54 protein-coding genes (2 of these 54 only partly in view) are annotated in these 57,671 nt (G+C 43.1%); 2 read left to right on the forward strand and 52 right to left on the reverse strand.

All coding sequences use genetic code 11. The annotated features are described in order from the left end of the window. The 3 genes from HLI_RS01220 to miaA form a co-directional block, all read right to left on the reverse strand. Nucleotides 1-646, reverse strand: the 5' portion of a protein-coding gene (locus HLI_RS01220) for an AAA family ATPase (RefSeq protein WP_241655915.1). 296 nt of this gene lie to the left of the window's left edge; 646 of the gene's 942 nt are visible here — the first part of the coding sequence; the start codon lies at nt 644-646; its stop codon lies off the left edge, out of view. 134 nt (nt 647-780) lie between these two features. Beyond that, nucleotides 781-1,005 carry an RNA chaperone Hfq gene (hfq, locus tag HLI_RS01225; RefSeq protein WP_128522681.1) on the reverse strand — a complete coding sequence of 75 codons (225 nt, stop codon included), beginning with the start codon at nt 1,003-1,005 and terminating at the stop codon, nt 781-783. Nucleotides 1,006-1,050: 45 nt separating this feature from the next. Beyond that, nucleotides 1,051-1,980 (reverse strand): tRNA (adenosine(37)-N6)-dimethylallyltransferase MiaA, encoded by a 930-nt coding sequence (gene miaA, locus HLI_RS01230; protein ID WP_128522682.1) that lies wholly within the window; start codon nt 1,978-1,980, stop codon nt 1,051-1,053. 190 nt (nt 1,981-2,170) lie between these two features. On the opposite strand from miaA, the gene HLI_RS01235 reads away from it, so the two are divergent. Both HLI_RS01235 and HLI_RS21355 read left to right on the forward strand, forming a co-directional pair. Then, on the forward strand, nt 2,171-2,530 hold the full coding sequence (locus tag HLI_RS01235; protein WP_128522683.1) for a helix-turn-helix domain-containing protein: 360 nt from the start codon (nt 2,171-2,173) through the stop codon (nt 2,528-2,530). A 289-nt stretch (nt 2,531-2,819) separates the two neighbouring features. Continuing rightward, nucleotides 2,820-2,960 (forward strand): hypothetical protein, encoded by a 141-nt coding sequence (locus tag HLI_RS21355; RefSeq protein ID WP_164908439.1) that lies wholly within the window; start codon nt 2,820-2,822, stop codon nt 2,958-2,960. 33 nt (nt 2,961-2,993) lie between these two features. Here HLI_RS21355 and mutL read toward each other — a convergent pair whose 3' ends face one another. The 49 genes from mutL to HLI_RS01470 all read right to left on the reverse strand — a co-directional run. Next, nucleotides 2,994-4,850 (reverse strand): DNA mismatch repair endonuclease MutL, encoded by a 1,857-nt coding sequence (gene mutL, locus HLI_RS01240; RefSeq protein ID WP_128522684.1) that lies wholly within the window; start codon nt 4,848-4,850, stop codon nt 2,994-2,996. Nucleotides 4,851-4,863: 13 nt separating this feature from the next. Then, the gene (mutS, locus tag HLI_RS01245; protein ID WP_128522685.1) at nt 4,864-7,443 is read right to left on the reverse strand and encodes a DNA mismatch repair protein MutS; all 2,580 of its coding nucleotides are present in this window, start codon (nt 7,441-7,443) and stop codon (nt 4,864-4,866) included. A gap of 317 nt (nt 7,444-7,760) precedes the next feature. Beyond that, entirely contained in the window at nt 7,761-8,333 is a 573-nt protein-coding gene (locus HLI_RS01250) for an outer spore coat protein CotE (RefSeq protein WP_128522686.1), read from the reverse strand. 170 nt (nt 8,334-8,503) lie between these two features. Then, nucleotides 8,504-8,929 (reverse strand): YlbF/YmcA family competence regulator, encoded by a 426-nt coding sequence (locus HLI_RS01255; RefSeq protein WP_128522687.1) that lies wholly within the window; start codon nt 8,927-8,929, stop codon nt 8,504-8,506. Beyond that, nucleotides 8,930-10,501 (reverse strand): tRNA (N6-isopentenyl adenosine(37)-C2)-methylthiotransferase MiaB, encoded by a 1,572-nt coding sequence (gene miaB, locus HLI_RS01260; protein WP_128522688.1) that lies wholly within the window; start codon nt 10,499-10,501, stop codon nt 8,930-8,932. A gap of 294 nt (nt 10,502-10,795) precedes the next feature. Continuing rightward, nucleotides 10,796-11,971 (reverse strand): glycine C-acetyltransferase, encoded by a 1,176-nt coding sequence (locus HLI_RS01265; RefSeq protein ID WP_128522689.1) that lies wholly within the window; start codon nt 11,969-11,971, stop codon nt 10,796-10,798. A 19-nt stretch (nt 11,972-11,990) separates the two neighbouring features. Next, nucleotides 11,991-13,031, reverse strand: a complete 1,041-nt coding sequence (gene tdh, locus HLI_RS01270; protein ID WP_206659632.1) for an L-threonine 3-dehydrogenase — start codon at nt 13,029-13,031, stop codon at nt 11,991-11,993. Nucleotides 13,032-13,501: 470 nt separating this feature from the next. Next, nucleotides 13,502-13,762 (reverse strand): stage V sporulation protein S, encoded by a 261-nt coding sequence (locus HLI_RS01275; RefSeq protein WP_128522690.1) that lies wholly within the window; start codon nt 13,760-13,762, stop codon nt 13,502-13,504. A 108-nt stretch (nt 13,763-13,870) separates the two neighbouring features. Further along, nucleotides 13,871-14,668 (reverse strand): TIGR00282 family metallophosphoesterase, encoded by a 798-nt coding sequence (locus HLI_RS01280; RefSeq protein WP_128522691.1) that lies wholly within the window; start codon nt 14,666-14,668, stop codon nt 13,871-13,873. Between the two features lie 94 nt (nt 14,669-14,762). Then, nucleotides 14,763-16,325, reverse strand: coding sequence for a ribonuclease Y (rny, locus tag HLI_RS01285; protein ID WP_128522692.1), 1,563 nt, complete (start codon nt 16,323-16,325; stop codon nt 14,763-14,765). Nucleotides 16,326-16,649: 324 nt separating this feature from the next. Beyond that, nucleotides 16,650-17,693: a recombinase RecA gene (gene recA / locus HLI_RS01290; RefSeq protein ID WP_128522693.1), complete on the reverse strand. Its 1,044-nt coding sequence runs from the start codon at nt 17,691-17,693 to the stop codon at nt 16,650-16,652. Nucleotides 17,694-17,853: 160 nt separating this feature from the next. Next, complete coding sequence (locus HLI_RS01295; RefSeq protein ID WP_128522694.1) at nt 17,854-19,098, reverse strand: competence/damage-inducible protein A; 1,245 nt, start codon at nt 19,096-19,098, stop codon at nt 17,854-17,856. Next, the gene (pgsA, locus tag HLI_RS01300) at nt 19,095-19,673 is read right to left on the reverse strand and encodes a CDP-diacylglycerol--glycerol-3-phosphate 3-phosphatidyltransferase (RefSeq protein WP_128522695.1); all 579 of its coding nucleotides are present in this window, start codon (nt 19,671-19,673) and stop codon (nt 19,095-19,097) included. Before pgsA ends, HLI_RS01295 begins: the two co-directional genes overlap by 4 nt. A gap of 102 nt (nt 19,674-19,775) precedes the next feature. Then, nucleotides 19,776-20,711, reverse strand: coding sequence for a helix-turn-helix domain-containing protein (locus HLI_RS01305; protein WP_164908440.1), 936 nt, complete (start codon nt 20,709-20,711; stop codon nt 19,776-19,778). Nucleotides 20,712-20,730: 19 nt separating this feature from the next. Beyond that, on the reverse strand, nt 20,731-21,522 hold the full coding sequence (locus HLI_RS01310) for a DUF3388 domain-containing protein (RefSeq protein WP_128522697.1): 792 nt from the start codon (nt 21,520-21,522) through the stop codon (nt 20,731-20,733). A gap of 202 nt (nt 21,523-21,724) precedes the next feature. After that, the gene (locus HLI_RS01315; RefSeq protein ID WP_128522698.1) at nt 21,725-21,985 is read right to left on the reverse strand and encodes a DUF3243 domain-containing protein; all 261 of its coding nucleotides are present in this window, start codon (nt 21,983-21,985) and stop codon (nt 21,725-21,727) included. Between the two features lie 68 nt (nt 21,986-22,053). Continuing rightward, complete coding sequence (gene ymfI, locus HLI_RS01320) at nt 22,054-22,761, reverse strand: elongation factor P 5-aminopentanone reductase (RefSeq protein ID WP_347232271.1); 708 nt, start codon at nt 22,759-22,761, stop codon at nt 22,054-22,056. A 4-nt stretch (nt 22,762-22,765) separates the two neighbouring features. Further along, nucleotides 22,766-24,058 (reverse strand): EF-P 5-aminopentanol modification-associated protein YfmH, encoded by a 1,293-nt coding sequence (gene yfmH / locus HLI_RS01325; protein WP_128522700.1) that lies wholly within the window; start codon nt 24,056-24,058, stop codon nt 22,766-22,768. 1 nt (nt 24,059) lies between these two features. Beyond that, complete coding sequence (gene yfmF / locus HLI_RS01330; protein ID WP_128522701.1) at nt 24,060-25,343, reverse strand: EF-P 5-aminopentanol modification-associated protein YfmF; 1,284 nt, start codon at nt 25,341-25,343, stop codon at nt 24,060-24,062. Nucleotides 25,344-25,485: 142 nt separating this feature from the next. Then, a complete protein-coding gene (locus HLI_RS01335) occupies nt 25,486-26,445 on the reverse strand; it encodes an ABC transporter permease (RefSeq protein WP_128522702.1) in 960 nt (319 codons plus the stop codon). Continuing rightward, nucleotides 26,446-27,492: an ABC transporter permease gene (locus HLI_RS01340; RefSeq protein ID WP_128522703.1), complete on the reverse strand. Its 1,047-nt coding sequence runs from the start codon at nt 27,490-27,492 to the stop codon at nt 26,446-26,448. Continuing rightward, nucleotides 27,492-29,018, reverse strand: coding sequence for an ABC transporter ATP-binding protein (locus tag HLI_RS01345; protein ID WP_128522704.1), 1,527 nt, complete (start codon nt 29,016-29,018; stop codon nt 27,492-27,494). Before HLI_RS01345 ends, HLI_RS01340 begins: the two co-directional genes overlap by 1 nt. A gap of 133 nt (nt 29,019-29,151) precedes the next feature. Then, on the reverse strand, nt 29,152-30,267 hold the full coding sequence (locus HLI_RS01350; protein WP_128522705.1) for a BMP family lipoprotein: 1,116 nt from the start codon (nt 30,265-30,267) through the stop codon (nt 29,152-29,154). A gap of 115 nt (nt 30,268-30,382) precedes the next feature. Next, complete coding sequence (locus HLI_RS01355; protein ID WP_128522706.1) at nt 30,383-31,108, reverse strand: GntR family transcriptional regulator; 726 nt, start codon at nt 31,106-31,108, stop codon at nt 30,383-30,385. A 497-nt stretch (nt 31,109-31,605) separates the two neighbouring features. Beyond that, nucleotides 31,606-33,903, reverse strand: coding sequence for a DNA translocase FtsK (locus HLI_RS01360; RefSeq protein WP_128522707.1), 2,298 nt, complete (start codon nt 33,901-33,903; stop codon nt 31,606-31,608). Nucleotides 33,904-34,032: 129 nt separating this feature from the next. Then, on the reverse strand, nt 34,033-34,239 hold the full coding sequence (locus tag HLI_RS01365; RefSeq protein ID WP_128522708.1) for a YlzJ-like family protein: 207 nt from the start codon (nt 34,237-34,239) through the stop codon (nt 34,033-34,035). After that, on the reverse strand, nt 34,236-34,958 hold the full coding sequence (locus HLI_RS01370; RefSeq protein WP_128522709.1) for a ClpP family protease: 723 nt from the start codon (nt 34,956-34,958) through the stop codon (nt 34,236-34,238). Before HLI_RS01370 ends, HLI_RS01365 begins: the two co-directional genes overlap by 4 nt. Nucleotides 34,959-35,367: 409 nt before the next feature. Then, nucleotides 35,368-36,243: a 4-hydroxy-tetrahydrodipicolinate synthase gene (gene dapA / locus HLI_RS01375; RefSeq protein WP_128522710.1), complete on the reverse strand. Its 876-nt coding sequence runs from the start codon at nt 36,241-36,243 to the stop codon at nt 35,368-35,370. After that, nucleotides 36,240-37,481: an aspartate kinase gene (gene dapG / locus HLI_RS01380; protein ID WP_128522711.1), complete on the reverse strand. Its 1,242-nt coding sequence runs from the start codon at nt 37,479-37,481 to the stop codon at nt 36,240-36,242. The genes dapA and dapG overlap by 4 nt, the downstream gene beginning before the upstream one ends. 24 nt (nt 37,482-37,505) lie before the next feature. Beyond that, nucleotides 37,506-38,552, reverse strand: coding sequence for an aspartate-semialdehyde dehydrogenase (asd, locus tag HLI_RS01385; RefSeq protein WP_128522712.1), 1,047 nt, complete (start codon nt 38,550-38,552; stop codon nt 37,506-37,508). Between the two features lie 104 nt (nt 38,553-38,656). Further along, nucleotides 38,657-39,253 (reverse strand): dipicolinate synthase subunit B, encoded by a 597-nt coding sequence (locus tag HLI_RS01390; RefSeq protein WP_128522713.1) that lies wholly within the window; start codon nt 39,251-39,253, stop codon nt 38,657-38,659. After that, on the reverse strand, nt 39,253-40,146 hold the full coding sequence (dpaA, locus tag HLI_RS01395; RefSeq protein WP_128522714.1) for a dipicolinic acid synthetase subunit A: 894 nt from the start codon (nt 40,144-40,146) through the stop codon (nt 39,253-39,255). Before dpaA ends, HLI_RS01390 begins: the two co-directional genes overlap by 1 nt. A gap of 107 nt (nt 40,147-40,253) precedes the next feature. After that, nucleotides 40,254-40,391 (reverse strand): hypothetical protein, encoded by a 138-nt coding sequence (locus HLI_RS21360; RefSeq protein ID WP_164908441.1) that lies wholly within the window; start codon nt 40,389-40,391, stop codon nt 40,254-40,256. A gap of 271 nt (nt 40,392-40,662) precedes the next feature. Then, nucleotides 40,663-40,896 (reverse strand): YlmC/YmxH family sporulation protein, encoded by a 234-nt coding sequence (locus HLI_RS01400; protein WP_128522715.1) that lies wholly within the window; start codon nt 40,894-40,896, stop codon nt 40,663-40,665. A gap of 16 nt (nt 40,897-40,912) precedes the next feature. Further along, on the reverse strand, nt 40,913-41,833 hold the full coding sequence (locus HLI_RS01405) for a polysaccharide deacetylase family protein (RefSeq protein ID WP_128522716.1): 921 nt from the start codon (nt 41,831-41,833) through the stop codon (nt 40,913-40,915). A 102-nt stretch (nt 41,834-41,935) separates the two neighbouring features. Then, nucleotides 41,936-44,056: a polyribonucleotide nucleotidyltransferase gene (gene pnp, locus HLI_RS01410; RefSeq protein ID WP_128522717.1), complete on the reverse strand. Its 2,121-nt coding sequence runs from the start codon at nt 44,054-44,056 to the stop codon at nt 41,936-41,938. A 120-nt stretch (nt 44,057-44,176) separates the two neighbouring features. After that, nucleotides 44,177-44,446: a 30S ribosomal protein S15 gene (rpsO, locus tag HLI_RS01415; RefSeq protein ID WP_128522718.1), complete on the reverse strand. Its 270-nt coding sequence runs from the start codon at nt 44,444-44,446 to the stop codon at nt 44,177-44,179. Nucleotides 44,447-44,573: 127 nt separating this feature from the next. Beyond that, the gene (locus tag HLI_RS01420; RefSeq protein WP_128522719.1) at nt 44,574-45,494 is read right to left on the reverse strand and encodes an adenylyltransferase/cytidyltransferase family protein; all 921 of its coding nucleotides are present in this window, start codon (nt 45,492-45,494) and stop codon (nt 44,574-44,576) included. 24 nt (nt 45,495-45,518) lie between these two features. Continuing rightward, nucleotides 45,519-46,415, reverse strand: coding sequence for a tRNA pseudouridine(55) synthase TruB (gene truB / locus HLI_RS01425; RefSeq protein ID WP_128522720.1), 897 nt, complete (start codon nt 46,413-46,415; stop codon nt 45,519-45,521). A gap of 64 nt (nt 46,416-46,479) precedes the next feature. Then, nucleotides 46,480-46,830 (reverse strand): 30S ribosome-binding factor RbfA, encoded by a 351-nt coding sequence (gene rbfA, locus HLI_RS01430; protein ID WP_128522721.1) that lies wholly within the window; start codon nt 46,828-46,830, stop codon nt 46,480-46,482. Between the two features lie 28 nt (nt 46,831-46,858). Beyond that, nucleotides 46,859-47,137: a DUF503 domain-containing protein gene (locus HLI_RS01435; protein WP_128522722.1), complete on the reverse strand. Its 279-nt coding sequence runs from the start codon at nt 47,135-47,137 to the stop codon at nt 46,859-46,861. Beyond that, nucleotides 47,134-49,197 carry a translation initiation factor IF-2 gene (infB, locus tag HLI_RS01440; protein ID WP_128522723.1) on the reverse strand — a complete coding sequence of 688 codons (2,064 nt, stop codon included), beginning with the start codon at nt 49,195-49,197 and terminating at the stop codon, nt 47,134-47,136. The genes HLI_RS01435 and infB overlap by 4 nt, the downstream gene beginning before the upstream one ends. A 7-nt stretch (nt 49,198-49,204) precedes the next feature. Then, nucleotides 49,205-49,519, reverse strand: coding sequence for a YlxQ family RNA-binding protein (locus tag HLI_RS01445; protein WP_128522724.1), 315 nt, complete (start codon nt 49,517-49,519; stop codon nt 49,205-49,207). Continuing rightward, nucleotides 49,516-49,788: an RNase P modulator RnpM gene (gene rnpM, locus HLI_RS01450; RefSeq protein WP_128522725.1), complete on the reverse strand. Its 273-nt coding sequence runs from the start codon at nt 49,786-49,788 to the stop codon at nt 49,516-49,518. Before rnpM ends, HLI_RS01445 begins: the two co-directional genes overlap by 4 nt. 14 nt (nt 49,789-49,802) lie before the next feature. Next, nucleotides 49,803-50,912: a transcription termination factor NusA gene (gene nusA, locus HLI_RS01455; RefSeq protein WP_128522726.1), complete on the reverse strand. Its 1,110-nt coding sequence runs from the start codon at nt 50,910-50,912 to the stop codon at nt 49,803-49,805. Nucleotides 50,913-50,926: 14 nt separating this feature from the next. After that, the gene (gene rimP, locus HLI_RS01460; RefSeq protein ID WP_128522727.1) at nt 50,927-51,400 is read right to left on the reverse strand and encodes a ribosome maturation factor RimP; all 474 of its coding nucleotides are present in this window, start codon (nt 51,398-51,400) and stop codon (nt 50,927-50,929) included. A gap of 136 nt (nt 51,401-51,536) precedes the next feature. Beyond that, nucleotides 51,537-51,710, reverse strand: a complete 174-nt coding sequence (locus tag HLI_RS21365) for a hypothetical protein (RefSeq protein WP_164908442.1) — start codon at nt 51,708-51,710, stop codon at nt 51,537-51,539. A 20-nt stretch (nt 51,711-51,730) separates the two neighbouring features. After that, the gene (locus HLI_RS01465; protein WP_128522728.1) at nt 51,731-56,023 is read right to left on the reverse strand and encodes a PolC-type DNA polymerase III; all 4,293 of its coding nucleotides are present in this window, start codon (nt 56,021-56,023) and stop codon (nt 51,731-51,733) included. A gap of 89 nt (nt 56,024-56,112) precedes the next feature. Then, nucleotides 56,113-57,671 carry the 3' portion of a proline--tRNA ligase gene (locus HLI_RS01470; RefSeq protein ID WP_128522729.1) on the reverse strand. 148 nt of this gene lie beyond the right edge of the window, so the window shows 1,559 of its 1,707 coding nt (coding positions 149-1,707); its start codon lies beyond the right edge, outside the window; it ends in the stop codon at nt 56,113-56,115.

Consider the following 57,671-nt stretch of genomic DNA (forward strand, 5'->3'; position numbering starts at 1 on the left):
AAAGCTGAATCGGGAACCTTGAAGCTAAGCCGGGATTGATCGTCAAAAAATCATCCATTTCATCAGGGTATCCTGCCAGGATGATGATCAATTCATCATGGTGGTCTTCCATACATTTCACCAGCGTATCAATAGCTTCTTTACCGAAGTCCTTCTCTCCGCCGCGGGCAAGCGAGTAAGCTTCATCTATGAAAAGTACCCCACCGAGAGCTTTACGAATCAATTCTTTCGTTTTTTGAGCGGTGTGACCGATATACTCACCGACTAAATCACTCCGGTCAGCTTCAATAAAATGCCCCTTTTCCAGAACATCGATTTCTTGAAACAATGCAGCTACCATCCGGGCTACTGTCGTTTTTCCTGTGCCCGGGTTCCCTTTGAAAACCATGTGTAACACCTGGGGGTTGGCTTTCAGACCGGCATCTTTCCTTTTTTGAGTAATTAAAACCTGCGCATAGATTTCTTTCATGCGCTTTTTTAAATCCTGCATACCTATAATAGTAGAAAAAAATTCATCAATTCTACGAAAAGGGGTTGCCGGCTGTTCCCGCACGTCCTTCCTCGGATCAGGGACAGCTCTATCTTTTGTATCATTCAAGACGATATTGATCGCGCCAGGCTTCGCTGCTTTTGCTTGCGGATGCACATCGATCCCTCCTCATTCTCCTTCATCATACGTTGAAGGAAGAGATACTGTGACAAATGCCCACCTTTAAAACACATCAAAATGGGAGCCCCGGAAAGGACTCCCACATTGTTCTCGTTTGCAGCGATTAACCGCTATTCTTTATCCAACGACACATTCTTCATTGGTGCGAATGTCGAAATGGCGTGTTTAAATATCAACTGTTGCTTACCATCAGTTTCAAGGAGCACAGTGAAGTTGTCAAATGCTTTGATGACGCCTCTCAATTGGAAACCATTAAGCAGAAAGACAGTCACCTGCATACGTTCTTTTCTTAATTGATTCAAATAATTGTCTTGGATATTAACCGATTGGGCCATGGATCTTCCTCCTCTTTTCTATCTGTAATAATACGTTTCTACGTTTTAGCCTATCTTTCCTGCTAAATCGTCTAAAATAGTTTCAAATTTATCATTGTAATTGTTCTCATCGATTTCATACCATTGAATCTCCATTTTATTTTTAAAGTACGTGTATTGACGCTTTGCGTACCGTCTTGAATTTCGTTTCAACAGCTCAATGGAACGAGCAAGGCTATACTCTCCTCGAAAATAAGGGATCAATTCTTTGTAACCGATCGCTTTCATGGATTGCGCTTCAGTCAAACCTTGCTTGTAGAGTCGTTGAACCTCTTCCACTAATCCTTCTTCGACCATTTGATCGACTCTCCGGTTGATACGACGATATAACAGTTCTCTATCCATCTCCAAACCGATCATAACCGGTCGGAAAGGGGATTCTCCAGCTTGTTCTTCGTGAAACTCACTCATAACCCTGCCTGTAGTTTCATAAAGTTCCAGGGCACGTATCAAACGCCGCTCATTGTTAGGGTGAATTCGAACTGCCTGTTGTGGATCGACTGCATGAAGACGTTCGAACATATACTCTTTGCCCTTTTCTTCGAGTTCCTTTTCCAGGCGCTTGATAACCTCTGTATCTTTTTTCTCGTCTGAAAAATTGAAGTCTTCCAAAGTTGCCTGTATGTATAAACCTGTCCCCCCGACGAGAACGGGAACCTTCCCACGTTCATAGACGTCGTTAATCAATTCCTGGACATCCGCCTGAAATTCAGCCACAGAAAAACTTTCATCTGGATCTTTGATATCGATCATATGGTGCGGTATACCACACATCTCTTCTTCAGTGATTTTAGCCGTCCCGATATCCATCGTCCTGTAAATCTGCATGGAATCACCGCTGATCACCTCACCATCAAAGCGCTCAGCGATTTTGACCCCTAATTTCGATTTACCGACAGCTGTCGGTCCAACCACCGAAATGACTAAAGGTTTCATATTTCCACCTCCTACTCTTTTGCTGATACCTATTATACATGAATGGCTCTACAAGCATACCTCAAGACGTAAACTAACGGAAATCGTTACCTTTACTAACGATTTCCGTTAGTAAAAATCAAAATATTCGTTAGTCATGGTATCGCATTTCGTTAGTCTGTGTTATAGTATAGAAAAGGAGGCGTCTTAAGTGGTTCATGAAAGAATTCGTTCGCTTAGAAAAGAGAGACGTTTTACACAATCGATGTTAGCTGAAAAAGTCGGTGTCTCGGCACAAGTCGTATCGAACTGGGAGCGTAATTATACATCTCCAGATCTGGAGGATTTGACAAAAATCGCCCACTCTCTTCATACCACTGCAGATTATCTTCTCGGTTTAAGTGATGAATTTGAAGATGAAATGCGCGAAATCAAGCAGCTCCTGGAAACAAAGGGTTACAACAAACCAGTCTTTTTCGATAAAAAAGCATGGTTCGGCATTCAACCTGATGAAATTAAGCAGATTGATAATTATTTCCGTTTCTTACTCCAACAAAAAGATATTTCCTGACTCCCCTACTCTAATAAGTGGATAAAATAAAAGGTAATCATAAAAATATTATGTAAACATAAAAACAAAAAGAGGCTCCGCTGAGGGAGCCTACTGAAGAACTGCAACTTTCTAAGTTATGCATCGAAATAAAGAAGCCGCGTTGGATGATTTTATCATCCAACGCGGCTTCTTTATTTCGGAGTCAATCGTACTCTTACTTCTCCATGAGCTTTAGCGTTCGCTTTGACATTGACGGTGAATATCGCCACCATCCCTTTTACACTTAGAGGGCCACATTGATTCCACGATGCTTGTTCGGTGGTTGCGCCAGCGGGAACAGCGCGAGCCGGAAGACCCACTTGGTCAAGAAATCTTCTTGACCAGGTTAACTGAGGCTGTGCCCGCGACAAGCCTCCACCGCCAAGCGATTCGTGTGAAGCAACAATAAAATTTGACAGGTCCTCTAGAGATGAAAAGGGTTTCACATTACTCGCTTGAACATTTTTTCCATTTCATACTCGGAAAAGAAAACGATGATCGGGCGGCCATGCGGGCAGGTGAAAGGATCCGTCGATTTTCTTAAATCCTCCAACAACTGAAACATATCTGATTGATTAAGATAATGGTTCGCTTTTATGGAGCGTTTGCATGACATGAGTATCGCCGCTTCTTCTCTCAGCTTGAGAATATCGATGCGATCCTCATTCATCAATTGCTGGATCATCTCATCGATCACTTCCTGCTCAAAACCTTTCGGAAACCATTGCGGATGGCTCCTGATGATGTAACTGGTTTCACCGAAAGTTTCAAAAAAGAGCCCCGCTTTTTCTAAATCTTCTCTGAATTCTTCAATCCGTAAACTTTCTTGTTTAGAGAAATCAAACGTCATAGGTACAAGAAGCTCTTGTACTTCATGATCGACTTCTGTCAATTTATCACGGAAGAACTCATATTTGATCCTCTCTTGCGCAGCATGCTGATCAACGATATACAATCCATCTTCGTTTTGAGCCATGATATAAGTACCGTGAAGCTGTCCGATAGGATACATGGCCGGGACCCGGTATTCTCCTTTTTCAGGAGCACTCACTTTTTCATGGGACCCGGAATCCTCTTCCGGCTGATCGATTCCAGTTTCATAGGCAGCCATTTCTTTTACAAGTTCATCTTGTTCTTCATTAAAAGAATTACGCTGAGGTGGTTCTTCCTGATGGCTTTCGAACAGATGATCAGTTGCTGCCTCCCTCTGCCGGTGAGCCTCTTCTTTACGAGTTTCGTATAAATCAAAAGAACCCTGGTGAGATTTTTCTTTTTTCGGTTTGGCTTTTGTCTCCTGGACATCCGGGATGAGTGTTTGTTTACGAAAAGCCTGTCTGATCGTATCTTCGATCAACTCGAACAATTCCTTTTCCTTACTGAACCTTACTTCTAACTTAGATGGATGAACGTTCACATCAACAAGAATGGGGTCCATATCGATATTCAAAACGACAACCGGACTTTTCCCAATAGGCAAGAGGGTATGATACCCACCGAGGATTGCTTTATTTAATGGGATACTGCGGATAAAACGTCCGTTTATGACTGTAGACATGTATTGACGGGAGGCTCTGTAGACTTCTGGTTTAGCAATATAACCCTTCACTTTGAAATCTGCCGTTTCCGCTTCCACGGGAACCATTTTTTTTGCGACATTCATGCCATATATATTCGCAACGACTTGAAGAAGCTCCCCGCGTCCATTTGTTTTGAATATTTGTTTTTCGTTATGAGTGCAGGTGAACTGGATTTCCGGATTAGCCAGCGCCATCCGGTTAAGAACATCAGTAATGTGGCCCAGTTCTGTATGGATGGTTTTCATATACTTCAATCGAGCCGGAGTATTGAAGAAAAGTTCTTCTACGGTAATATCCGTCCCTTGTCGCGCATCACTTTTTCCTTGCTGAAGGAGTGTCCCTCCTTCAAATTCCAGCTTTGTTCCTGCCTGGTCGCCGGTCGATGTTTGGACGCTCAGCCGGCTGACTGCTGCGATACTGGCAAGAGCTTCTCCCCGAAAACCTAGTGTACGCACATGGAACAGATCATTCTCATCCATGATCTTACTTGTGGCGTGTCGATGAAATGCACGTTCTACATCTTCTTTTTCCATCCCTGCACCATTGTCTATAATCCGGATACGCTGTAAACCAGCTTCCATCAAATCGACTTTCACCCATGTCGCCCCTGCATCAACACTGTTTTCTACCAGCTCTTTCACGACAGAGGCAGGGCGTTCGACGACTTCTCCAGCAGCTATTTTATTGGCTAAATGGTCAGGCATCAGTCGGATACGCGCCATCTCTGTTCCCCCTTTAAGACTTGATACGTTTTTGCAAACGGTATAACTCGTTCATTGCATCCATCGGAGTCATTTCCATTAGATCCAATGATTTCAATTGCTTTTCAATGGATGATGGATTCGCTTTTTTCTCAGCAGGCTTCTCTTTTTGCTCTTCTATGAAAAGACTCAGCTGTTCATCTGTTTCACTTGTTGCTGCTGCTTCATCTCCAGCAGAGGTGTTTTCCAACTGATGCAGCAGCTGGGAGGCACGATCAATCAACACTTCTGGCAGCTCGGCAAGCTTAGCCACGTGAATACCATAACTTTCATCAGCGGGACCTTCTGTGATTTGGTGAAGGAATACGACATTCCCTTCATATTCTTCTGCACGGACATGGACATTCTTCAATCGCTCTAACTGTTCATCAAGCGTTGTAAGCTCATGATAGTGGGTGGAAAATAATGTTTTAGCTTTGATTTTCCCATGTATATATTCAACGATCGCTTGAGCCAAAGCCATACCATCGTATGTGCTTGTGCCCCGACCGATTTCATCGAGTAGTATCATACTATTTTCTGTCGCATTACTTAGCGCGTGATTGGCTTCAAGCATTTCCACCATAAACGTACTATGTCCTGAAACAAGATCATCTGCCGCTCCGATCCTGGTGAAAATCTGATCGAAAATCGGCAGGGAAGCTGATTCACATGGAACGAAACATCCCATCTGCCCTAAAATCGCCGTCAAAGCCAGTTGCCGCATATAAGTACTTTTCCCAGACATATTAGGGCCAGTAATAAGCAGAACATCCGTTTCCTCATCCATATAAATATCGTTAGGGACAAAAGTTCCGTCCTGCATAACTTTTTCTACTACTGGGTGGCGGCCTTGTTTGATATCAACAATCCGTTCTTCTCCATATGAAGGGCGGACATATTGATTGGCCTCTGCTACTTGAGCGAAACTTTGCAGGACGTCTACGCGACTGATTTGATCAGCAAGATTTTGAAGTTCCTGGACAAATGCCTTCACCTTTTCTCTAATTTCCAGGAAAAGTTCATATTCCAATTCTACACTTTTATCTTGAGCTTCTAAGATCATCGTTTCTTTTTCTTTCAGCTCAGGAGTAATAAAGCGCTCCGCATTTGTCAACGTCTGCTTGCGTTCATACATTCCTTCGGGCAAATGACGCAAGTTCGCTTTCGTCACTTCAATATAATAACCGAACACCCGATTGTAGCCGATTTTCAATGATTTGATACCTGTCGCTTCTCTCTCATTTTGTTCTAACTGAGCGATCCATTGCTTTCCATTTTTCGATGCATCCCGATACTCATCTAATTGTGTATGATATCCATCACGGATTAAATCCCCTTCTTTGATCGTAATCGGAGGATCTTCGCTGATGCTTTCTTCCAACAAGTCTTTCAAATCTTCAAGCGGGTTGACAGTTTCATAAAGTTCACGAATCGAAGGGTGGTCAAATTGAGATAGAGTATTCAGTATCCCGGGAATTCTGTTAAGGGAGTTCCGTAACTGAACAAGATCTCTTGCATTGACATTGCCATATGCAACACGCCCGGCCAACCGTTCTAAATCATAGACAGAAGTCAATTCTTCCCGAAGCGTTTCCCTTTCGAAAAATTGTGCAAGGAAACCTTCCACCTGATCATGCCGCTCTGAAATTGCATCCTGTGATAACAAGGGGCGCTCCATCCATTTTTTCAACATTCTGGCACCCATCGACGTAATGGTCTTGTCTACTACAGAAAGCAGACTCCCCGCTTTGCCTTGTTTCCTTAAAGTTTCCAGCAACTCCAGGTTTCGCTTAGAGTACATATCCAATGTCATATATTCCTTCAGTTCGATGACGCTGACAGGTTGCAGGTGACCCAAGGTTCTTTTCTGGGTATGCTGGATATAGTTGAGCAGCCTTCCGAAGCCTACAAGGAGCTTATCCTGATGAAGCTCTTTGACAAGTGAGTGAAATTCGGTTTGAATTTCAGTTTCGTCTTGATAGGAGACGGTATAGCCTAAACGGTCTGCCAGCATTTCCTTTTGGCTGTCTTGAAAATCTGAAGCTACGACGACTTCCTTTACGGGACGGCTGTACAATTCACTCAATGCTGCGTCAAAACCGCCAGGAATGAGTGCAACACTATTTTCTCCTGTTGTCAGGTCATTGTAGCTTACCGTATATGAACCATCAGGAAAAGCACTTAAAGAGGCTAAGTAATTGTTCTCTTTTTCGTTCAGCATACTTCCTTCCATCACTGTACCAGGCGTAATCAACTGGACCACTTCACGCCTGACCACTCCTTTAGCAGTCTTAGGATCCTCGACTTGCTCACAAATGGCTACTTTGAAACCTTTTTCAATCAACTGTCTTATGTAATTTTCGGCTGAATGGTAGGGTACACCACACATAGGGATTCGATCATTCGACCCTCCATCACGACTTGTCAATGTAATTTCCAACTCTTGGGAAGCTTTTAACGCATCATCAAAAAACAATTCATAAAAATCACCTAAACGAAAGAAAAGGAACGCATCCTTTTGTTCTGCTTTGATCTTTAAGTATTGCTGCATCATTGGTGTATATTGTGCCATAAGGTCAGTCCTCCAAAACGTACGTATTGATTCTGTCCTTATTATAGCACACACCGCAAGCCGGCTTGAAACGCAAAAGTTTACCAGATCATATCATCGACACTGTTCCGAAATCATTGGATAAGGTCCCTCCACATACTAAAAACTGAGTACTATTGCATTAAAATCGATACCGCATCCTCCGCTATAGTTGAAGTTGGATTTACTTTACATACGGATGCTTTAAAACCTGCTTTTGAACCATTGAAAAATCAAAATGAATTAAAAGACAGCAAAAAAAAAAGAAATCCTCGCTGGGACAGCAAGGAATCAACAGGTCAATCTTTTTTATCATGACTATTTGAAGATGATGGAAGGAAGTCCGTTTCAATTGCAGAAAAATCATCGGAAGACAAGTCGTACTCATAATCACCTTTGTTGTCGCAACCATGTGGATCGACTTTTACGCACAATTTCGTTTCACCAATGACATCGACGATAAACTCTCTCTCTACTTCTACAACGATTTTCTGACCATTTCCAGTGATGTTTGCTTCCAGACAGTTCGGTTGTTGGACGACCTTGGCAATCACCTCAAATTCATCATGTACGCAATTATCATCTTTGACAGCCAATTTGACGTGATCGCAATAGCTGACACGCTCTGTGACTACCTCTGTTTTCGTATTGTCATTATACGAATACCAGACGTTGATGTCATAACTGCCTGAAACCTCGACGTGATCCCCTTTCTTCTTCGCATTGTAAATGTGGTTGATGACCCAACAACCTAGAATGCTTGTCGGCCGATGCGAAGGACTGATTGTGTGTGTTGATTCTGTAAACTTTTTACCTTTTCCGATTACAGCCTTGGTAATGATTTCTCTGTAATCCCGCTCAAAAAAAGACATAGGGTTTCATTCCTCCTTATTCTACCACCCATCCTATGCAAGGGTTGGGCGAATGGTGACTAACAGGAACATGACTTAAGGACGTGTTTAATTCATTCTATGCACGAGCCCATAAAATTGTACGAAAAAAATCCGCCAGAGAGAAAAACCCTCTGACGGATGTATATGCATCAACGGCTACAGCCATTACTTTGTTTGTGAGAACCTGTTTCCCCCTGCAGAACATCTCCCCCAGTCGAGCGAATTACTTCATTCGTAACTTCACGGGAAATGGTGTTTGAAATCATTTGGAGAATATCATTGATAACAGTTTGCGATTCTTTGAATTCCGCAACAACCGGACTCCCGTCCAGTTCATCTTGCAGACGATCGATCTCTTTTTCAATTTTTTGCAAGGCTTCAGTCTTACCATACGCTTGAAAATTGACGGCTTGTTTTTGCAAAGCTTTGATTTTCTTTATATGGGATTGAACTTTTTGATTGTCGTTCAGTTTTGCTTCGAGTTGTTTAAAGCGATCGATTTCTTCAATTTCCGCCATCATTTTCGCTAATTTATGTGCTTCATCTACGACTTCTTTTCTTGTATATTGTGCCATTTATTTCACCTCTGCGTTTAATTCAACCATTTCTCCATCAAGAGACCAGGTTTTAGCTTTTATTATTTTTACAGGGAGGATCTGTCCAATCGCAGCCCGGGGAGCTCTGAAGTTCACTAATTTATTTCGTTTGGTATAACCGGCTAATACATCAGGGTTGGTTTTACTTTCCCCTTCCACGAGTACATGAACGATTTCCCCTTCATATTCCTTCATGGCATCAGCGGATTGTTGATTGACAATTTTGTTGAGTCTTTGAAGACGGTCTTTTTTCTCTTCCATCGAAACATTATCTTTCATTTTTGCTGCCGGCGTGTTTTCACGCGGCGAATAAATGAAGGTGTAAGCAGCTTCGAAGCCGACTTCTTCCACTAGAGATAATGTATCCTGGAATTGCTCTTCTGTTTCATTCGGAAACCCTACGATGATATCTGTTGTCAGTGTAGCTTCAGGCATCGCTGTCCGAATTCTTTCTACAAGCTCGAGATATTCTTCCCTGGAGTATTTTCGACCCATGATTTTCAGGACCTCTGAGTTACCTGACTGTACAGGGAGATGTATATGATCTAACATATTGCCACCCTTAGCCAGCACTTCAATCAGCCGGTCATCAAAATCCCGCGGATGGGAGGTCGTAAACCGGACACGAGGGATATCGATGTCGCGAAGTTCATCCATCAAGTCTCCTAAACCATATTCAATGTCGAGATCTTTGCCATATGCATTGACATTCTGGCCCAGTAAAGTGATTTCTTTATATCCTTGAGCAGCTAGATGACGAACTTCTTGAATGATATCTTTCGGCAGACGACTTCGTTCTTTCCCACGAGTATACGGAACAATACAGTACGTACAGAACTTGTCACAACCGTACATGATGTTCACCCATGCTTTAATATTCCCTTTACGGGAACGCGGAAGGTTCTCAATAATGTCCCCTTCTTTTGACCACACATCAATAACCATTTCTTTTCCGAACATCGCTTCTTTGACAAGCTGTGGAAGTCTGTGGATATTGTGTGTGCCGAAAATCAGATCAATGAATGGGTGTTTTTTCAGAATACGATTGACCACGGATTCTTCTTGTGACATGCAGCCACAAATACCGATGATCAAATTAGGATTCTCCATTTTCAAAGGCTTCAAGTGTCCGATTTCCCCAAACACTTTATTCTCCGCATTCTCCCTGATCGCACATGTATTCAGTAATATGATATCTGCTTCTTTTGTATCTTTCGTAGCTTCGTAACCCATTTCTTCGAAAATTCCAGCCATGACTTCAGTATCGTGCTCATTCATTTGGCACCCGTATGTACGGATCATATACTTTTTACCTTTACCGGAGTGATCCATATCTTCAGGGATTTCGAAGTCATAATGCACGTCGGTCTCTTTCCGTTTACGACGCTGGGCATCTCTCATATTAGGTGGTTGATAAGTTGTTTCGAAATATTTCACAAAATCTTCACTCGTCTTTTCTTTCAGACGATTCAGATTGTCTTGGTCAGACGTTTGTTCTTCTTGATTTACCTGACGAATTTGCGACGTTTCTTTACGCTGTTGTTCGTTCATTGTGATCTCCTTTCAAACCGGTCCTTCTAACTGTACCATTATATCAATTTTTACACTAAAAATTAAGCATAAACAATAATTCACTTATTTTTCACAGAATCATCGACGCTCTCATGAAATTTTTCTCTGCTCATCTTTATAAAGGCAACTTAAAACGCATTTTTTCTTGAAGCATCGATAGAGTGAATACATCCGTACAGGGAATCGATTCTGCTTCACGGAAAAGGGGAATTTTTCAAACTTTTCCTGAACACGAAAAAAGCCGCTGTGAGTTAGTCACAGCGGCTTTTCGGCTTATATGATCCCTAATTTCTTTCCAACTTTTTCAAAAGCATCAAGAGCTTCTTGCAACTCTTCTTTAGAGTGTTCAGCCGTTACAATCGTCCGAATTCTCCCTTTGCCTCTTTGAACAGTCGGGAAAACAATACCTTGAGCGAAGACGCCTTCTTCGAATAATTCATCAGAGAATTTATGGGTTAGGGCATCATCCCCAATCATTACTGGCGTAACAGGTGTTTCACTGATCCCCGTGTCGAACCCTAGAGTATTCAATCCATCTTTGAAAAATTTCGTATTATCCCACAGCTTATCGATCAGCTCCGGCTCTTCAAGCAGAACATCTACAGCCGCATCGTTAGCCGCTGTGACTGCTGGCGGGTGAGAAGTACTGAATAGGAAAGGACGTCCTTTGTGAATCAAGTATTCTCTTAGTGTTTGCGTACTAGCTACATATCCGCCAAGCACCCCGATCGCCTTACTCAAAGTACCGACTTGGATATGCACCCGGCCATCCAGGTTAAAGTGGTTGACGGTACCACGGCCATTATCACCGAGGACACCGCTTGCGTGGGCATCATCAACCATTATCAATGCATCATATTTTTCTGCCAATTCCACGATTTCAGGAAGAGGTGCGATGTTTCCGTCCATTGAGAAAACACCATCTGTGACAACAAGGCGTGTGCGGTAATCAGCACTCTGCTGTAATGCTTCTTCAAGAGACTCCATATCCACGTGCTTGTAAATTTTACGATCTGCTTTTGTCAACCGGATCCCATCAATGATAGATGCATGGTTAAGCTCATCAGAAATGACCACATCTTCTTTTCCTAGTATGGAAGAGAGAACCCCCTGGTTTGTAGTAAAACCGGATTGGAACACAAGGGCGGCTTCCGTATGTTTGAACTTCGCCAGCTTCTCTTCAAAGTCTTCATGCATCTTCAGTGTCCCAGCGATCGTACGAACAGAGCCTGTTCCAACACCATATTGTTCATTAGCACGATCTGCTGCCTCTTTCATTCTTGGATGGGAAGTCAATCCTAAGTAGTTGTTCGAGGAAAGTTGGATCACTTCTTTGCCTTTGATTTTCACTTTAGAGCCTTGAGCAGACTCCAGTGGGATCAACTTACGAAATGTCCCTTCCTCCTGCATCTCATCCAATTCTTTTTGTAAGTATTCAAAACCTTTCATAAAACATCCTCCTTTACAATTAAGGGTGTAAGACCACTTTTCCACATTGCCCCTGGTTCATCAAGTCAAAACCTTTTTCAAATTCGTCTAAACTCAAGTGATGTGTAATCATCGGTGTAACATCTACTTGACCTGATTGAAGAAGTCTCGATACTTGCTGCCAAGTTTCATACATTTTGCGTCCTGTAATCCCCTGGACTTCAACACCTTTGAATACGATATCATTGGTGACATCCAAACTAACTCGCTTGGTCGGTAAGCTTAATATCGATACACGCCCGCCATTTGTGATCATTTTGAATCCTTGATCCATCGCCACGGGATGACCGCTCATCTCACAAACAACATCGACACCATGACCATCTGTTAAGTTACGTGCTGTTTCAACAGGATCGATCTCTCCGGAATGAACGGTGGTTGTCGCACCCATTTTCTTTGCCAGATCAAGCCTATAGTCATTCAAGTCAAAAGCGAGCACTTGAGAAGCACCTGCTGCTTTCGCTACACCGACGGCCATCAGACCAATCGGACCGCAACCGATAACAGCTACTGATTTCCCGGCGACATCTCCGTTCAGAACAGTATGTACCGCATTTCCCATCGGCTCTTGTATGGAGGCGATGTCAGTTGGCAGATCTTCAGGGTTCTTCCACAAATTATCCGCTGGAAGTGCAACATATTCCGCAAAACAGCCTTGAGTGTCGACACCAATGATTTTAGTATTTTCACATATATGGAATTTACCCGTCAGGCATTGCGGGCAATGACCGCAAACAAGGTGAGTCTCTGCACTCACATAATCACCTTTGGTAAAGTTAGTTACTTTTGCTCCAACTTTTACAATTTCACCAGAAAATTCATGTCCGAATACATAAGGCGGCTGGACCCTACTTTCTGACCATTCGTCCCAATTATAAATATGGACATCCGTGCCACAAATTGAAGTGGCTTTAACCCGGATCAATACTTCGTCTTCGCGGATTTGAGGAATCGCTACTTCTTGAAGCTCTGCTCCTACACCGCGGTGATGTTTAACGATCGCTTTCATCGTTCCATTCACAGTGAACACTCCTAACCTACATAAAATCTATGTAATCCTTTTATATAGATTATATTAACATGAATAGAGAATAACGCAAATGTAAATGTCCACTGGAAAAACACATATGGCTATATCTATTACGATTAGGAAACTATCGGACTTATTCCCCCCCAAAACTCGAAAGCTTTGAACATTTTGACAAGCTTAAACAAAATCTTTGAAGTATACTTTTTGCCTCCCAAAGGAATATATTAGATCCTGCCAGGTATTTGACACCCTATTGCAAAGATAGTCACCCAACATCTTCTGTCCCGAAACTTACAGCGATTTTCTCAGAAACGTGAAAAATCCGCACTCTGGATAGAGTGCGGATTTCCTGATTAAAACCATATCCCTACGATTATAAAATAGCGACAATTTTAGTAGATTTTACGTATAGACTCCAAGATGTCTTTATATTTTGCCTGGAAGGAAGGTGAATTGAAATGCTAACGAGGTTCGACAATCAACTTGATCGCCGTTCGTTCCTCCTCATTAATCATAATATCTGTAAAGGCCGGGATACATATCAAATCCATCCCGCTTGGCGCAACAAACCCCCGAGCGATAGCAACGGCTTTCACCGCTTGATTCAATGCACCGGCTCCAATAGCCTGAACTTCTGCAGTGCCGCGTTCTCGTACAACATTCGCCAAGGCCCCTGCTACTGAATTAGGTACGGATTTAGCTGATACTTTTAAGACTTCCATTACTAGCTCCTCCTTCAATCACTATAGTTGTTCCATAACTACTATATTCTTGGAGATGTAGAATATTACCTTTTCATTATGAATGAATTTGTCGCAAAATTCAAATAATCAGTTGAAGAATGGATGGTCTTCATTAATCAAAATACGCTTGACTTTCGTAGACTTTCCTGTTTTTTCGTCTACATCAACCAAGAAAGCGCTTAATTGTGCTCTTCCCTCTTTTGGAACTTCGAAACGTACAGGCAGGTTTGTTAAAAACCGTTTCAAAACGGCCTCTCTACCCATACCTAAAATACCGTCGTAGGGACCGGTCATTCCTACATCCGAAATATAAGCCGTGCCTTGTGGTAATATGCGTTCATCTGCAGTTTGGATATGAGTATGTGTACCTACATTCACACTTACTCTTCCATCCACATACCAACCCATCGCCTGCTTTTCACTTGTTGCTTCAGCATGAAAATCCAAAAATATGATAGAAGTTCTTTTTTTCGCAACTTCTATCAATTCATCCACTTTTCTGAAAGGATCATCATTAGGTGACAAAAATGTACGTCCTTGCAGATTGATGACAGCCACTTCTGCTTTCGGTGTTTTCACGAAGGTTAATCCTTTGCCTGGTGTCCCTTCAGGGAAATTCGCTGGACGAACCATATATTCTGCATCATCGATAAATTCAAATATTTCTTTCTTATCCCAAGCATGGTTTCCAAGGGTCACTGCCTGAGCACCTTTCTCTAAAAAACGACGATAGATTTTTTCTGTAATCCCTTTTCCTGATGCCGCATTTTCGCCATTGACGATCGATACAGCAGGTTGGTACTTCTGTTTTAGTTTAGGTAGATATTCATCCACCATATCCCGCCCAGGAGAGCCGACAACATCACCAATAAATAATATACGCATAAACATTTCCTTTCCTATAAACATCATCATATTTTGGATCCTAATATTCCCTTGAAAACAGAAATGAAGCGACCAAAAAGGCCGCTTCATTGTTTTATTTCGCATACTCCACAGAACGTGTTTCGCGAATGACGGTAACTTTAATATGACCTGGATAATCGAGTTCTCCCTCGATTCTGTTTCGAATATCACGTGCTAATCTTGTAGCTTCAAGATCATCAATTTCATCAGGACGAACCATAATTCGAACTTCACGGCCGGCTTGAATAGCGAAGGACTTCTCTACTCCTTCATAAGACTCTGATATTTCTTCAAGTTTCTCTAAACGCTTGATATAATTTTCCAGAGTTTCACTTCTCGCACCCGGACGAGCAGCAGATAGAGCATCTGCGGCAGCGACCAAGACAGAAATGATTGATGTAGGCTCTTCATCACCATGGTGAGAAGCAACAGCGTTGATAACTGTTTCATTTTCTTTGTACTTCATAGCCAACTCTTTACCTATTTCTACGTGGCTGCCTTCCACTTCATGGTCGATCGCTTTACCGATGTCATGAAGCAAACCTGCGCGTCGGGCAAGTGTTTCGTCTTCGCCAAGCTCAGCAGCCAGCAACCCGGCTAGATAAGCAACTTCGGTCGAGTGTTTTAAGACGTTCTGTCCATAACTTGTACGATACTTCAGGCGACCAAGAATCTTGATGAGGTCCGGGTGTAACCCGTGAACTCCCACTTCAAATGTCGTTTGTTCCCCTACTTCACGTATATAGTCATCGACTTCACGCCTGGACTTGTCCACCATCTCTTCAATTCGAGCTGGGTGAATACGTCCATCCTGAACGAGTTTTTCAAGGGCCATTCGCGCAGTTTCACGGCGAATTGGATCGAAGCCTGAAAGAATGACAGCTTCCGGGGTATCGTCAATAATTAAATCAATCCCAGTCAACGTTTCTAATGTACGGATATTACGACCTTCACGGCCGATGATTCGGCCTTTCATCTCATCGTTCGGCAGGTTGACTACAGAAACCGTCGTTTCAGCAACGTGGTCTGCAGCACAACGCTGCAAGGCTAGTGAAAGAATGCTTTTCGCTTTCTTGTCCGCCTCTTCTTTAGCCCGATTTTCCGCTTCTTTGACCATAAGGGCTGACTCATGAGACACCTCTTGTTCAACTCGTTCTAAAATCATTTGTTTCGCCTGGTCTGATGTTAAGCCTGATACGCGTTCAAGCTCTGTTTGTTGTTCTTGAAGCATAGCTTTCACTTTGCTTTCCATTTCTTCAATTTGTTGTTGTCTCTCGGCAAGAGTACCTTCTTTCTTTTCGAGTGAAAGATCACGCTGGTCAAGCGTACCACTCTTACGATCGAGATTCTCTTCTTTCTGAGTCAAACGATTTTCAGTTTTCTGCAGTTCCATGCGGCGGTCACGAATCTCGTTCTCCGCTTCTTGACGAAATTTCTGATTCTCTTCCTTCGCTTCAAGAAGAGCCTCTTTCTTTGCTGATTCTGCATTGCGATGACCTTCATCAACAATCTGTTTCGCAAGTTCTTCAGCACTTGAAATTTTCGCCTCCGCAATCGATTTCCGAATAAGATAACCAACAACAGAACCGATGATAAGGGCAAGCAAAATGAAGATGAGCGAGGATATCATATCCATAATTTCACCTCCTCTTGCTATGAACTTGGTCCGTTTGTCGGTAATTACAAACGTTTCATTTTCAGTTTCATTTAGTTAAAATAAAGGGTATAAAGATGAAAATGATACACATTCATTTTATGCTTGCACATGCGGAATGTCAAGGAAACGCCCTATGTATCTACTAACATATTCAAATATTTAAAAATATCTGTCTATTGGTGGACGTTACGGATGCTTATGCTTCGTAAGTTATCCACAGGCGTTACCTTAAAGATTCCTACCCGATAGCAAAAAGCAGCACCATTCTTACCGGCGCTGCTCTTAGAATATTTTCAGAAAACGTTATACATCTAAAGTTTCTTGGCTGTCCTTACTTTTCTCTTCGGCTTCACCGTCGGCTGCTTCCATTCCATAATGGTCACGAACCAAACGTTTAACTTCTTCATAAATTTCTACATTTTCTTTAAGGAACTGCTTAGCATTCTCACGGCCTTGACCTAATCGTTCATTGTTATAGGAGTACCAGGAACCGCTCTTTTGAATAAGGTCTAGATCTGAACCGATATCCAGGAGCTCACCTTCTCTTGAAATACCTTCCCCGTACATAATGTCCACTTCCGCTTGTTTGAATGGAGGGGCAACTTTGTTTTTGACTACTTTCAAACGGGTTTTATTCCCTACCATTTCATTCCCTTGCTTCAATGTTTCAGCACGGCGAACTTCCAGACGCACAGAAGAATAGAACTTAAGCGCACGTCCACCAGGTGTGGTTTCAGGGTTTCCGAACATGACCCCTACCTTTTCACGAATTTGGTTGATGAAAATTGCAGTCGTCTTCGACTTGTTGATTGCACCAGATAGTTTACGGAGTGCCTGGGACATTAAACGAGCTTGAAGACCTACGTGGGCGTCTCCCATTTCGCCTTCGATTTCTGCCTTCGGTACAAGTGCAGCAACGGAGTCGACGACAACCATATCCACTGCTCCACTACGAACTAGCGCTTCAGCAATCTCCAGTGCCTGCTCTCCTGTATCGGGCTGGGAAAGGAGAAGCTCTTCGATATCTACTCCAAGCGCTCTTGCGTAGACAGGGTCCAAGGCATGCTCAGCATCGATGAAAGCCGCTGTGCCGCCATTACGTTGTGCTTCAGCAATAGCGTGGAGAGCAACCGTCGTCTTACCGGAAGATTCCGGCCCATATATTTCTACAACCCTTCCGCGGGGATATCCGCCAACACCAAGTGCAACATCCAGCCCCAAAGAGCCACTCGAAACCGTATGCACCTTCTGTTCTGATCCATCACCCATTTTCATAATAGAACCCTTGCCGAATTGTTTCTCTATTTGGCGTAAAGCCATATCTAACGCTTGCTTACGATCACTCATATAAATCATACCGCCTTTCAAAATTTCTAACCCTATCATAACTTGTTTTTGATCGTTTGCCAACTAAAAAGCGAATAAATGTTCCCTTTTTTTATTAGAAAAAGATCTGATTCCGGTTTTTCCTCTAAAGGAAACTCCGAAATTCAGATCCAAAATTTCATCAAAAATCATTTTTCAAACGATGGAAAAGAAGTTCATAGCCCTTCTTCACCGCCCGATTTCTCACTTGATCACGACCGCCGTTGAAATTGAACAGATGGACTTCAGGGTCTTGTTCACCGATTTGTATTCCGATGAATACAGTCCCCGGATGCCTCCCCTCACTCGGCTCAGGTCCAGCGACGCCTGTAAAACTTATACTTACATCAACATCAAGCAAACTTTGAGTATTCAATGCCATGATTTCTGCACATTCGTGGCTGATGGTACCGTATTGCTTGATGAGGAACTTCGGTACTTGGATGACCTTTTCCTTAGTCTCAGCTGTATAAGCGACCAGTCCGCCCTGGCACACAGCTGAAGCCCCTGGTAAAGCCACTAACCGTTCTATAAAGCTTCCTCCAGTAAAACTTTCTGCTGAACCAATCGTGTACTTATGTTCTTTTAAAAGGTCCCGGACGCGCTCTTCAATCGTTACCGTATCACTACCATAATAATAAGACCCAACTTCCTGTAATATCTTTTCTTTGAGAAGAGCGATCTTATGGTAGGCATCCTCAGTCGTCTCGCCGGTAGCCGTCAACCTCAAACCGACTTCTCCTTCACTTGCCAAAGGAGCAATAGTAGGGTTCGTCTGGTTCGTGATGATGTCTTGCAATTCCGTTTCGAGTGTAGACTCCCCGATCCCGATGAATCGCATCATCTCAGATACGATCTGTGATTTCAAATTATAGATTTTGTGCAGACGAGGGATGACTTCGTCTTGCATCAATGTTTTCATTTCGGAGGGCACCCCAGGTAAAAATATCCAGAGGCAGCCATCTTTCTCGATCAATTGCCCCGGAGCCATTCCTTCCCTGTTGGTTAATACATCAGCTTTTGAAAAGACGAGTGACTGCTTTCGATTGTTCGGGGTCATTTTTCTATGATTACGGTCGTAGTAGGATTGAATTTTCGCCAGTGTTTCCTCATGGTTAACCAATTCCTGCTGCATCACCTTCTGCGCAGCCTCCCGTGTCAGATCATCTTCTGTAGGGCCTAATCCTCCCGTCACGATGATCACCTCTGAGCGGGACTGGGCATGCTCGAATGTCGTCTGTAAACGATTGAAATTGTCACCTACAACTGTATGACGCAAGACGGGTAGCCCGATGCCTGCCATTTCTTTAGAAATCCATTGGGCATTCGTATTGGAAATCTGCCCCAAAAGCAACTCTGTACCGACTGCAATAATTTCCGTCTTCATTTTGAATCTCTCATCACGTGCCAATTTTTCTTAAAGTAATCGTAACCTGAATATACAGTTATGATGAGTGCTAAATACAGGGCGATCGTTCCTAATGGAAAGCCGATAAAAGCAAGTGGCCAATTGTGCAGCAAGAGAAGTGAAATCGCTACAATCTGAATCCAAGTCTTCAGTTTCCCCATTTGACTTGCAGCAAGTACACTTCCTTCTCCAGCAGCAACTAACCTTAACCCAGTAACAGCAAACTCCCGACTGATAATCAGGATGACAATCCAAGCCGGAGCAAGGCCGATTTCAACGAGCAAAATCAAGGCCGCACTCACTAACAATTTATCAGCAAGCGGGTCTAAAAACTTCCCTAAATTCGTCACAAGGTTGTATTTCCTGGCAATGTACCCATCAATCCAATCCGTTGTAGAAGCAATGATAAAAAGGAGTGCCCCAGCTAAGTGAGCGACAGGCAGGTCCCTGTCCCCCATTTCCAATGCACCCCAGTTAAAAGGGGCGCTCATAAGTATGATAAAGACAGGGATTAGAAATATGCGTGATAAAGTTATTTTATTTGGTAAATTCATATGGTCACTCTCCTATTACTGAATACATGAAAGGCTGCCCGGCTACAAAGAGTTCATAAATCACTCCTATAGCTCAATTTATAGGGCAGCCTGACCACGATTTCATTTCTGGAATTGAAGCAATAATTTCTGGGTCGATAATTCCGGGTTTGGAAATGGCACTTCCTGATCATTGATCTTAACTACTGTACCCGGCGCGTTTCCGGTTTTGATATAAAGCTCGTCGTCACCTTCAAAATCCAAGGTTAGTGGTGAATCACTTGGACCGTACTCACCAGCTGTAATCAATCCCTCACCACCCTTAGGAGATTGAACATCCATATATGCGGCGCCTGTCCATTCAATAGTCACTGTAGGCTTTTCCACCCCTGTGACTTCATAGATGTGCTCAGGAAAGCCACCCGTGCCTTCTTGGCTAAGTTCAACATTCATTTCTTGTTCGGATTGTTTTTCTTTCTCTTCTTCTGTTTTTTCTGGGTTTTCTTCATCATATGAAGATCCACTTCCGTCTTCATCATTATTCCCTTCAGACTCCGTATTCTCTTGTGTTTCTTCCTCTGAATCTCCCTGATCAGAAGAGTCTGCAGGTACGTTGATTTCATCATTGGAATCATTTTGAGGTGAAGATCCTTCATTCTCTGCATCGCCACCGTTTTGTAAGAACACCCATGCTACAAGCAGGATACCTATAACCAGCGCGACTGTTAAAATAGTCGGAAAGATCTTGGAGCTCCCTGAACTTTTTTGGGAGGCTTCTTTCTTCGATTTCTGCACACGACTGTATTGCACTGCACTCTCATCTTCAAAGGTGGGCAGTTCACTTTTATGCTCTTCCATTACGATTTCAGGGTCCAATCCTACAGCAGAAGCATACTCACGAATAAATGCCCGAGTGTAGAACTTCCCAGGCAGCACTTGGAACTCATTCGTTTCTATAGCTTTTAAATAACGCTTTTGAATTTTAGTTGTTTCTTGTAATGACTCTAAAGAAATGCCCTTCGTTTCCCTGGCTTCCTTCAGTCTTTCTCCAATCTCCATGTGTAACACCATCCAATTTCTAAAAATCAAACATGGAAAAACCATCGTTCATCGGCATGCTCGGTTTCTCCACTGTTTCATAAGTAATTTCTTCATCATCATTGTTACGAAGCTCTATGATGTAATCGAAGTCATCCATCTTGTATTCGGTTTCCTGAACAAATATATCCGGATGTTCAATGACTTTGGTCGCTGGCAGCCTCATAATTTCCCGAACCAGCTGCCAATGCTGTTCGTTTGCTCTTTTTGCAGAAACGATTCCATCTATAATATAGAGGTTATCTTCACTATATTCTTCATCAATCAGCTGATTACGAACCGTTTGTTTAAGCAGCGTACTAGAAACGAATAACCAGCGCTTATTAGCACAGACACTTGCGGCAACCACAGATTCTGTCTTTCCTACTCGCGGCATCCCGCGTATCCCGATTAATTTGTGGCCATCTTTCATAAAAAGTTCTGCCATGAAATCAACTAGCAGCCCAAGGTCTTCACGATTGAATCGAAAGGTTTTCCGGTCATCGATGTCACTATGTATATACCTTCCATGCCTGACAGCCAGCCGGTCTCTCAACTTCGGCCTGCGCAGCTTTGTGACTTTGATCGTGTCCATCGTATCTAAAATCGACTGGAGTCGAGTTATTTGCTCTTCGTCTTTACATAATAAGAGCATACCCCTGTGTGAATTTTCTACACCATTGATTGTAACAATATTGATAGACATCATACCCAGCAATGAGGAGATATCCCCAAGAAGTCCAGGGCGGTTGTATTGTATTTCATATTCTAAGTACCATTCTTTTTTCTCCATAACACAACTCCTCTGGAAAAAATGTCGTTTTTTGTCAAAGTCGAGTGATATATGGAATTTTCCACTCTTCATCTATCATAAAGGATTTTCATTAAATAGGAAAGGTGAGAACTGCATAAACATCCAAAAAGTTATAAAGATTAAATCGTAAAATACTTATGAAAAAATCCGCACAATGGTTTTGTGCGGATTTTGTCGAGGTTTAAGATTGTGTTCCTTCGTTTTGAACCATTTTCACCATTATGTTAGCCATGGCATGTTGTTCTTTCTCATCAGCTACATTCCAAAGATCACGCAAAACAGCTTCCTGCTCGTTCTTAGCATCAACAGTATTAGCTAAATAACCACCGATTTCATAAGCAAGTTCTGATACGGCATGTTGTTCCATTCCTTGACCTTTCGCTTGATGTAAGCGATCGCCCAAAAAGTCTTTCCAAGAATCAAAATTATCGAGAACAGACATCAATGTAACCTCCTCTGAATTTTTTCATGCTTAGTATTAGGAGGAGTGAATGAAATTATTCACGATAATCAAGCCCAGCCACCATTGATTTGAATAATTTGTCCTGTAATATAGCTGGAACGTCCGTTTATTAAAAAATCAATAGCATCAGATACCTCTTCAGCCTTCCCGGCACGACCCATCGGGATCTCCTCAGCTAGGGCTGTCAATTCATCCTTTGTTAAGTGCGCATTCATTTTCGTGTCAATCAAACCGGGCGCGACAGCATTCACCCGGATTCCACTAGGGGCGACCTCTTTGGCCAGGCCTTTCACGAAACTGTTTTGTGCCCCTTTAACAGAACTGTATGCTACTTCAAGGCTTGCCCCTTCGATTCCGAAAATAGACGAAACCAAGATGATGCTTCCTGCTTTTTGGTGAATCATGTAGGGAAGGACATGTTTGGTGGTCATCCATACAGCTTTTACATGGACGTTATATAATGCATCCATATCTTCTGGATGCATATCTTGGAAAATACCAGTCCACATTTGCCCTCCAGCGAAAATGACCGCATCCCATTCCATCTCCAGAGTATCCAAAAATGTAACAATGCCTTCATTCGTTGAAAGATCTGCTTGAAAATCACCTGAATATTGATGGCTGGGAATTTCTTTTCTCAGAGAAGAAACTGCTGATTCATTGGCATTATATTGCAAACCGACTTCATAACCTTTTGCAACTAATTTAAGGGCTGTCGCTCTACCAATTTCACCGCTCGCCCCCAAAATCAGCACCCTTTTATTCATTTGTCTGTGGTTTTACCTGGAAAACGGAAATCGCTTCTTCTTTTATCCAATGTTGCAAGTATTCATCTGCATCATCTGCGGTTAGAGATTCGATGACTGGTAAAACTTCGAATAAATCGACGCCTAACGTATGGTAATGTGTGAATTGATTTGCGATGAATTCCAGTGAATTCAAAGCTCGCATGAATTGGCCGATTTTCTTCCGTTTCATTCGCGTGAAATCTTTTTCGGAGATGCGCTGTTCTTTTAATTCATGCAACATTTCTTTTACTCGTTTAGTCATTTGATCAGGCTTTCTTGAATCTCCACCGAGAATAGTGAAGCCGAATTGGCGATCAAGCTCAGTTTCAAACTGGAAGCTATCGTCAATCAAGTCCTCTTTGTAAAGCTCTTCATAGAAAACTCCACTCTTAGAGAAGTAATAGTCAAGGATCATTCCTGAAAGCAATTCGCCTCTCAGAATTTCTTCCCCTGTCAGTCCCTGGACGTTTTCTTTCACACCAACCATGGCTTTTGCTGTTGTCACAGGCATGGTTATGGAGTGATCCTTTTTGGCTACCGTTTTAGGCTCTTCCGGGTAGGATCGATTAATCTCAGGGGCTTCAGGAAACTCTTTATTCTCCTGATTTTCACGAATAAGATCCATCATTGCTTCAGGTTCAATGTTTCCAGCAACGAACAACACCATGTTGGATGGGTGATAAAACGTTTCATAGCACGTATAAAGGTCATCTTTTGTAATATCCTGAATGCTGTCCACTGTTCCTGCAATATCCACCTTCACAGGGTGATTGTGGTAGAGACTCTGAATGGTTCCGAAAAATGAACGCCAGTCAGGCTGATCATCGTACATACGAATTTCTTGTGCGATGATCCCTTTTTCCTTTTCTACCGATTCTTCTGAGAAGTACGGGTCCTGAACGAAGTCCAGTAATGTCTTCACATTTTTATCGATTTGACTCGTCGCTGAAAATAAGTAAGCCGTCTTGGTGAAAGAAGTAAACGCATTTGCCGAAGCCCCGAGTCTAGTGAAGTCTTGGAACACATCCCGGTCTTCTTTTTCAAAAAGCTTATGTTCAAGAAAGTGTGCGATGCCTTCCGGGACTGTGACACTCTCATCCTGACCAATCGGGGTGAACGTTTGATCGATCGATCCATAATTGGTAGTGAAAATACCGAACGTTTTCGCCATCTCAGGTTTCGATAATAGGAAAACCTTCAAACCATTATCCATTGTTTCTTGATAAACGGATTCATTCAGTTGTTTATATACTAGTTCCTCCATATTATTCCCCTCCTTCATTGCTCGTTAAGAAGTAAATCGTATCCAGTTCGATTTTGTTAGCCATAGCAACCACATCTCGTTTTGTAACTTTACGAATATTATCAATCAACTCATTCGCAGGCATTTCTGCACCAGAAAGCATTTGATGGTAGAGAACCTCAATCAGCCCGTTGGCATTATCCATCGTTTCTTGAAGTTGGTTGACAACCTGTTCAGTGGTCTCTTGTACTTGTTCTTCTGTGAAATCGCCTTTTTTCATGGCTTCCATCTGTTCTAATATAATGGTTTTCGCCTGCCCGTAATCTTTTGGATCCACCCCACTGAAGACAAGCAGTAAACCTTTGTGGCTTTCAAATCTGGAAGCAGCATAATAAGCGAGGCTGTGCTTCTCCCTTACGTTCATGAATAACTTTGAACTTGGGAACCCACCGAAAAGGCCATTGAAAATTTGTAAAGCATAGTAATCATCATCACCGAACTTAGTGTTCGTGCGGTAGCCGAGGTGCAGTTTACCCTGGTTCACTTCTTCTCTTTCTATGATTTCGGCAGGTTCTTCCACCTGTTTAGATACAGATACTTGATCATTGTCATCATTATTGCTTCCACTTCTGGAAAAATACTGATCGGTCATTTTCTCGACTGCTGCCTGATCCATATCGCCGATCACATAGACATCCAGCATGTCATTTTTGATCATCTGACGGTAGTAACCATAGAGTTTATCAGGTGTAATATCAGCCATATCCTCCTGGTAACCATGGACGTGCAGGGCATAAGGTTCGTCTTTACACATGTGGTCCATGAGACGCAAATTCGCATAACTCATTTTGTCATCTTTTATTGAGGTGATTTTTTGTTCCAGCGTCTGTTTTTCACGGGACACAATGGCTTCATCGAATCCATCGCCCTCCACTTTCGGATCGAAGAGCACTTCGTGAAAAAGCTTGAATGCTTCTTCCAGAATCGGCTCCTGATCGTTCAAATAAGCTTCATTCACAACCTCCATACGAAAGCTGATTACGTGATTTTCTCCTTTTTTCGAACCGTCACTGGACAGAGCTGTTCCATAAAGATTCTCAAAAGCGGACTGCAATGAGCGCACATTAGGGTGATTGTTCGTAGCTTTTTGTAATACGTGCGGGAGAAGTGCCCTCTCTGTAATGCCCTCTCTTTTTAATGGGGCTTTGAATTTTGCTACGATATTGATGGTTTTGTATTTTTTGCTGGGTAAAATATGTAGTCGGTATCCTTCTTTTTCAAGTAACGTTTCTTCTGTCAATTTCATATATACATCCTCCTCATCATTCTTTTTTTATTATAGACCTACATGTCCATATTCATCCATCAAAGCTATGTCCTATGCTAAGGTATATGTGTGAAAAAGTAAAAAATTAAGTCCGGTACAAATGCACCGGACTTAATTTTGATTAACGGTTCCCTTTTACGTAAGCTTCCCCAAGTGATCTTGGTGCTTCCGCTCTTCCTATGAATCCTGCTAATGCCAGAATCGTCAAGACATAAGGGGCAATCAATAAGAATATTTGCGGAACATTTTCTAATAGAGCGATATCGGAAGACACGATACTCAAACTTTGAGCAAACCCGAAAAATATTGCTGCTCCAAGGGCCCCGAGTGGGTGCCACTTCCCGAAGATGACTGCCGCCAAGGACATGAATCCCTGACCAACAATCGTCGCATGAGAAAAGTTCAGAGCGATCGTCAAGGCATATACAGACCCTCCAAGACCCCCTAAGGCTCCGGAAATCATGACGCCGATGTAACGCATCTTATATACATTGATCCCATTTGTGTCAGACGCCATCGGGTGTTCTCCGACAGAACGCAGACGAAGACCGAATGGTGTCTTATAAATAAAGAACCAGGCCACGAAGGCAAGGAAAATCGCTAAATAAGAAGTCAAATACCACCCAGTGAAAAACAAATCGCCGATAATCGGAATTTTACTTAATACTGGGATATCCATAGAATAAAAAGGGCGTGAAATAATATCCGTCTGCCCTTTGTCATACCATTGTTTTGTCAAAAATAATCCGATACCAAGCGCTAAAAAGTTGATCGCGACACCACTTACAACTTGATCCGCCCGGAAGGTGATGGAAGCTAGAGCATGGACAAGTGCGAAAATCGCAGAACCTGCCATCGCGACAAAAATGGACATCCACGGAGTGAAACTTCCGAACGTTTCATAAAACGTCAAATTGAATACAACACCAATGAATGCTCCCATTACCATCAGACCTTCAAGGCCAATATTGATAACCCCCGAGCGTTCACTGAACACTCCACCGAGCGCAGTGAAAATCAGAGGGGAAGCGAAAAGAATCGCCGAACCAAGAATACGACTTAATATATCAATGAATTCCATTTATTTCCCCTCCTTTTTGAAGCGCAGGATGACCCAGCGGATCATGTAACTGGATGCGACAAAGAAAATGATCAAAGCAATAATGATTTCTACAAGTTCTGTAGGTACGCCAGCCTCTGTCGGCATGTTCAAGGCACCGATTTTCAAGGTACCGAATAAGAAAGCGGCAAGCACAACACCTAATGCCGTGTTCGCTCCCAAAAGAGCTACGGCGATCCCATCAAAACCGATATTCGTGAAACCAGACTTGATGGACATGAACCCGAACGTGCCCAGACCTTCCATCGCTCCTGCAAGACCTGCAAAAGCACCAGAAATGACCATGGCAAGAATGATATTCTTACTTACGTTCATTCCGGCATATCTAGAAGCATGCTGGTTGAAACCGACGGAACGCAATTCAAAACCTCTTGTGGTACGGTTCAACACAAACCACATGACTAATGCCATGAAGATAGCCAAAATGAATCCGTAGTGAATTCTTGAATAGAACGTCAATCCTGCCAGCCATTCTGATTGAAGAGAAGCGGTAGCAGCAATATTATCCGTGCGGTCCGCACCATCTGTGATGACATTTCGGACGAATGAATTACATACATATAAGGCAATATAGTTCATCATAATTGTAACGATAACTTCATGAACCCCGAGCTTCGCCTTAAGGATACCAGGGATGAATCCCCAAAAGGCCCCCGCCAACGCAGCAGCAATGATAGCAAGCGGCAAATGAATGATCATCGGCAGTTCAAATGCAACCCCGATCCACACCGATGCCAGCCAGCCTACAAAAACCTGACCCTCGACACCAATATTCAATAAGCCTGAACGTAAGGCGAAAGCTACAGCAAGTCCAGAAAGGATATAAGGGGTGACTTGCCGGATCGTCTCACCAAGAAAGTATGCATCTCCAAAGGCTCCGTTCCATAATGCACCGAAGCCAGCAATTGGATTATATCCGAAAACAAGCATGATGATCGCACCCGAAAGCAGCCCGAGCACAACAGATATGATCGGAATCAGCAGATTGACCATTCGATTTGAAAACATTACTGATCACCTGCTTTCTGTGCTGTGTTCCCAGCCATCAGGAGTCCTAATTCTTGTTCATTCGTCTCCTCAGGCTTCACATCAGACACTATTTTCCCATCGAACATAACCGCTATCCGATCGCTCAAATTCATAATTTCATCTAGTTCAAAGGATAATAGTAAAACAGCTCTTCCTTTATCACGTTCTTCTATTAATTTTTTATGGATGAATTCAATGGCCCCGACGTCAAGGCCCCTTGTCGGCTGAGCAGCTATGATCAAGTCCGGTGAACGGTCGACTTCCCTGCCTATAATGGCCTTTTGCTGGTTTCCACCAGATAAAGCTCGTGCTTTCGTGTAGGAATCCGGCGTACGAACATCATATTCATCAATCAATTCCTGAGCTTTTTTATAGATATTTTTGAAGTTCATCACGCCTTTTTTTGAAAAAGGCTCCTTATAGTAGCTTTGCAGCACCATATTTTCACCGATGGGAAAATCGAGCACTAAACCGAATTTATGGCGGTCTTGTGGTATATGAGAAATTCCCGATTGAGCAACTTTTCTAGGATTCAGGTTTGTAATCACTTTTTCGTGAAGGGTAATGGAACCGGAATCACTCTTACGTAAACCTGTGATAGCTTCTATCAATTCTGTCTGCCCGTTGCCATCAACACCGGCGATACCCACGATTTCCCCGGACCTGACTTCAATGTTCAAGCCTTTGACCATCTCAACTCCCCGAACATCTTTAACACGCAGATCTTTGATCGAAAGGTAAGTTTCCGCTGGCTTTGCGGGTGTTTTTTCAGTAGAAAAACTGACTTCGCGACCTACCATCAAAGAAGCGAGTTCGTTAACATTGGTTTCTGAAACATTGACAGTTCCAATGCCTTGACCTTTTCGTATGACAGTGCAACGGTCACAGACTTCCATTATTTCTTTCAGTTTGTGTGTAATCAAAATAATGGATTTTCCTTCTTTAACGAGGTTGTGCATGATTTCGATCAATTCTTTAATCTCCTGCGGGGTCAAAACCGCTGTCGGTTCATCAAAAATAAGGATTTCTGCACCGCGGTAAAGCGTTTTCAAGATTTCTACACGCTGTTGCATACCTACAGAGATATCTCTGATCTTAGCCTTTGGATCGACATTCAAACCGTAACGTTCTGAAAGTTCCTGCACTTCCTTTTCTGCTGTCCGTAAATTGACTGTGCCCCATCTTTTGGGTTCACTTCCAAGGACGATATTTTCTGTCACTGTAAATGTGTCGACAAGCATAAAGTGCTGGTGGACCATCCCGATGCCAAGACCATTAGCAACATTCGGGTCTGTAATATGCACTTTCTTTCCACGCACCTTGATTTCGCCTCTTTCCGGCTGATAGAGACCAAACAGTACGTTCATTAAGGTTGATTTACCTGCACCATTTTCACCTAAGAGAGCATGTATCTCTCCTTTTTCAACTTGAAGATTGATGTTATCATTGGCTACTATGCCAGGAAACTCTTTTCTTATGTTTAACATTTCAATAACATAATCCATTCGTCTCTTTCCCCTCCCCCAATTGCGCTTGAAAAAATCATCAAATGAAAAGGGCCGGAACAATCTTTTCATTTGATGATTTTCTGTTTATAGAAGAAAAAGGCCGGCTTTCACCAGCCTTTTTCATCATTTTTTATAGTGAACCTAGGTATGTTTCAAGATCTTCACGAGTGCTTGGTACTTCTACATCACCGTTGATGATCTTTTCTTTCCATTCTTCTACGGATGAAACGATTTCTTCCGTCATTGCTTCTTCGTTCGTACGAGCGATACTGATTGCGTCATCACCAAGGCCATACTCTACTACTTCTCCCCCTGGGAACTCACCATCTTTCGCTTGTTGTGTAACGTCCTGAACAGCGATATCTACACGTTTAACCATTGAAGTAAGGGTTACATTGGTATCACCGATCTGACCTTCCTCATGCTGGTCACGGTCGACACCGATGACCCAAACATCTTGGTCAGGATTGCTGTTTTTGATATCTTTCGCTTCCGCGAATACACCGTTTCCTGTTGCTCCAGATGCATGATAGATTACGTCAATATCTTGAGAATACATATCCGCAGCAATCAATTTACCTTTATCTGCCGCTGCAAAGCTTTCAGCATACTCCACAGTTACATCAATATCAGCGTTTACAGATTTCACGCCTGCAATAAACCCAGCTTCGAATTTGTTGATCAAATCACTATCAACGCCGCCTAAGAAACCGATTTTGTTTGTGTTCGTTTTCTTAGCAGCTGCAACACCAGCTAAGAAAGAACCCTGGTGCTCTTTAAAAGTGATGCTCGCAACATTGTCACCTTCAGCAACAGAATCTACAATTGCAAAGTTTGTATCAGGATACTGTCCTGCAACCTCAGTAATCGCTGGCTCAAGCAGGAACCCGATACCGAAAATCAAGTTATAATCTTGACGTACTAAACGGTTCAAGTTTGTAGTATAATCAGCATCACTTTCAGATTGTGCATAATCAAAGCCTTCACCTTTGCTCATTCCATTTTCTTCGCCAAAAGCTTGAAGACCTTCCCAAGCAGATTGGTTGAATGATTTATCATCCACTCCACCTACATCCGTTACCATAGCTACTGAAAAATCACCATCGCCACTATCTTCAGATGTTTCTTCATTTCCACCAGAATCCCCACTTGTGTCTTCTTCACCATCTGAAGATCCGCAAGCAGCTAAGAAAACACCAAGAGTCAATACAAGTACGAAAACTAAAAGCAAACGGCTTTTAAACAAAACAATTACCCCCTAATTTGTTAAGTATGTCATAGGTCTAACCACAGCAGTCGTTTCTTCTGTAAACGGCCTCACCTCCCCAAATCCTCGATATGACATACTTTTTTGTAAGCCCTTACACTCTTTTTCGTAAGACATGGAAACTGAACTTGTCCGCTCTGAAATAATTAGAGGACAGCAGCATTGGTACATCGTCTTGAGAATAGTGCATTTGTCTTAATAGCAGTAATGCCTGATCAGGCTCACAGTTCAATATTGGAGATATTCGCTCGTGAAATCCGATCGGTTCAATGTGTGTAACCGCATATGCTATCGTTTTCCCGGTATATCTCTCCAACACATTGAATAATGAATCGGCTTCTCTTACTTGATCGATTGGTAATAAACCCTGCGGAATCTTATCCGTACAATAGACGACCGGTTGTTCGTCAGCTGTTCTCACTCGTTCCACTTTCGCAATATTATGTATTTCAAGTGGGGAGAATCGCTTGCGATCCTCTTCAGTTGGCTCAATGAGCTCTGCTGATAAATACTGAGAACCAGGGGTCATGCCCGACTTGGTGATCATCCCTGTTACACTATCAAGTTCTTCTATACCCGAGGTGAACAAAGGCTTAGGGTTGACGAAAGTTCCAACTCCATGCCTTCTTGTAACGACACCTTCTTCTTCTAATATTCGGAGCGCCTCTCGAAGCGTGGCTCTTGAAACCCCTAGAGATTTAGATAACTGAAATTCTGAAGGAAGTTTCGCTTTTTCTAAAAAGGTACCATTTTCAATATCACGTTTGATTTGCTCAATCACCTGTAAGTACAGATGACGAGTATCCTGCCTGATGGACATCCATATTCACCCCATGTCTAATGAACTAACAAAAAAGAGATCTGACATCTGACGTTCGACACATCACATTTTGACAATAATATAACACTATTCAGCAAATAAATAAATAGAATTAGGACATTTTTATGAATTTTGCTACAACTAATCTGATTAATACCTCCTAGTTTGAGAATAGACACCCAATAACATCGGCACCTGGACAACACAAATTCAAACCTATGAAGGGTGAATTTTCTGCCATATTAAAGTGGCCGATGAAGTTCTGAAAAGGTCGGAAAACTCCTATAGAAATCCCGAACGTTTAATTCTGAACCTTACCCAAGGATAGACGCTGAATGATCCCTGCCATACCTATTTTCCAGTGTGATTTTTTATCATTTCCAGTCGCTAAAAAAAAGCTACTGCAGGACGCAGTAGCTTTCTTAACTTTATGAATTAATATAGGTTCGCTAGTTTTTCAATAATTCAGTTGCCGAGCTATTACCATTACCCGAAGTTTAAGATGTATGTTGTTCTTCAGAAGACTGGGAGACGAGTACATTTCTCGGCTTGCTTCCTTCGTATGGACCGACAATCCCGTTATCTTCCATCGCATCGATAAGCCGTGCCGCTCTCGTGTATCCTACACGGAACCTGCGTTGGATCATTGAAACACTCGCACTTTGCATTTCAATGACCATTTGAACAGCTTCAGGGTATAGGTCATCGTCTACTTCCTGCTTCACTTCACTCTCTTCCTCAGGAATCATTTCCTCCTGGTATTGCGCTCGCTGTTGCTCAACACAGAAGTTGACAATTCTTTCTACTTCTTCGTCGGATAAAAACGCCCCTTGCACACGTGTAGGTTTGTTCGAGCCTACTGGAGTAAAGAGCATATCCCCACGCCCTAGTAATTTTTCTGCCCCGCCTGAATCCAAAATAGTACGAGAGTCTGTCTGCGAAGAAACACTGAAGGCAATCCTTGAAGGAATATTCGCTTTGATCACCCCTGTAATAACGTCGACTGATGGACGCTGGGTCGCAATAATCAAGTGAATCCCTGCTGCCCTGGCCATTTGAGCCAAGCGTGTAATTGCGTCTTCTACTTCATTTGAGGCAACCATCATTAAATCAGCCAACTCATCAACTAATACAACGATATAAGGCAATTGTGGCTGTTCATCATCATTTTCCTGATTGTGTTTCTTGATATACTCATTATAACTCTCGATATTTCTCGTCCCTGAATCTGAGAAAAGATCATATCGACGTTCCATTTCAGATACAACCTTTTTCAATGCTCTGGACGCTTTTTTAGGATCTGTCACCACAGGAGCGAGCAAATGCGGAATTCCATTGTATACATTCAATTCCACTTTCTTCGGATCGATCATCATCATTTTCACTTCATGTGGTTTTGATCGCATCAAAATACTCGTGATAATCCCGTTGATACAGACACTTTTACCACTGCCTGTCGCCCCCGCCACGAGAAGGTGGGGCATTTTGTTGAGCTCTGACATGACAGCTTCGCCGGAAATATCACGACCGAGAGCAAAACTGAGCTTGGAATCTGGATTCGACTTGCCAGTTTCTAATACTTCCCTTAAAGAAACCATAGAGACTTCTTGGTTCGGAACCTCAATTCCGACCGCTGACTTCCCTGGGATCGGTGCCTCGATACGGATATCCTTCGCTGCTAAAGCCAGTGCTAAATCGTCGTTCAAATTGACGATTTTACTTACTTTCACACCGACATCGGGATACACTTCATACTTGGTAACAGCCGGACCGACGTGCACTTTCGTAACTTTCGCTTTGACTCCGAAGCTTTGAAAAGTTTTTTCCAGTTTCCTGACTGTCGCCTGGATATGGGACCTCCCTTGACTCTGGGGTGTTGATGAAGGTTCATCCAATAATTCCAGGCTCGGCAAGCGGTAATCAAAGTTTTCTAATTCAGCAGTAGGCATGGATTTCTCTAAGTTCACTTCATCCGCTTCTTCTTTTTCATTTGCGGGAGCACCAGAGGCCTTGGTAGGTGACTGTTGGTTTGCTTTGTATGCATGTTCAGTGAAATCCTGGATGATCGGCTCTTCAGCCTGATCTTCACTAGTATCCTCGATTTCATAAACCACCGTATCATCCGCTTCTTCTTTTTCATTTGGTAGAGCCTTACGTTTTTCGGTTTTATCAGCTTTCGATTTCTTCAGCCTTTCCCTTTGATCCTGACTGATGACTTTCAGCTTTTCACCGAGTTTAGAAAACAACTCCCCTATGGACCATTCACTTACAAAAATGATTCCGATAATAAAGAGGAAAAAGGCAACGATTGCGGCCCCGACTCCAGAGAAAAGGTAGTAGGTGATGGATAAGAGGATAGCGCCTGCCAAACCGCCTCCTACACTATAAAAGGAACTTTCTCCTCGCATCATTTCTGTAATTCGTTCCCATGTCATAGACAAAATTGAATTCCCTGCCGCTAAATCACCAGATAAAGTTTCAAGGTGGGTGAACAGCAACAATGAAGTAAGGATGATGTACACGCCTAAAAGACGTTTATGTAAAAAAGTAGGCCATTTTCGTTTTACCATTAAATAAATCCCGACAATAAGGAAAAACAAAGAGGCGATAAAATACCAAACCCCGAATAAAAACTGCCAAAATCTTTCCAGTCCTCCAGGGATCGCCCCATCACTGATAGCGGAGGCTCCACTCCCAATCACCGAAATGAAGAGAAATAAGAGGCCGATCAATTCAAATTTCACATGGCTCTTCAAATTGGATTGCTTTTTTTTCTTTTTTCTTTTTCTAGCCATATCACTTCCACCTCCATATCGAAAAACGGAAAAGAGAAGGATGCCGATGGTTCCTTCAATGAATCGAAGAAAGCGACACCGGCATCCTACCTTTCTGTCCTCTTTATTATATCATAGCTTGATATGGAGTTACGAGTCCAACCATTGTCCTGGTTGAAGGGATGGATCCATATAATGCGAAGGATCTGTAGAAAGCACTTGCATGATCTGTTTTTTACCATCCTCGGTTTGTAAACATTTCAATGGACAGTTTTTATGTTCTTGATAGACAACTGATGCATTTGATTCCTGAGGGAAAATATCATGTTCACTGAGTGGTGTATATAAAATCGTCATTGAACCACCTGCTGTTCAGGGCCTTTGTTTTGTTCGATCATTTCATTCAATTTCATCATAGCTTCTTGAACCCCCCCCACAGCATCGATCAGACCGTGATCCACAGCTTGTTGACCGACTACGTTCGTTCCGATATCCCGTGTCAGGTTCCCTTTATCAAACATTAATTCCTTAAACTTTTCCTCTTCGACATTCGAATGGCGTGTGACAAAATTTATCACTCGATCCTGCATTTTATCCATATATTCAAACGTTTGCGGTACCCCTATAACGAGACCTGTCATCCGAATCGGGTGAATAGTCATTGTGGCCGTTTCCACTATGAATGAATAATCGGCTGACACAGCAATGGGAACACCGATTGAATGCCCTCCCCCAAGCACGATGGATACAGTAGGTTTCGATAAGGAAGCGATCATCTCGGAAATAGCAAGTCCTGCTTCGACATCGCCCCCCACAGTATTCAACAACACGACAAGTCCCTCAATTTTAGGATTTTGCTCGATGGCAATCAATTGTGGGATTAAATGTTCATATTTCGTTGTTTTGTTTTGAGATGGCAGCTGGACATGCCCCTCTACCTGCCCTATGATCGGCAGAACATGAATATTTGAATCTGCAGGCTGAGGGACACTACTTTGCCCTAACTGCTGAATCTTATCGACCAACGAAGATTGTGATTTGGATTGATCTTTATCTTTCGGAGAATCTTCTTTCATAAATCGCACCCCTTTCGTTCTTTTCCGTAGTATTGCACAAACCAAATGAAACATACTTAGAAAAGCGGAAGCGATTGGGGAGACTCGACTAGCATAAGCAAAACGGCTGGGGGACTGCCTTCGTCCCACCGGCGGATTGCTTATGTCTCGAGAGGCTGATCGCTGGAGCTGGACATTAGAAAAGCGGAAGCGATTGGGGGAGACTCGACTAGTATAAGCAAAACGGCTGGGGGACTGCCTTCGTCCCACCGGCGGATTGCTTATGTCTCGAGAGGCTGATCGCTGGAGCTGGACATTTAGAAAAGCGGAAGCGATTGGGGGAGACTCGACTAGCATAAGCAAAACGGCCGGGTTGGAGCTGCCCAATAAAATAACCGCCCGATTTTAAAAGAAACCGGGCGGTTATAATTCACTTCTCCAATTCATCTAAAAGCTGATGGATGAATAATTTCTCCTCTTTGGTTAATGGAACTAAAGGAAGTCTTATCCCTCCTGTATCGATTCCTACTTTCTTCAGTGCTTCTTTGACCGGTGCAGGTGAAGGGGCCGTGAACATTCCATTAAAAATTGGCAATAGTTTTCTATGAAGAGTCGCTGCTTCTTTCCCTTTGCCGGTATCATAGAGCTGAAGCATTTTCTGCATTTCATTTCCTATCACGTGAGCAGAAACGGATATGATCCCTTGTGCACCGATTCCATAAGCCGGAAGAGTCAAATTATCATCCCCGCTATATAATGAAAACTTTTCATCTGTCCCAGAGATGATTTCAGCCATCCCATCTAAATCACCGGTAGCTTCTTTTACGGAAACGATATTATCTATTTCAGCTAACCGTACGATGGTTTCCGGCTGGATACGTACGACAGAGCGGCCGGGTACATTATAAACCATGACTGGTAACTGAACCGCTTGAGCAATATTCTTAAAGTGTTCATACAAGCCGCTTTGATTAGGTTTATTGTAATAAGGTGCCACCAGCATTACACCGTCTACACCAGTTTTTTCTGCAGCTTTAGAAAGTTCAATCGACGATGTTGTGCAATTGCTGCCTGTTCCGGCTATAACCGGTGCACGACCATTGACGACTTGAACGACATGTTTCCACAACTTTATCTTTTCTTCGGAGGATAGAGTCGGTGATTCCCCTGTGGTCCCTGCTACGACCAATCCATCCGTTCCATTATTGAGTAAATGTTCAACAAGCAGGGTCGTCTTTTCATAATCGATCTTCCCATGGCTGTTAAAAGGGGTCACCATGGCAGTTAAAACTTTTCCGAAGTTCACTTTTGCTTTTCCCCTTTCTTCGCATCCACGCTCAGTTGAAACGTTCCATGTAAAGCGTTGACAGCAGGAACAAGATCTTCTTCCTTGATCAACACCCAAATGGTCGTGTGGGAGTCGGCAGATTGAAGAATTTGAATGCCGATATCTGTCAGGGTCTGAACAATCTTTGCTGTAACGCCTGGTATTCCCGTAATACCAGCTCCAACAGTCGAAACTTTCGCACAACCGTTACGTATTTCAGGGTCATACCCCAGGTTATTGAGGATTTGGGCAGCTTTTTCAGCGTAAATATGGTCAATAGTGTATAGGACACCACTTGGAGAAATGTTGATGAAGTCGACAGAAATATTAGCTGAGGCCATTGATTTGAAGACATCTGATTGAAGTTTGGAGGGATCTTCTTTAGATTGTACTTTAATTTGAGTAAGTCCAGCCATATGGGCGATGCCTGTTACAGTTCGATCTGAGATGTCTTGCCCTAACCGATCTTCTTTCGTCCCTGAAACCAGAGTACCTGGCAGATCTGAATATGTGGAACGGACACGAATTGGAACTTTAGCATACATCGCTATCTCGACAGCTCGAGGGTGGATGACTTTTGCCCCTTGGTAAGCTAAGTTACAAATTTCATTATACGTAATCGTGTTCAGTGGACGGGCTTCTTGTACCAACCTTGGGTCTGCAGTCATGATTCCATCTACATCAGTGAAAATTTCGATGCATTCCGCTTGAAGAGCTGCTCCTAGAGCTGCGGCTGTAGTATCACTTCCACCACGGCCGATTGTTGTTACTTCCCCTCTTAACGTTTGACCCTGAAAACCCGCTACTACCACGACATCTTTATCTTTTAGTTCTTCAAAGATTCTGGAAGGATTCATCTGTGTTATTTTTGCTTTTGTGAAATCACTGTTGGTCATTATACCTGCCTGAGCTCCTGTTAAAGAAACGGCTGAAATTCCTTCTTTACAGAGTTCATGACAAAATACAATCGAAGAAATGGTCTCGCCACAGGACATCATCAAATCCTGCTCTCTTGGAGTGACAATGGTATGCGGGAAATCGACAAGTCCTAATAGAGTATCAGTTGCATAAGGGCTTCCTTTTCTTCCCATGGCAGAAACAGTGACAACAACCTTGTAACCTTCACTCAATCCGTTTTTTACATGATGGATCGCCCGGGAACGGCTTTTCAGATCCCGGACGGACGTTCCACCGAATTTTTGTACAAGTAGCTTCATTTGGCCACCTCAACTCAAAGAAGTTTACAGCCACTTATTGGCGATCAACCGTTCTGCTATTTGAACCGAGTTCCACGCAGCACCTTTCAACAAGTTATCAGAAACGACCCAAAGGTGAAATCCTTTATCCTCATCTAAATCTTTCCGAATCCGCCCTACAAAGACATCTTTCTTCTCTGCAGCACTCAATGGAGTCGGGTAAGTTTGAGTAGATGGATCATCCTCTAATACAATCCCTGGCGCATTGTTCATCAATTCCTTGATTTCCTCAACCGTAACCCCTTCTTTTTCTACTTCCACATATACACTTTCTGCATGAGAAGTGAAGAATGGAAGACGCACGCATGTCGCTGCTACAGGAAGATCTGGTGAGTGCATGATTTTTTTCGTTTCATTAATCATTTTCATTTCTTCAAATGTATAACCATTCTCTTGGAAAACATCAATTTGCGGCAATGCATTGAATGCGATAGGGTAGTGTTTTTCATCCCCTTTGACAGGTAAGATGTTAGCTTCCAGATCCTCTCCGTTCAAAAAGGATTGGGACTGATCACGTAATTCATCAGCCGCTTCATTACCAGCTCCGGAGACTGCTTGATACGTTGATACGATTACGCGTTTCATTCCTAAAGCCTTACGTACAGGCTCAAGCGCTGCTACCATTTGAATAGTAGAACAGTTAGGGTTGGCAATGATTCCCTGATGATGTTCAATATCTCCTTCATTCACTTCAGGCACAACTAAAGGTACACCTTCTGCCATCCGGAAAGCACTCGTGTTATCTATGACCACTGCTCCACGTTTTACTGCTTCTGGAGCAAGTTTTTTGGATATGGATCCTCCCGCTGAGAACAAAGCGATATCAACGCCATCAAAACTTTCAGGGGTCGCTTCTTCCAGAACGTATTCGTCTCCTTTATACGTCATTTTCAATCCTGCGGAACGGCTGGAAGATAGAAGCTTCAGTTGCTCAATAGGAAAATCCCGGTTTTCTAATGTTTCTAACATTTTTTGGCCAACTGCTCCAGTGGCTCCGACAACAGCTACATTATATCGTTTTTTTTCACTCATATTGGTATCCCCTCTTCTGTATGATAGTTGTAAGAATAGTAAGACATGTCACTATTTTTGTTATTTTATCATATTTACAAGAAGACCTGGTATGAAAAGTGGAATTAATTTGGGTACCTTTCGATTAAAACCGGCTGACGCTGCTTCCCTTCCAAAGCTGCCTCGATCGTTTCAGGTATGAGTTTCATGTCCGCTACGAGGGAATTCGGCTTTTTAAAAGGATGATCCTGCCCGAGCGGGACAAAGTAAATGTTCTTTGTAGCCATTAAACGCATCACATTTACTCCGTTCAGTCCAAGTGCATCATTTGTAGAAACAGCCAAGACAACAGGATTCTCATTTCGCAGAGTAGCTTTGGCTGCCATCAATACAGGAGAATCCGTCAAGGCATTAGCGAACTTACTTGTTGAATTTCCCGTGAGTGGTGCGATGACCATACAATCGAGTGGACGCTTAGGTCCAAGTGGTTCTGCGTCAGGAATGGTCAGGATCGGTTTTTCTCCTGTGATCTCCTCAATTTTTTTCAAATGATCGACTGCATCTCCAAACCTTGTATCTGTATTCTGAACCGTATAAGATAAAACGGGAATGACGGTGGCGCCCAAATCCACGAGTTCTTGCATGATGGGGAAAACTTCATGATACGTGCAGTGGGAGCCCGTAAGTCCAAAACCTATCACTTTACCTTTCAACTTAGACATTAACCATTCTCCTTTCGTACATTTTGGTTCAACAAACGTGAGACCACATCAGCGATGATTCTTCCAGCTGTCTTAGGCGCTACGATGCCGGGAAGTCCAGGGGCTAACAAGGCTTTGACTCCCCTTTTATCTGCGTAACGAAAATCTGTACCTCCAGGCTTTGATGCAAGATCGAGAATCAATGCATGGGAGGGCAGTTGTTTTATCACAGAGGCATTGACGACAAGCTGTGGGACGGTATTCAATAAAATGTCGCACGTCATATCCACCTTGTCGATTTCATTCATGTCAATTGATTTCAACCCCATTTCATATACCCTCGCGGCACTTTTTGACGAACGTACGCCAACCAATACTTCTGCCCCTAAGTGATCGAAAGTTCTTGCAAGACTCATACCGAGACGACCAAGACCTAAGACGATTACTTTTGAACCGTGAATTGTAAAGTCTGTATGTTGAATGACCAACATCAACGTCCCTTCCACCGTCGGGATCGAATTGTAAATAGCTACATCATCTCGATCCATAAGAGGGATAAGAGAACGGTTGACTTTATTTGCTAATTTCGTCAGGTGAGTATTTGTTATACCAGTGAAGATCAGACAATGATCTGGTGTTCTTTTCAACCACTCTTCCGGTAGATGAATGAGCTGATTTGAGAAAATGCCCTCGATCTTTCCGTCATCGTCTGTTCCCGGAACCGGAAGAATAACTGCATCCAACTTCTCCACTTGTTGACTATCAAAATCCAAGTCGATCGCTTCTCTGAAGCTTTCGTTCAGTTGATCGAATCCTGCTAAATAAACAGTTGCGTCCCATTCATTCAGCCTTCGTATGAGTTCGATCTGCCGGGCATCGCCCCCTATAACCGCAACATGATATCCTGTTAGCATCCCGGATGTCTCCTTTTTCTAGTGTCTTATCTCTTTGTATCCTATGCCGGAACCATAAGTTAGTGATTTGGTTCGACAACAAAAAAACACTGCAGCTATTTGCAAGGTCACTGAAAAACCCTTTTCTCTCTAGGGAGCTGTTGAAGTTGTTGTTTCTCCGTGGATGCTTGCCGCGGGTACGGGCACAACTGACTTGATAAAGAAGGTCGATCTCCGGCTCGCGCTGTTCCCGCATGCGTCACCACCGAACACTCATCTCGAAATCAAAATGGCACATCTGAAAGAGTGATTTTTTTGATTTATAAATGAAAATCACACTGCGTATACAAGGGCTGGTGGCGATATTGCCGTCAATATCAAACGAATACTAAAGCTCATGGAGGAGAAAGAGACCGAATGGCTCATCGAAATAAAGAAGCCGAGTAGAACGATAATATCGTCCTACTCGGCTTTTTCTTTGATATATAACTAAGAAAGTTGCAGTTCTACAGTAGTCTCGCTAGTTGCTGTTGTGTTTTACTGTTTTTTCAAGAGAATGGTTTCATCGCCAATGGTTTTGATTTGATGCCAATCGATCGTCAATTCTTTTCTAGCTGCCCCGAAACCGATCAAACCCTGGTTCAGAATGACTAAGGACTTGATCATTCCGGAATCAGGATCAATAATGAGATCTGCTCTACCTAGTACACCGAGTTTTTCACCATTCTCCACATCGATCACTTCTTTTTTCGATAATGCCTTCATCCTCATTTCCCACAACCCCTCATCATCTTTCCTCACTTAACAATTTAGGTAAGGCTGCTATGTGATAGCCCTCCTTTTTTATTTTTTCGATTAAATCCGGCAAACTGTTGACTGTCACTTCCGTCGGATGCATAAGCACAGTAGCTCCATTATGCAGGCGGCTCATCACCCGGCTGATCAGCACGTCTTTCGTCGGCTTTTTCCAATCCACCGTATCAACCGACCAAAGGATTGTTTCCATTCCCATCTCATGAGCAGCTTCTACTGTACCCTCATTATAGCTTCCTGCCGGGGGAGCGAAATATTTAACCTTTTCCTTCGTCAGAGCAAAAAGGAGTTCATCCGCTTGTTCGAGGTTGTTTTTCGAATCCGCTTTAGACATTTTGGCCATGTCTTTATGCATATACCCATGACTTCCAATAATGTGTCCTTCTTCTTCAATCATCTGGATAAGATGTGTGTACTCTTTTGCAAATTCACCATCGATGAAGAAAGTGGCCTTCACCTGATGTTCCGAAAAGATTTCAACCATATCCGGAATGAACTCTTCCCCCCACGAGACGTTAATAAGGAAGGAAACCATCTCTTTAGCTGGATGGCCCCTATATATAGGCGAGGGCGGCAGGTCACCCATAGACACCTCTGGCTTGATCAATTTATAGACGAATCGATCAGGGTCATATCCACCCTGTTTTTTCATCTTCTTGTAGGAAGCTTCTACATCCACTTCCCGCCCGACAATGCCAGGAGTTTTTTTCCATACCGGGTCTATTTTTGCATCTTCTGCCGCCCACTCATACTTCTCTTTTTCGTCGTTAATTTTCTGATAAAGAGTATCATCTTTATTGACTGTCACCGCTTCATTCACTGTAAAGTAAGCAAGTCCTAATCCAGTCAGAAAAGAAATGCATATAAAAAAAAGCCCAACCGCTCTAATACTCATGGACATCCACCCCTGAAATAAGTGTATGCACAAGTTGTCCGGTTAGACTAACCAAAAAAAAAGAGACTGGCAAGCCAGTATCTTTTCTTTCAATAGCGTCAATTATTCAGCATTCGATTCCTGCTTTTTCTTTTCATCCAGAAGAATAGCTTTGTGTGAAAGGTTGATTCGACCTTGATTATCGATTTCCTTTACCTTCACTTTGATCGTATCGCCCATGGAAACGACATCTTCGACTTTGCCGATTCTTTCTTCTGCCATTTCTGAAATGTGTACAAGACCTTCTTTTCCTTTGAACAATTCAACAAACGCGCCGAACTTTTCGATTCGTTTGACTTTACCGTCGTAAACTTCTCCAACTTCAACTTCACGCACGATATCCTCAATGATTTTTTGTGCTGTAGTGTTCATACTTGCATCAGTGGAAGATATGAAAACAGTGCCGTCTTGTTCAATGTCGATCTTGACCCCTGTATCATCGATGATTTGGTTAATCTGTTTTCCGCTTGGTCCAATAACATCACGAATTTTATCAGGGTTGATTTTCATTGTCATGATCTTAGGTGCATGTGCAGATAGCTCTTGGCGGGTTTGAGGAATGGTTTCGAGCATGTGACCCAAAATCTCCATACGGCCTTTTTTCGCTTGAGCTAACGCTTCTTCAAGAATATCTCTTGATAGACCGTCAATCTTAATGTCCATTTGTAAGGCTGTAACACCTTTTTCAGTCCCTGCTACTTTGAAATCCATATCTCCAAGGGCATCTTCCATCCCTTGAATATCAGTCAGGATTGTATAATCATCGCCTGATTTAACAAGCCCCATAGCGATTCCTGCGACAGGTGCTTTAATAGGGACACCAGCATCCATCATAGCTAATGTACTTGCACAAATACTTGCTTGTGAAGTCGAACCATTCGATTCAAGTACTTCCGATACTAAGCGGATAGTATAAGGGAATTGATTCTCAGATGGGATGACGACTTCCAAAGCACGCTCACCTAAAGCACCATGCCCGATTTCACGACGGCCAGGGCCACGTATCGGTCCTGTTTCCCCTACTGAGAATTTCGGGAAGTTATAGTGGTGCATGAAACGCTTGGATTCTTCAAGGTCAAGACCATCCAGAATCTGAACATCACCAAGGGCACCCAGAGTACACACACTTAGCGCTTGTGTCTGGCCACGAGTGAATAATCCAGAACCATGCGTCCTTGGAAGTAAGCCGACACGGGAGGTCAAGGAGCGGATCTCATCGACTCCACGGCCATCTGGACGAATTTTGTCTTTTGTAATCAAAAGGCGGACTTCTGTTTTCACCATGTTCTCTAAAATAGAACCGACCTGTTTCAATGTTTCTTCATCCGCTTCTTGTTCTTCATAAGAGGCAAGCACATCTGCTTTCACCTGGTCAATCGCTTCTTCACGTGCTTTTTTCTCTTCTGTTTTAATAGCCTGAGCGACAGCATCAGTCGCTTCTGCTTCTACTTTACTCTTCAGTTCAGCATCCAAATCGAATAATTTGACTTCCATTTTTTCTCTTCCGACTGCTGCAACAATTTCCTCCTGGAAGGCTACCAGGCGTTTGATTTCCTCATGTCCGAACATGATCGCTTCAAGCATGTCTGCTTCAGATACTTCATTCGCACCCGCTTCAACCATGTTGATGGCATCTTTTGTACCGGCGACAGTCAAATCAATGTCACTTTTTTCTTGCTGTTCAATTGTCGGGTTGATGACAAACTCTCCGTCAACTCGTCCAACGATGACCCCTGCAATGGGTCCATCAAATGGAATGTCGGAAATGCCCAATGAAATAGAAGAACCTAACATCGCTGCCATTTCAGATGAACAGTCCTGATCCACACTCATGACCGAACTGATGACTTGTACATCATTACGGTAGCCCTCCGGGAATAATGGGCGAATCGGACGGTCAATCAAACGGGAAGCCAAGACTGCTTTATCACTTGGGCGCCCCTCACGTTTTATGAAACCACCAGGGATTTTTCCAACAGCGTATAAACGCTCTTCATAGTTTACGGTTAATGGGAAGAACGGCAGATCCTTAGGTTCTTTTGAACCCGTTGCTGTAGACAGGACTGTCGTATCTCCATAATGAATAAGTGCTGCACCATTCGCTTGTTTCGCTAATTCGCCGATTTCAACAGAAAACGTGCGTCCAGCGACTTCAATCGAATAGACTTGTTTTTCTTCTGCCATAAAGAACTTAACTCCTCTCGATAACTCTCTTAATTCAACTTAAGGGTCTATGATCAGTTTACACCCTTATGTATGTAAACATACAGAAAAAGCGGGAATACTCCCGCTTTTTCCCATACATTAACGACGCAAGCCAAGACTCTTGATTAACTCACGGTAACGTGTAATGTCCTTATTACGAAGGTAGTTCAATAGGTTACGACGCTTACCTACCATTTTAAGCAGTCCGCGACGAGAGTGGTGATCCTGCTTGTGTGCACGCAGGTGTTCGTTCAATGTCGTGATTTGCTCGGTAAGTACAGCGATCTGTACCTCTGGAGACCCTGTGTCGTTGTCATGAGTTTTGTACTCATTGATAAGTTCTTGTTTACGTTCTTGTGTGATAGCCATTATAGCTACACCTCCTGAAAAATTTAAAAATTCCCATTCCCCGAGCGGACGTCGGAGTTACGATCCGCCAAGCGAAGGTTCCATATTAAAGGGTACATTTTTTTTCGGTAAAATGCAAGGAAAACCTCTATTCCAAGCCGAAAAAACTGCGGATAACCTTTTCACTTTTTTGCAGTCGGTCATCGATATAATCAACATTGATCGATTCAAACTCATCTTTTATCTTATTGTGAAATCGAACAGTAACATCTTCTTCACTATGACCTGCATCCATATCAAGCAAATACACATTGAAGGTACAGGTTTGTTCCTGACCTTGACGTACTTTACTCTTCAACCAGGCCATTCCGTAATGCTGCATACCTTTTAGCAGAACAGTAACAGTGTAGACACCTTCATTGGGAAAATAGAAGCTGTTTTCAACACGGACTTCGATTATCTTCCTTGCGAGGTCACTATTGCTTTTTCCTTTTACGAAAAAGGGTCTGCCAAGTAGATCATTGACCTCGTTCACCTTTCCCACGTCTAAAAGTTTACGTATTCGGGTCGAACTCACCTTCTCTTCTCCATCTGCAACCTTCTCGACCACAGTTTGAGCGAAGCGACCTCTGGAATGTTGAGCAAGCGTATTCATTGAACCTTCACCTTTATGTCCATATGTGAAATCAAAACCTGCAACAACATTCCTTACATTCAAAGGAATGAAAAAGTCATCGACGAACTGCTGGGGAGATAATCCTGCCAGGGATCGATCAAAAGTAACAACGAATAAATAATCGAGTCCCATGTCTTTGAGAATTTCTTCTTTCTCCTCAAGTGGTGTTATATAATAGGCATCTCTCTGCTCTCTTTTCAGAACCACCGATGGATGCGGGTCAAAAGTCATGACAGCAGACCTTACCCCTGAAGCGTCGGCTTTCTCTTTTGCTGTAGCTATGACGCGCTGATGCCCCTTATGGACACCATCAAAAAAACCGACGGCCACCACATTCGGTTCTACAGAAAGGAGATTTGCGGAAGAAGAGGTAGATAGATGAAATGTTTTCATGCCACTCACCTGCTTTACACTAAATTAAAACACTCGAACGGGTTTCACATATCCAGGTTTACTGGGATGCTGCTGATATATCGCAATGACCTCTTTATCGTGCACTACAGCGAACGTTTCCGCGTCTATATGAGAAGGTTTTGTCAGTACACGTCCATGCTGGATCATCACTTTCCATTCCTCATCTACTTCCCAAGATACCATATCCGAAAGTCCACGGGATAGAGGGAGAAGCAACTCTTTCCCCTTATGTTCGTCAGCCTTCTCCTGAACTTGTGCCAATGTGTAACACTCATCCCGAGTGATACCGCCTGTCTTTGTCCTTACAAGAGAAGACATATGGGCAGGATAGCCTAGGGTCTTCCCAATATCTACACAAAGTGTACGGATGTATGTCCCTTTAGAACACACAACTCGCAGTGAAAAAGACATTTCTCCCTCTACGACCTCCTCATCCTTCGAAAGAATACTGATTTCTTTGATCAGAACTTGGCGTGAGGGTCTATCCACTTCAATTCCTTCTCTTGCATATTCATACAAGCGTTTACCATTCACTCTTACAGCTGAATACATTGGCGGGGTTTGAGTAATCTCACCTTGAAAAGAGGAAATATGGTCTTCGATCTCACTGTACGGAATATTTTCAGTTACTTCCTTCGACTCAACTATCTGTCCACTGCTGTCTTCTGTATCCGTAGCAGTTCCTAAAGTCACAACAGCTTCGTAGACTTTATCCGTGTCTGTGAGAAAAGGTACTATCTTTGTTGCCTTTCCTACGCAAAGCGGTAGTACTCCTTCAACGTCTGGATCAAGTGTCCCGGTATGCCCGATTTTCTTCGTCTTCAACATCCCTCTTGCTTTGCTCACGCAATCGTGGGAAGTAAACCCTTCAGGTTTCCATAATGGAAGAATTCCATCCATGTTTTCCACCTCTGACATAATAAATTTACACATAAAATCCGTGCTGAGTCAGCACGGATTTTTATCAACTATCCGTATCATTCAAGTCACGGAGAATAGTTTCGATACGATTTCCTTGTTCAATCGCTTCGTCAAACTCAAACATGATTTCAGGGGTTTTCCTAAGACGGATCCGCTGGCCGATTTCGGAGCGGATGAACCCTTTAGCTTTTGCTAAGCCTACTAGTGTATCATGTTTTTGTTTTTCATCTCCTAATACGGAAATATATACTTTCGCCTGTTGCAAATCACCTGTTACCTTCACTTCAGTAACAGTGACGAAGCCGACACGGGGATCTTTGATTTTTTTACTGATGATATCGCTCATCTCTTTTTTCATCTGTTCCCCGACGCGGTTCGCTCGTAAGTCATTCATGTTCATTCACCTCTTCTTAAACAAGACATCATAGCCATTCCTGGTTCGTCTCTGTGCGTTCGATCTCTGGAAAAGAATCGATGAAAGCTAAAGCCTGCTGCATCGTCTGCTCAGCGATCACTTTATCACTCGCGATCGTAACCAGCCCAAGGCGGGTACGCTGCCATAGATTTTGAAAATCCAGTTCACTGACAGCGATGTTGAATTCATTTTGGAGCCTTGTTTTGATCCGCTTCAGAACAGCACGTTTTTCTTTCAACGATTGCGCTTCATAGATGATGCAATCCACTTCTGCGCTTACAATCATGTGCGTTCAATTTCCTGCATTTCAAATGGTTCGATAATGTCACCGACTTTAATATCGTTGAAGTTCTTAATTGTAATCCCGCACTCATAACCTTTTTGCACTTCTTTAGCATCATCTTTATAACGTTTCAGAGCATCAATTTCACCTTCGTAGATGACGACACCATCACGGATGATGCGGATTCCTGAGTTACGGTTCACTTTACCTTCTGTTACATATGAACCGGCGATTGTACCGATTTTAGATACTTTGAAGATTTCACGAACTTCAACTTGCCCGATAATCTTCTCTTCATATTCAGGATCGAGCATCCCTTTCATCGCCGCTTCAATTTCTTCCATCACTTTATAAATGATGTTGTGCAGACGGATTTCTACATCCTCAGACTCTGCCGCTTTTCTAGCATTCCCATCTGGACGGACGTTAAAACCGATAACGATGGCATTGGAAGCAGAAGCCAGCGCGATATCAGATTCTGTGATAGCACCTACACCTGTGTGGATGATTTTGACTTTGACGCCTTCAACTTCAATTTTTTCTAGAGACCCTGCCAAAGCTTCAACAGACCCTTGAACGTCACCTTTGACGATCAGGTTAATATCCTTGACCTCACCTTGTTTGATCTGATCGAACAGGTCATCCAAGCTGACTCTCGCTGTTGAACTCCGATTTTCTTCTAAATGTTTCTGAGCACGTGCTTCACCGACAGATCGTGCTTTCTTCTCATCGTCGAATACTAAGAAGCGATCACCTGCTTGCGGGACATTGTTAAGACCCGTAATTTCCACAGGAGTAGACGGTCCAGCAACTTTCACCCGACGTCCGATATCGTTGACCATCGCACGTACACGACCCCATGTATTCCCGACAACTAGGGAGTCACTGACATTGAGTGTACCGTTTTGCACAAGCAATGTTGCTACAGGTCCGCGACCTTTATCCAATTCAGCTTCGATGACTGTACCATAGGCAGCACGATCAGGATTGGCATTCAGTTCTTCCATTTCAGAAACAAGCACAATCATTTCTAAAAGATTCTCGATACCCTCACCGTTAACGGCTGACATTTTGACAAATATCGTTTCACCACCGAAATCTTCGGCGATCAATTCATATTCCATCAATTCTTGCATGACGCGGTCAGGGTTAGCGCCTTCTTTATCCATCTTGTTGACAGCTACGATAATCGGGACTCCGGCAGCTTTTGCGTGACTGATGGCCTCTTTTGTTTGTGGCATGACTCCGTCATCAGCAGCAACTACCAGAATTGCGATATCTGTCACTTGCGCTCCTCGGGAACGCATACTCGTGAATGCGGCGTGACCTGGTGTATCAAGGAAAGTGATTTTCTTTTCATTTTCTTCAATTTGATAAGCACCGATATGCTGGGTAATCCCGCCTGCTTCACCTTCTGTCACTTTCGTGTTCCGGATTTGGTCAAGAAGCGTTGTTTTACCATGGTCGACGTGTCCCATAATGGTCACGACTGCCGGACGCTCTTGCAAGTCTGCAGGATCGTCATCGAATGTCATATTTTCGATGTCTGTTTCATCGACAATGACTTCTTCTTCTACTTCAACGTCATACTCTCCACAAATTAACTCGATGGAGTCAGCATCCATATCCTGGTTTTTCGTAGCCATAACCCCTAAATTCATGAGTTTTTTAATAATATCAGATGAATCTTTACCTAATTTCTCAGCCAGCTCACCAACGGTCAGGCTGCCAGAGTAGGTGATTTTCTCAGGTGTCTGATTCTTAGCCTTTTTCTGAGCTTGTGGCTGCTGTTGTGCTGGTTTTTGCTTTTTCTTGTTATTTTTCTGGTTCTTATTTGCCGGCTTTTTGTTGTCTTTCGGTTTAGCAGCATTGCCTTTTTCCTGTTTCGGTTGTTGAGGACTCTGCCCTTTTCCGAAAGCCTGATCCAATTTCTTCGCTTCATCGTCTTCTAACGTAGACATATGGTTCGTCACTTCGATATTAAGATTTTGAAGTTTTTGGATTACCTGCTTGCTAGATAGTTCATTTTTTTTGGCATATTCATATACGCGCATTTTACTCATATAATCTTCACCCCCGAATAGATTCATCGAGTAGCGATTGCAACTTTTTCGCAAATCCTTGGTCCAGAACTGCGATCGCGACTCTCCCTGCCTTTCCAATGGCTTGTGATAATGTATCTCGATCATCAACCACATAGCAGGGTATTTCATAAAAGCTGCATTTATCTGTCAGCTTTTTCTTTGTTTGTTTGCCAGTGTCATTGGCTATGAGTACCAGTTTCGCTTTACGCTTCTGAATGTCTTTGATGATCGACTCTTCCCCGAGCGTACATTTTCCTGCTCTTAGGGCCAATCCAATCAAATTCAGATAACTGCCACTCATGATTTGTCCGCCTTTATTTTAGCTTTCAATTCTTCATAGACACTTGCATCGACATTAGCTTTTAAATGACGGTTGAGCACTTGCTGCTTTTCTGCTTGTTCTATGACTTGGATATCTTTGGAGAGGTAGGCTCCCCGACCGTTCCTCTTACCTGTTTCATCCACGAATATCTCTCCGTCTTTATTGCGGACAACGCGGATAAGCTGTTGCTTGGGGACCATTTCCTGAGTAACTATACATTTTCTTAAAGGTTTTTTGGAACGGGTCATTATACTCCCCCTCCTTATTCTTCATCAAACATTTCTTCATCAAGATCAGTATCTGCGTCTGTTTCACTTTGCTCTGTTAGCATTCCTTGTTCACGAGCTTCACTTTCACTCTTGATATCGATCTTCCAACCTGTCAGCTTAGCAGCTAAACGTGCATTTTGGCCGCGTTTGCCAATAGCCAGGGACAGCTGATAATCGGGAACGATGACCGTCGTCGCTTTTTCTTCTTCATCTACGAGCACTTCAACGACCTTGGATGGACTTAATGCGTTCGAAACATACGCTACAGGGTCTTCAGACCACTGGACGATATCGATTTTTTCACCCTTCAATTCATTGACGATCGCTTGGACCCGCTGACCTCTTTGGCCGACACAAGAGCCGACTGGATCGATTTCTTGATCTTCTGCATAAACAGATATCTTAGATCGGTCACCTGCTTCACGCGCTACAGACATTACTTCAACGGTACCGTCGTAAATTTCAGGAACCTCCATCTCGAACAAGCGTTTCAATAAACCGGGATGAGTTCTGGAAACATAAATGTGTGGACCTTTGTTGCTGTTTTCAACCTTGGTCACGAACACCTTCAAACGATCATGTACTTCATAAGTTTCTGTCGGCATTTGTTCACCTTCAGGCAGGCGTGCTTCAATCTTGCCCAGGTTCACATAAACAAACCGAGGATCCTTACGCTGGATGATCCCCGTCATGACATCTTCTTCACGATCGACATACTCACCATAAATAATGCCGCGTTCCGCTTCACGGACTCGCTGTGTGACAACCTGCTTGGCAGCTTGAGCAGCAATGCGTCCAAAGTCCATCGGAGTCACTTCCACTTCAATCACATCTTCAATCTCATAATTCGGATCGATTTCTTTTGCTTCTTCAAGTGAGATTTCTTGCTGAGAATCCATGACTTCTTCAACGATTTCTTTCCTTGCTAACACTTTCATAGCACTTTCTTCTTCATTAATATCCACTCGGACATTCGTTGCGGAATTAAAGTTCTTCTTATAAGCAGATATTAGAGCTGCCTCCAGCGCTTCCAACAACAAATTCTTGTCGATGCCTTTTTCCTTTTCTAAATAATTCATGGCATCAAATAGTTCACTACTCAAAAGTCTTCTCCCCCTTAATTGAACGTAACAGCTAAATTAGCTTTGGCTATTTTCTGATACGGAATTTCAAGCTGTTTCTTTCTTGTTTTTATGCGTATTTCCACAACGGCTGTAGAATCTTCGAAAGATCTCAATGTTCCTTCAAATTCTTTTTCGCCATCGATCGGTTCGTATAACTTCATATACACATACTCACCGACGAATTTTGTGAAATCGGCTTCTGATTTCAAAGGTCGTTCAGCCCCTGGTGAAGCGACTTCCAAAAAGTAAGGAATTTCAATCGGATCTTCTTCATCCAGCTTTTCACTCAATTGTTCAGAAACTTGTCCGCATTCTTCAATGTCTACTCCACCTTCTTTATCGATGAAGACACGAAGGTACCAATTTTGTCCTTCTTTTTTATATTCGATATCAACAAGTTCCAAGTCCATTTCATCCAGAATCGGATGAACGAGCCGTTCAGTAACGGATGTAACATGATTGCTCATGCCCTTCCCTCCTTCGATCACAATGATAAATAGTAGTCATATTAGTATGGGATTTATTCGCTCATTTCATTTAAGTATCAGGACTCTCTATTTTTCAAATGTCACGAGAAACCGCTATGACAGGTATCATAGCGGTTCATCTCGCGGGCATCCAAGCCCCTGATGCATCGAAGTTTCTCCACAAGCAATAGCCTGGAATATGAAGAGAAGAGTGGGTTGCCCCACTCTTCTCTTCGTCCGTATCGCTCTTCTCACCATAAAAAATATACCATAGTTGCTTGATTTTTGCAACATAGTAGAAATGCGCCATGCTCAAGCTTCCTTATAACCTCAAAATAGAGAGAGTTGATTTTCGTCAGGCATACCTTCTAAACAACCGAAATTGTCCAGGTATTCAAGAACGGTTTTAGAAATGCGGCTGCGTTCCCTCAAATCCTGCTTAGAGAGAAACTCCCCTTCCTGACGGGCATTCACAATGTTGATCGCAGCATTCGTGCCTAATCCATCTACTGCATTGAACGGAGGAATCAATTCATTATCTTCCACCAGGAAGTCTGTAGCACTCGAACGATATAAATCGACGTTCTTGAATCCATACCCTCTCTCACACATTTCCAGCGAGATTTCCAGGACTGTGAGCAGACTTTTCTCTTTAGGTGTGGCATCCAAACCTTTGGCTTGAATCTCTTCTATCCGACTGCGGATGGCTGCAGATCCTTTCACCATTGTATCGAGTTCAAAATCACTCGCTCTAACAGTGAAGTAGGCGGCATAGAAGTATATCGGGTAATGTACCTTGAAATATGCAATCCTCACCGCCATTAATACATAAGCAGCGGCGTGTGCTTTCGGGAACATGTATTTGATTTTCTTACAAGAATCAATGTACCAGTCCGGGACCCCGTGTTTCTTCATTTCTTCGATCCACTCATCCTGAAGCCCACGACCTTTACGGACAAATTCCATGATTTTGAAGGCTAAGGAAGGTTCAAGACCCTTGTGCATCAAATACACCATGATATCATCACGGCATCCAATCACTTCCGGCAGTGTACATATCCCATCATTTATCAGCTGTTCAGCATTGCCCAGCCATACGTCTGTGCCGTGTGACAGTCCTGAGATGATGACTAGTTCAGCAAACGTCTTCGGTTTTGTGTCTTCAAGCATTTGCCGAACGAACCTTGTTCCGAATTCCGGAACTCCTAAGGTACCGGTTTTACACATGATTTGATCAGCGTTTACACCAAGGGCTTCTGGTCCACTGAATATTTTCATGACTTCAGCGTCATCCACTGGTATTTCTTTTTGGTCAATGCCACTGAGGTCTTGGAGCATCCGGATCACGGTTGGATCATCGTGCCCTAGAATATCCAATTTCAACAAATTGTCATGGATAGAATGGAAGTCAAAGTGTGTCGTTTTCCATTCAGACTTTGTATCATCAGCAGGAAACTGGATAGGGGAGAAATCATAGATTTCCATATCGTCAGGCACGACTATGATGCCTCCAGGGTGCTGCCCGCTTGTTCGTTTGACACCTGTACAACCATGAACCAGACGGTCGATTTCTGCGTTTTTATATTGCAGCTGATGGTCACCGGCATACCCTTTCACATACCCATAGGCGGTTTTTTCAGCAATGGTACCGATCGTTCCGGCCCGATAGACACTGTCTTCTCCAAAAAGTTCTTTGGTATAGTTGTGGGCGTGTGGCTGGTATTCTCCTGAGAAGTTCAAATCGATATCGGGAACTTTATCTCCTTTGAAACCAAGGAATGTTTCAAACGGGATATCCTGTCCATCCTTTTTCAATGGAGTGCTGCAATTCGGACATTCCTTCTCCTCTAAATCAAAACCACTTCCGACAGAACCGTCAGTGAAAAACTCATTAAACTGACAAGACGGACATACGTAATGAGGCGGCAGTGGATTGACTTCTGTAATATCTGTCATCGTAGCAACGAACGACGAACCTACAGAACCCCGTGACCCGACAAGGTAACCATCCTCCAAAGATTTGGTCACAAGCTTTTGGGAAATCAAGTAAATGACGGCAAAACCGTTCCCGATAATACTATCAAGCTCTTTCTCCAAACGTTTCACGATCAGTTCAGGAATATCATCACCATAAATGCTTCTTGCTTTGTTATAAGACATTTCGCGGATCTCCTGATCAGCACCTTCGATGTTCGGTGTATAAAGGTCATCTTTTACCGGCGAGACCTCACCGATCTGAGCAGCGATTTTCTTTGTGTTGGCAACGACTACTTCTTTCGCTTTTTCCTCTCCTAGAAAGGATAACTCCTCAAGCATTTCATTGGTCGTTTTGAAATGGACCTCCGGCAGCGTTTGACGGTTCAGCGGGTTACCATTTTGGGATGAAATCAATATTTGTCTGTACTGCTTTTCATGTGGCTCCACATAATGGGTATTGCCAGTAGCTGCGACAGTTTTGCCCAATCGCTCAGCCATGCGGACAAGCCGTTTCAATATATCTAATATTTGCGCTTCGGTTTGGACAAGATCTTTCTCTACCAGGTGTTTATAGTTACCCGGAGGCTGGATTTCAATATAGTCATAAAAATCAGCGACCTTCTCTGCTTCTTCCTCCGACTTCTGCATGATTGTTTCAAATACTTCTCCTTTATCACACCCGGACCCGACCAGGATACCTTCACGATATTTCGTCAACAAAGACCTGGGAATTCTCGGCACACGATAAAAGTAGTTCACATGGGCTTCTGAAACCAGACGGTATATGTTTTTCAACCCGGTACTGTTCGTAGCAAGTAAAGTGCAGTGAGAAGGTCTTGAACGCTGATACGCTTTTCCTTCTCCCATATAATCATTCAAATTCTTATGATTAGTGATTTCTCGATCCATCGCTTTCTTCACTAACTTCCAAAGCAAATAGCCGGTCGCTTCCGCATCATAGATAGCCCTATGGTGCTGTGTCAATTCTATATCGAACTTTTTACACAATGTATTCAATCGATGGTTTTTAAGTTCAGGAACTAAGAAGCGCGCAAGTTCTAATGTATCAATAACAGGGTTCTTCGCTTTCCCATAGTCGATAGACTGATATCCTGCGTTTAGGAAGCCCATATCGAAACTGGCGTTGTGCGCAACGAGAATGTCATCTGCACTCCATTGATGGAAATCCTTTAGCACTTCTGCAATTTCCGGAGCGTCCTTGACCATGTCGTCGGTTATCCCTGTTAGATCAATGGTAGTTTGAGACAGGGGCTGGTGAGGGTTCGCAAAAGATTCGAAGCGGTCAATAATTTCACCAGCCTTGATTTTGACGGCAGCCAGTTCAATGATTTTGTCATAAACAGCTGAAAGTCCTGTCGTTTCCACGTCGAAAACGACATAAACAGCTTCTTCCAAGTCACGATCCTGCTCTTCATACGCAATCGGTACACCATCATCAACAAGATTCGCTTCCACACCATATATGATTTTGACTCCATTCTTTTCCCCAGCTGCATGGGCATCTGGATAAGCTTGGACGACAGCGTGGTCTGTAATAGCAATGGCTTCATGACCCCAGTCGGCTGCTTTTTGAATCAGCCGGGATGGAGAGACCGGTGCATCCATCGCACTCATCGTGGTATGAGCATGAAGTTCGATACGTTTTTCGCCTTCAGGTGCATCATCTCCGCGAAGTTTAGGTTTTACTTCGTTGATGTCATTCGCCATCATCGTAAGCTCATTTGTGAAATTATCCGTCTGGATTCCTCCACGTGCTTTGACCCACATCCCCTGCTTCACATGTTTGAACAGATCGGCATGATCATCTCCACGGGAAAACATTTTTATCGAGAAGGAATCGCTGTAATCAGTTACTTTCAATAAGAGTAAATGTCTGCCGGACCGGAGTTCCTTGACTTCAGCATCAAACACATATCCCTGGACAGCGATTTTGCGTTCTTCTTCCTGGATCGTTTCCATCATGACGATTTCATCCTGGATCTTATACCCGATTTCCAATGGCCCTTTCGGTTTTGTATCATCTTTATCTTTCGCCCGTTCTTCTTGTTCCTTCACTGCTTGTTGAACGAGGATTTTATCTTCTTTTTGACGTTCTTCCTGGAACCTCTTGATTTCCTCCTGCTCTTCCTTCACCCTTGTCGATAACATGAATGGTGGTAAGCCGGAACAAGAACAATATTCTTTAAAAGGTTCCTCTAATTTCTTTTGAACCGCATGACTTTCAGCTAAGTTCCTGCAAGTTAACATAATCTTATTCCCGTTTACTTCGGGCTGTTGTTCTAATAACAAATCTTTGTAGCCGGGAGTCAAATCTGTCAACGTTTTAATAAACCCCTGCCAATACTCCACTACATCTGTTTCTACTACTTCTTTCTGGTCCGTCTCAATCGTCCAGGAAACCTCTGCAATAGCTCTGAATGCTGTTTTCAGTTTACTCGTAAAAAGTTCATAGACCGATGGGGGTAATGGTTTCGGCATATGAAAATGAAAGTGCCACACTTTTTTCTCACGATAAACGACCAGCTTCTGCATACTGCTGTCTTTAAAATGAGGTTCAATCAGATCATGTGGAAACTGGATTTGTTCCAGTAAATAGTGCATCTTTTCCTGATTGCTCACACTCAAATTGATTCCTCCTCTATCCTTCTCTACGCATCTAATCATGGAAATACCCTTGCTTTACATGTTCCAGCAAGGGTATTTCCGTTGAACGATTATTTTCCTTTGTACCAATCGTTTACATATTCTGTAATTCCGCTCGATTCAACATCCGATTGTTCCCCTGTCGCTCTATCCTTCACTTCAACCATACCTTCCGCCGCACGCTTACCTACGGTGATTCTCAAAGGAATACCGAACAGATCACTATCGGCGAATTTGACGCCAGCACGTTCTTTACGATCATCATATAAAACTTCGATGCCAGCTTCAAGAAGTGTCTCATAAAGATCATCTGCCAATTCTTTCTGGTCTTCCTTTTTCGGATTCATGGAGAGCAGGTGAACCTGGTATGGAGCAATTTTTGCCGGCCATGTAATCCCGCGTTCATCATGATACTGCTCTACAATAGCTGCCAAGGTGCGGGAAACTCCTATTCCGTAAGAGCCCATGATCATTGTTTTCGCTTTACCCTGGTCGTTAAGGAACGTGGCATTCATGCGTTCAGAATAAAATTCCCCAAGCTTGAAGACGTGACCGACCTCAATTCCCCGAGCAAACTTGATTACCCCCTGCCCGTCTGGCGAAGGATCTCCTTCCTGGATGAATCTGAGATCTGCATATTGGTGGACTTGGAAATCTTCACCAGGAGTGGCATTTGTATAATGATATCCTTCTTCATTCGCACCGCAGGAAGCATTCGTCAGTGCTTCTACTGCATGATCTGCCACCACTTCAACTTCTTCGGGAACATCTACCGGACCTAAAGAGCCAAATCCAGTTCCCAACAACCGTTTTGTATCTTCTTCAGAGGCAAGTTCAACAATGTCTGCATTATACAAATTCTTCAGCTTCACATCATTTACTTCGTGGTCCCCCCGCGTAACTGCCATGACAAACTGATCGTCAACTTGGAACATGATCGACTTCAAACCTTCACGAAGCTCATGACCTAAATAATCCGCTACATCCTTCATCGTTTTCTTATCTGGTGTTTCTGTTTTCTTCATCGTTAATGGGGATTCATTGGTCTTTTTGTACTCTGCAGCCACGGGAGCCATTTCTATGTTTGCGGCATAGCGGGAAGTATCTGAATATGCGATCACATCTTCTCCAACTTCAGATAAAACCATGAATTCGTGTGTATCCTTTCCGCCCATCGCGCCTGAATCAGCAATGACTGCTCGGAAATTGAGACCACAACGGCGGAAGACATTTGAATAGGCATCAAACATCTTCTGATAGGTTTCATCCAAACTTTCGTATGATTCGTTGAACGAATAAGCATCTTTCATAAGGAATTCACGACCCCGCAACAAACCGAACCGTGGGCGTGCCTCATCGCGGAATTTATTTTGTATTTGGAAGACTGTTATTGGTAACTGCTTATAGCTCTTGACTTCATTGCGAACTATGCTTGTAATCACTTCTTCGTGAGTTGCACCCAATGCAAACTCCCGCTGATGACGGTCGTTGATTCGCATCAGTTCTGATCCGAATGTCGTCCATCGTCCCGTTTCTTTCCAGAGTTCAGATGGTTCAAGAGCAGGCATAGCCATCTCGTGGGCACCGATTTTCTCCATTTCTTCACGTACAATACTCTCTACTTTGCTGA

Source organism: Halobacillus litoralis, from assembly GCF_004101865.1.
Classification (GTDB): domain Bacteria; phylum Bacillota; class Bacilli; order Bacillales; family Halobacillaceae; genus Halobacillus; species Halobacillus litoralis_A.

What these genes read in the sequence shown, in the direction of transcription:
- hfq (WP_128522681.1), bottom strand. Translation starts at nt 1,005, where the DNA reads ATGGCCCAATCGGTTAATATCCAAGACAATTATTTGAATCAATTAAGA.
- HLI_RS01255 (WP_128522687.1), bottom strand. Translation starts at nt 8,929, where the DNA reads ATGGCACAATATACAAGAAAAGAAGTCGTAGATGAAGCACATAAATTA.
- HLI_RS01345 (WP_128522704.1), bottom strand. Translation starts at nt 29,018, where the DNA reads ATGGATTATGTTATTGAAATGTTAAACATAAGAAAAGAGTTTCCTGGC.
- HLI_RS01315 (WP_128522698.1), bottom strand. Translation starts at nt 21,985, where the DNA reads ATGTCTGTTCTCGATAATTTTGATTCTTGGAAAGACTTTTTGGGCGAT.
- mutS (WP_128522685.1), bottom strand. Translation starts at nt 7,443, where the DNA reads ATGGCACAATATACACCAATGATGCAGCAATACTTAAAGATCAAAGCA.
- HLI_RS01370 (WP_128522709.1), bottom strand. Translation starts at nt 34,958, where the DNA reads ATGAAAGAAGATTCTCCGAAAGATAAAGATCAATCCAAATCACAATCT.
- HLI_RS01335 (WP_128522702.1), bottom strand. Translation starts at nt 26,445, where the DNA reads ATGGAATTCATTGATATATTAAGTCGTATTCTTGGTTCGGCGATTCTT.
- HLI_RS01310 (WP_128522697.1), bottom strand. Translation starts at nt 21,522, where the DNA reads ATGGAGAAAAAAGAATGGTACTTAGAATATGAAATACAATACAACCGC.
- HLI_RS01420 (WP_128522719.1), bottom strand. Translation starts at nt 45,494, where the DNA reads ATGAAAACATTTCATCTATCTACCTCTTCTTCCGCAAATCTCCTTTCT.
- HLI_RS01355 (WP_128522706.1), bottom strand. Translation starts at nt 31,108, where the DNA reads ATGTCCATCAGGCAGGATACTCGTCATCTGTACTTACAGGTGATTGAG.
- dapG (WP_128522711.1), bottom strand. Translation starts at nt 37,481, where the DNA reads ATGAAGCTACTTGTACAAAAATTCGGTGGAACGTCCGTCCGGGATCTG.
- HLI_RS01445 (WP_128522724.1), bottom strand. Translation starts at nt 49,519, where the DNA reads ATGAGTGGCAGTTATCTGAATTTGATTGGATTGGCCCTAAGAGCAGGA.
- yfmH (WP_128522700.1), bottom strand. Translation starts at nt 24,058, where the DNA reads ATGGAGGAACTAGTATATAAACAACTGAATGAATCCGTTTATCAAGAA.
- rimP (WP_128522727.1), bottom strand. Translation starts at nt 51,400, where the DNA reads ATGAGCAATCATGTTACATCCGTTACTGAACGGCTCGTTCATCCGATT.
- pnp (WP_128522717.1), bottom strand. Translation starts at nt 44,056, where the DNA reads ATGGCAGAAGAAAAACAAGTCTATTCGATTGAAGTCGCTGGACGCACG.
- HLI_RS01365 (WP_128522708.1), bottom strand. Translation starts at nt 34,239, where the DNA reads ATGACGATTTTATATACACCACTCAGTGAACATGATATTTTCCCTCAG.
- rpsO (WP_128522718.1), bottom strand. Translation starts at nt 44,446, where the DNA reads ATGGCTATCACACAAGAACGTAAACAAGAACTTATCAATGAGTACAAA.
- HLI_RS01435 (WP_128522722.1), bottom strand. Translation starts at nt 47,137, where the DNA reads ATGATTGTAAGCGCAGAAGTGGATTGCATCATCTATGAAGCGCAATCG.
- HLI_RS01340 (WP_128522703.1), bottom strand. Translation starts at nt 27,492, where the DNA reads ATGTTTTCAAATCGAATGGTCAATCTGCTGATTCCGATCATATCTGTT.
- HLI_RS01275 (WP_128522690.1), bottom strand. Translation starts at nt 13,762, where the DNA reads ATGGAAGTCTTAAAAGTATCAGCTAAATCCGTACCTAATTCAGTAGCA.
- truB (WP_128522720.1), bottom strand. Translation starts at nt 46,415, where the DNA reads ATGGATGGAATTCTTCCATTATGGAAACCTGAAGGGTTTACTTCCCAC.
- recA (WP_128522693.1), bottom strand. Translation starts at nt 17,693, where the DNA reads ATGAGTGATCGTAAGCAAGCGTTAGATATGGCTTTACGCCAAATAGAG.
- rbfA (WP_128522721.1), bottom strand. Translation starts at nt 46,830, where the DNA reads ATGAATGACTTACGAGCGAACCGCGTCGGGGAACAGATGAAAAAAGAG.
- HLI_RS21355 (WP_164908439.1), top strand. Translation starts at nt 2,820, where the DNA reads ATGCTTGTTCGGTGGTTGCGCCAGCGGGAACAGCGCGAGCCGGAAGAC.
- asd (WP_128522712.1), bottom strand. Translation starts at nt 38,552, where the DNA reads ATGAGTGAAAAAAAACGATATAATGTAGCTGTTGTCGGAGCCACTGGA.
- HLI_RS01360 (WP_128522707.1), bottom strand. Translation starts at nt 33,903, where the DNA reads ATGGCTAGAAAAAGAAAAAAGAAAAAAAAGCAATCCAATTTGAAGAGC.
- HLI_RS01400 (WP_128522715.1), bottom strand. Translation starts at nt 40,896, where the DNA reads ATGAGGATGAAGGCATTATCGAAAAAAGAAGTGATCGATGTGGAGAAT.
- miaB (WP_128522688.1), bottom strand. Translation starts at nt 10,501, where the DNA reads ATGAACGAACAACAGCGTAAAGAAACGTCGCAAATTCGTCAGGTAAAT.
- HLI_RS21365 (WP_164908442.1), bottom strand. Translation starts at nt 51,710, where the DNA reads ATGGCGCATTTCTACTATGTTGCAAAAATCAAGCAACTATGGTATATT.
- HLI_RS01305 (WP_164908440.1), bottom strand. Translation starts at nt 20,711, where the DNA reads ATGGAGATTGGAGAAAGACTGAAGGAAGCCAGGGAAACGAAGGGCATT.
- mutL (WP_128522684.1), bottom strand. Translation starts at nt 4,850, where the DNA reads ATGGCGCGTATCCGACTGATGCCTGACCATTTAGCCAATAAAATAGCT.
- HLI_RS01295 (WP_128522694.1), bottom strand. Translation starts at nt 19,098, where the DNA reads ATGAAGACGGAAATTATTGCAGTCGGTACAGAGTTGCTTTTGGGGCAG.
- miaA (WP_128522682.1), bottom strand. Translation starts at nt 1,980, where the DNA reads ATGAAACCTTTAGTCATTTCGGTGGTTGGACCGACAGCTGTCGGTAAA.
- HLI_RS01405 (WP_128522716.1), bottom strand. Translation starts at nt 41,833, where the DNA reads ATGAGTATTAGAGCGGTTGGGCTTTTTTTTATATGCATTTCTTTTCTG.
- HLI_RS01280 (WP_128522691.1), bottom strand. Translation starts at nt 14,668, where the DNA reads ATGCGTATATTATTTATTGGTGATGTTGTCGGCTCTCCTGGGCGGGAT.
- HLI_RS01250 (WP_128522686.1), bottom strand. Translation starts at nt 8,333, where the DNA reads ATGTCTTTTTTTGAGCGGGATTACAGAGAAATCATTACCAAGGCTGTA.
- dpaA (WP_128522714.1), bottom strand. Translation starts at nt 40,146, where the DNA reads ATGCTAACAGGATATCATGTTGCGGTTATAGGGGGCGATGCCCGGCAG.
- pgsA (WP_128522695.1), bottom strand. Translation starts at nt 19,673, where the DNA reads ATGAATTTACCAAATAAAATAACTTTATCACGCATATTTCTAATCCCT.
- HLI_RS01390 (WP_128522713.1), bottom strand. Translation starts at nt 39,253, where the DNA reads ATGTCTAAGTTGAAAGGTAAAGTGATAGGTTTTGGACTTACGGGCTCC.
- infB (WP_128522723.1), bottom strand. Translation starts at nt 49,197, where the DNA reads ATGAGTAAAATGCGCGTATATGAATATGCCAAAAAAAATGAACTATCT.
- rny (WP_128522692.1), bottom strand. Translation starts at nt 16,325, where the DNA reads ATGGATATGATATCCTCGCTCATCTTCATTTTGCTTGCCCTTATCATC.
- rnpM (WP_128522725.1), bottom strand. Translation starts at nt 49,788, where the DNA reads ATGACCCGTTCCAAAAAACCTTTAAGAAAATGTATAGTTACTCAGGAA.
- yfmF (WP_128522701.1), bottom strand. Translation starts at nt 25,343, where the DNA reads ATGAAATTGACAGAAGAAACGTTACTTGAAAAAGAAGGATACCGACTA.
- HLI_RS01265 (WP_128522689.1), bottom strand. Translation starts at nt 11,971, where the DNA reads ATGAAAGGTTTTGAATACTTACAAAAAGAATTGGATGAGATGCAGGAG.